Raw genomic sequence first — 57,671 nt, forward strand, 5'->3', positions numbered from 1 at the left:
CATCAATGATTCTTATCGCAAATGGTAATTTTGTTGGAGGTAGTAGAATTCCTTTAGAAGACTTGTCACCTTGCGATGGTAAAATGAATATCTTTTTATTCAAAAATCATAACATGAGTTTAATTAAAGATTTCTTCCATGTGAAAGACAGTATGAACTGGAATGATATCACTGAAAACATGACATTAGTGTCCACAGATGAAGCTACTTTAGAAACGACTCCGAACACTAAAATGGATATTGATGGTGAAATTTTATTTGATACCCCTGCTGAAATTAAATTATTAAAAGATAAAGTAGAATTACTGTATGTAGATATAGAAAATGAATAAGAATAGAAAACGGGAGTGTACGTATGAATTGTACACTCCCGTTCTAGATTTATAGAATTATTCTTTTTCGTAAACGATTGGTTTTTGATTTTTTGCGCCTAAGCTGATTAAATACCCGATAATCACAGCTACAATCGCAATTGGGAACCATTCTAAGCTATTGCTTGCAAGTGGTAATTTGCTCCAAGCTCCGAAATGAATCCATTCTTTAGCAACCGCAACGCTAATTAATGATGTAATTGTAATAACAATAATTGTAAATTGTTGGACGATTGGTTTCATTGGAACAAATCGTGCCATTAAAATTAGTAATACTGTTGTAATTCCGATTGGATATAAAATCATCAATACTGGAATTGAAAGTTGAATCACTTGGTTTAAACCTAAGTTAGCAAGTACTAAACTGATACCAGTGAAACCTAATACATAAGCTTTGTAAGAGATTTTAGGGAAAATACTATTGAAGTACTGACTTACTGATACTACAAGTCCACAAGCTGTTGTTAAACAAGCAAGTGCAACAATGATACCTAATAAGTATTTACCGAATTCACCATAACCAGTTCCTGCAATTGTAGTCAGTAAGTATGTACCGACGTTTTGGTCATGGGCTGCTAAATCTTTTAATTTCTCTGGTGAGACAACCATATGGTTACCGATATAGCCTAGAGAAATATAGATAAACATCAAACCAGCAGCTGCAATCACACCTGCCATTGCTGTTTGTCTAAAGATTGTATCTGCGTGTGTCACCCCTGTTGCTTTAACTGCATTCACCACAATCATAGAGAAAGCAATTGCCGCAATTGCATCCATTGTAAGATAACCTTGTGTAAAGCCTTGAGAGAAACCAGTTAATGTTGATGTATATGCTTCTGTACCATGGCTTGATGGATTACCACCAAAGTCCATAAATCCTTTAATAATCATAGCAATAATTGTAATCAACAATGCTGGTGTTAATAATGAACCGATACGGTCTACCATTTTACCAGGACTCAAGCAAAGGTATAATACCACTGCGAAATAAATAACTGAGAAGATAAATAACGCAATTGGACTGCTTGTATTAATAATCGGTGTGACTGTCATTTCAAACGAAGTCGATGCTGTACGTGGAATCGCGAACAACGGTCCGATTGTTAAATAAATAGCCACTAGGAATACTACTGAAAAGATAGGTGATATTTTATTGAACGATCCGATATAACCTTGTTTATCTAAAGCACCTACTACCACACCTAATAACGGAAGCCCGATTCCCGTTAATACAAATGCGAGAATAGCCGGCCAGAAATAGTGACCGCTATCTAGTCCTAAGTTTGGTGGGAAGATAAGGTTTCCGGCGCCAAAGAAGATGGCAAATAAGGTAAACCCGATAATCCATGTGTTTTTATTCATTTTGATGTGCTCCTTCTGTTACTATAAATCTTAAATATTGCTTTATTTTAGCATAACGCACTAGGAAATGCCATATAAACTTTCAGAAAATTTAAAAAGTATCACGCAAAATTTGTTACATAATCAGTGAAATATGTCATTTTACTAATTTTAAAACAAAATAATACGCATACAATCAACAAGATAACGTCTTATTGTGTTTTGTATGCGTATTGTATATGGTCTTTAGACAGACTTCAATAATAGTTTTTTCAATAAAGGTGAAAGTTGACTCGGCAAGTTCTCTACACCTTCTACAAATAAAGCGTATTGACCATAGATATTATGAATTGTACGTTCAATATCTTCAGTGATTTCTTCTTGGCTTAAGAATACGTTGAATACTTCAACACCATATTTTCTGGCTTCTTCAACTGCTTCATACGTATCAATAATTCCATCTTGATTATAATTATATGCTGAAGGCTCACCATCAGAAAAGATAATTAAAAATTGTTGATGATGCGGTCTGCTTAATAAGCGTTCGCTTGTTATTCTGATTGCAACCCCATCTCTATTATCATCTTGAGGTGTTAATTCCATTATTCTCGCACTGTCTTTTGAGCCGATTGAATAATTATAGTTGATGATTTCATCAATAATGTTAGGTTGAGATTTATCATCAGCATCAAATGCATCTTCATTAAATGCTAATACTTCATGTTTTACATTCAGTTTTTTCAAGGTTTCATGGAATAATACAACACCTTTAATTGTCTCATCCATTTTATCAATCATACTTGCTGAAGCATCAACTAATAAAGTGAAGGTCGCATCGAAAGAACGGCTTAAATCTTGTTTTTTATAAAACATTTTGTATTGGTCATCTATAAACCAATTGATTAAATCTCTTTGTAGACGCCCTTTTGTCAAATTATGACGTTCATCTACTTGTTCACGTTCTATTGTTTTTTCAATGATTTGTGTTAAGTCTTTAATTTCGTACTGCACTTCTCGTTCTACTTCATGATATGCTGCACGGTCCTCAGTTGTAATTTCTGGCACATTCCACTTAATTTCAACATTTTCATTGATGCCTTTTAATGCAAAAGGCTGTGCTGAAGCGCCTGTTTGACCGCCTGATTCATTATCTATCGTATCGTTTGAACCTTTACCTTTTTTAGTCATCATATCCGTCATATCATCAGAAGCATCGCCCTCACGTGCATTGTCATTATCACTGACAGCTTCACTATTTTCACCTTCATGCAATTCCATTTCTAAATAAGAACCACCTTGAGATTTAGAATCTTGTGCTTTGGTATCAGCTTCAGCTGTTTCGATGTCATCCTCTTCTTCTGTGTCATCTTTGCCATCAACATTGGCTGCATCGACACGTTTTAAATCTTCGAATGTTTGAGCTTGAAGTTCTTTATACACTTTACGTGGGATATAATAGTACTCATTTAACATGTCTTCATCTAATAACTCATCGAGCTGATACATAATACGTTCAGCTAGGAATTTATTATCTTCAGATGTGTAATTCATAAAGAAATTAGGCAGATACATATACATACTCTGTAATATTGGATCTAAATCAGGTCTAATACTAGGAACCTCATAGAAATCTTCAGTCAACAGTGATTTCTCTAAATATAAGAAGATTAAATCTGTATAAGTGGTTTTTGTACGGTAGACACTGATTTGTGATTCTGTATAATTAAGACGAATTTGTTTACGCAAAGCAATTGCATCTTTCATGCTGGGACGAATTTTCACAATCGCATTCAAAACACGCATATCTTCTAATAATTTAAAGACTTGTTTGAAGAAACTTGGGTGTTTGAATTCTTGATTATCTAACACTTCATTTACTATAAATTCATCCATTAAACGATAGCCATATGTTGCAAGTAAAACATCTGTTTTCAACCCAGTAATTTCAATATGACTGGGACGGTGTGTCCAGAAGACACTGGCGATTAATTCATTTTCAATCGGATCGTAATAAGGGAACTTTTGAATTTTGACATGCGTTTGATTATTTTCTAAAAGTAAACGTGCAAGGTCTTGCAGCATCATGACTTTTTTAGCATCTAAGATTTCATCATTAAATTTGATAAATCGATTGGTCATAAAAATCCCTCACTAAAAGTTCAATTCTATTGCATTAATAATAGCTTGCTGTTCACGTTCATCTTCTAATTTGTCTATAATTGCACGTTGAATTGCACGTTCAATAGGCATGACTGTTGCTAAATCACTCATGTCAATCAAGGCACGAATACTTGCTGCTTCTTCAGAAATTTGTCCTTGTTTTGTCATGGTACGTAAATCTTCATTAAATGCGACTATTTTTGAAATGAGTGCATCATCTTCTAAGCGGCTTTGTTCTTTGATGACTGTTTTTAATGTTTCGCCATCAATGTAATCGACATGAATGACAACGAAACGGTTTTTTAAAGCCTCATTCATCGGTAATGTACCCACATAACCTTCATTAATTGCCGCAATCACATTGAAGCCAGGTTTTGCTTTGATAATCTCACCAGTGAATGGGTTTGTCAGACTACGACGATAGTCTAGCACACCGTTTAAGATAGGAAGTGTTTCAGGTTTTGCCATGTTGATTTCATCAATGTAAAGAATATGTCCTTCCTTCATTGCTTGGATAACAGGTCCATCAATAAAGACAATTTCTTGATTGCCGTCTGGACTTGTTTGGATCGTTTTAAAACCAAGTAAACTTTCAGCATCTAAGTCTACAGAACAATTGACTTGATGCATTGGAATATTGATATCTTCACTTAATGACTCTGCAAGTTTCGTTTTACCTGAACCCGTCGGTCCTTTTAATAAAATATTCTTATTTAAGCGCATCATTGCATATGCGTCACCAAATACTGTTTTATCGGCATTAATATACTGATGTTGTGCCATTTAAAATTTCTCCTTTTCATACATCAAAAAATAGACCGAGGCACAAAATGTGCCCAAGTCCTTAATCGAATGTTTAGATCAAAATGCTCATTAAACCTCTTTAAAATACTCTTTATAGTAACCGCCAACTTTACCTGAGTTATCAATGATTTGATAATATTCTTCAGTTTCGTTAACGACATCATATTGTTTTCCAACAGTTAACATATCAGATACTGTAAATTTTTTAGCGTCTGTATGAAGTACTTCTACTTTTTTAATTGGTTGTTTGTCTTTCCATTCTTCGTGTAACATATGTTCACATTCCTTTCTTTGCAGCTTATGCTTTTTCTAAAGTTAAGATGAATGACAATCCGCTATTTTCTGTAATACGAACTGATTCAGAATCTTGTTGTTCGAGTGTTTGATAAGGGATGCCGATTGTTTCTAGTTGTTGAACCGCATTACGGTATTCTTGTTTAGATTGCGTACTGAATTCGATTTGTTCGACCGAACCGTATTCTGGTAAATTAATCGGTTCTGTAGCTTGGAAGATATGCAATTCTCCGCCTAAGCCGCCTTCTCCAATTCGAAATACTTGTACTTTAAAGTCATCATCTGTAGTCGGTGTGTATTCAGCAAAATGATCTAGGCCGAATACTTTAGATAAAATCGATGAAGTCAACAACATTTCGTTGACTTGAACAATCACTGGACCGAGACCTTGGATTTGGTGAAGCGGATTCACTGTTCCATCGTCTGTCGGCATACCTAATGGTACACCACTATTATTCTCATTAGAATAGATATCAAAGAATTGTCCATTACCGTCTTTGAACTCGAAATGTTTATTGTTGTTCATTTCAGTAACATCACCATATTTGATTTCATTTTGGTCTAAAATGGTTTGATACTCATCTAAACCTAAATCTGATGGTGTTCTTAAACCGACACTTAAGACATGATTGTTTTCTGTTGAATAGTTTGGTACTTCAATAAAATGTATTCTTGTACCTGGACTTAAAAATGCATCGCCAAATCGTACTGCATTTTTTGAACCTTGTCTTTCATAATTCAATCCTAAAATATCATGAAATAAATAAATTGATTGTTCTAGATTTCGAGTACCTATTGTGACACTTCGTAAACCTGTCATTTTACCCACACCTTCTTTTGTGATTTCTCATTCATTATAACTTAAATAGAGTGGTTTTTGTATGATGAAGTGTTCAATGAATGAATTCAATCAAAATAAGGTATAGTAATAATATATAGGATCAGAAATAGCATGTTTGATCTGTAAAATTGGATCAAAGGAGATGATAGATTATGCTTACTTTCTGGATATTATTCGCTTTAACAATACTAGTAGCAGCATACTCTGGTATTAACTACTTCACGGGTAAAATTAAAGAAAACGCGAAGTTTAAAAAACAACATTTCGGAGTGTTATGTATCGTATTTGTTATTCTTGCGATTATAGAACTTGTTGTTTTCAATGTGTTGTAAAGATATAAGCAGCGATGATTGGTTTCTTAATGACTTAAACCAATCTCGCTGCTATTTTTTGTTATTTTAATAGGATTGTTGTAATTAAAAATGCGACGGCAAAACTGCCGTCGCATTAAGGTTTGTAATATGATTTACTCTATAGATTAAGATTCTAAAAGTAGGTCTTCAGGGCTTTCGATAAGCTCTTTGATTGTTTTCAAGAATCCTACTGCCTCTTTACCATCGATAATTCTGTGGTCGTAGCTTAAAGCAAGGTACATCATAGGACGGTTCTCAATAGTGTCTTTATCAATTGCGATTGGACGTGTAATGATTGAGTGCATACCTAAGATAGCTGCTTGGCTTCCGTTGATGATTGGTGTAGACATCATAGAACCGAAGATACCGCCGTTTGTGATAGTAAATGATCCGTTCATTAAGTCGCCAAGTGATAATTTATTGTCACGTGCTTTAACAGCTAAGTCTGCGATTGAACTTTCGATTTCCGCAAAGTTTTTCTTATCACAGTCACGTACGAATGGCACGATTAAACCGTTATCTGTAGATACCGCAATACCGATATCATAGAATTGTTTAGTAATCATGTCTTGACCATCAATTTCAGCGTTCACTGCAGGATATTTTTTCAATGCTGCAACGGCTGCTTTTGTGAAGAATGACATGAAGCCTAATTTTGTGCCATCATGATCTTTGATAAATTGTTCTTTTTTACGTTTACGTAAGTTCATTACATTCGTCATGTCTACTTCGTTGAATGTAGTCAGCATCGCTGTATTATTAGATACTTCTAATAATTTTTTAGCTGCTGTTTGTTTACGACGAGACATTTTTTCACGAATGACTGGTTTGTTTGGTGTACTGCTTTGTGGTTTTGCTGGTGCTTCTGATTTAGCTGGTTCCGCTTGTTTTTGGTTACCTTGTTGTTGACGATCAATGTCATCTTTACGTACAACATCGTTACCTTTAGAAGCTACTTCTGCTAAATCGATACCTTTTTCACGTGCATATTTACGTGCAGATGGTGTTGCATTGACACGTTGGTCATTTGAAGCACTTTCTTTTTCTGAAGATTTATCAGCTTCTGCTGGTTCAGATTTCTCTTCTGATTTTTCTTCAGATTTTGGTGTTTCTTCTTTTTTGTCATCAGATGAAGCTGAAGATGATGAACTGCCGCTGCCTTCCTCTACAGTTGCGATTGCTTGTCCTACTTCAACAGTATCACCAGGTTCAGCTAAGTGTTCTTGTAAAACACCTGCTTCTTCAGATACAACTTCAACATTGACTTTATCTGTTTCTAATTCGACAACAGCTTCACCTTTGTCTACTGAATCACCTGGATTCTTCAACCATTCAGCTATTGTACCTTCTGTAATAGATTCTGCTAACTCTGGAACTACGATCTCAGACATACTAATTTCCCCCTAATTTTTGTTAAGACTCTCTTCGATAATAGATTTTTGAACGAGTTTATGATTTTCTCCGTCACCTTCAGCTGGCGCAGAACGTTTAATACGACCGCTATATTGTAATTCGTATTGATCGCTAGCGATATCACTTAAGTAAGGATAAACGAACAACCAAGCACCTTGGTTTTGCGGTTCTTCTTGAACCCATGCAATTGTTTCAAGGTTTGGTAATTGATCAATAATTGCTTTGATTTCGTCAGCTGGGAATGGATATAAGCGTTCTACCGCAATCAATAAAATCGATTCATCCGGTTCTTTTTGCAGACGTTCTTTCAAATCAATAAACATTTTACCTGAAGCTAAAATTACTTTTTTAACTTTGCTTGCTTCATGTTCTTCTGGCAAGATTGGTTCGAAATGACCTTGTGTAAATTTATCAATAGTATCAGCTACAGTTTTATTTCTTAATAAACTTTTCGGTGACATTACAACTAATGGACGCATCGCATCAGTATCCAAGCTTGCAGCTTGTGCACGTAATAAGTGGAAATAGTTACTTGAGCTAGATAGATTTACAACAGTCGCGTTATTCTCAGCTGAAAGTTGTAAGAAACGCTCTAATCTTGCTGATGAGTGTTCTGGACCTTGTCCTTCGTATGAATGTGGTAAGAACAATGTTAGACCAGAACGTTCGCCCCACTTCGCATAACTGCTGAATAAGAAGTTATCGAACATCATTTGAGCCATATTCGCAAAGTCGCCATATTGAGCTTCCCAGATATTCATAGTACCCTTGTTTTCAACATTGTAACCGTATTCGAAGCCTACAACAGCTGCTTCAGATAGCGGTGAGTTATGAACATCGAAAGATGCACGTTGATTTGGAACATGTTGTAAAGGCACATATTCTTCACCAGTATCAGGGTTATGCAATACCGCATGTCTGTGGCTGAAAGTACCACGTTCACTGTCTTGACCAGTTAAACGAATTGGTGTGCCATCTTGCATGATTGTCGCAAATGCAAGTTGTTCGGCTTGTGCCCAATCTACTAAACCATCTTCTTTTTCAAATGGTTCTCTACGTTTTTCTAAAACTTTGTTTAACTTTTTCAAGACTTCAAAACCTGTTGGATATGTTAATAATGCATCATTGATTGATTTCAATTCTTCGAAATCAAATTGACGATCATCAGGTTGAAGTGGCAAGTCGACATTGTCTGGTTTAGACATATCTTGCGTTGTTGTCTTGTCATTATTGTCGATTTTGTCATGAGCTGCACGTAGTTCTTTTTGCACGTCATCTAAGATTTCATTTTTTTCATCATCAGAGATAATGCCTTCTTCAACAAGTTGATCACCATAAATATGATCTACTGTTGGATGCTTACGAATCGCATGGTAAGGAATTGGATTCGTAATTGATGGTTCATCCATTTCATTATGACCATAACGACGGTAACCAACTAAATCGATAACCACATCTTTATTGAATTCTTTTCTGAAGTCCATTGCGATATCAATGGCTTCAATTGTTGCTTCAACATTATCTGCATTGACATGCATAATCGGTACATCATAACCTTTTGCGACGTCTGTAGAATATGTTGTTGAACGACCATCTTGCGGCTCTGTAGTGAAACCGATTCGGTTGTTTGTAATAAGGTGCAATGAACCGCCTGTTGAATACCCCTCTAAGTTGCCTAAGTTCATTGTTTCAAAGTTGATACCTTGACCTGGATAAGCAGCATCACCATGGATTAATACTGGCATAGATTTGCTGAAATCTGTTTGTACTTTGCCGCCTTGATGACGGTCATCTTGTACAGAACGTGTTTTACCTAATACAACTGGTGAAACGATTTCTAAGTGACTTGGGTTGTTAGCTAATGAGATGCGTTGCTCTATACCATAAGTGTTAGTTGTTTTCGTACCGCCTAAGTGATATTTAACGTCACTTGTCCATGCTGAACCAGATGTTAATTCTAGACTGCCGTCTTGTGGTAAGAACTTCATTGGATCAGTATGCATGAATTCAGAAATCATCATTTCATAAGGCTTTTCTAACACATGCGTTAAAACGTTTAGGCGTCCACGGTGTGCCATACCTATTTGAATATTTTGAATTTCTTCTTTAGCCGCACGACTTAAGATTTGTTGCAGCATTGGCACAAGGGTATCTACACCTTCAATAGAGAATCGCTTTGCCCCTACAAAGTTTTTATGAAGATATTTCTCGAAACCTTCAACATGTGCTAATGTTTTGAATAATTCTAACTTTTGACTTTTATTTAAATTTGCTTTATATGGCGTTTCAATACGTCGCTTGAGCCAAGCGCGCTCTTTATTGTTGTTAATGTGTGTGTATTCGAAAGCAATCGGCCCTTTATAACGCTTCTCCATGCGTTGGATTGCTTCGTAGGCATTGTCATAAATATCAGAAAAATGATCTGACACAATGCCGGAAGAAATTTGTTCTAAGTCTTCTTTTGTTAAATTGAAATCTTCAAGTGTCAATCTAGGAACATTTTTACGTTCTGGTCGATTGACTGGATAAATATCTGCTTGCAGATGCCCATATTGTCTGATGTTATCGATTAAACGCATAACTTGTTTAATTGTCATATCATCAGAACTTGATGAAGGTGCTGCAGCCACCTCTCTGTTGTCATTGTTAATTGTACTAAATAAAATTTGTAAATCTTCAGAGACAGAAGTTGGATCTTGTAGATATTGATCGTATAAATCAATAATTACCCCTAAGTTAGCTCCGAAATTTACAGGTGCTTCACTAACCTGTGTATATTTCGTCATATTACTCCCTCCACAATATATTGAAACGCTTACAAATAAATAATATCATTAAATGTTCACAAATTAAAGGGAGAATGACGATTTGATGGCATGAAAAAGAGCCGATATGACGGCTCTTTATACACATATATAACCTTAAATATAATATTGTACAATAATAGTCCAATTATCATTAAAATGTAATTATACGTTGAATGTGATTTTGAATGTTGTATACATATCAACTTCACTTTCAACTTGAATTGTTCCACCATGTAAATTCACTATATTTTGGGCGATTGATAATCCTAAACCGTTGCCGCCACGTTGTCTTGATCGTGATTTATCTACACGATAAAAACGATCGAAGATAAAATCTAAATCTTTCTTAGGAATCCCTGAACCATGATCAGTAATCTCAATAGTTGCTTGTCTGTTTTTAAGCGCAGTACAAATTTCTATTCTTTTCTTTCTTGTATCATATTTTATCGCATTATCCAAAAAGATAAGCAGTACTTGTTCAAGTTGATAACGGTTTATATTTAAAAATATGGGTTTTACTGATGGTGTAAATGTAAAGCTATAGTCTGGATGTAATTGTTTCAACGATTTCAGTCTTGATTGTATCTCGTCATTAACATCAACAGATTCTACATCTAATGCATCTTTATATGTCGATTCTTTCGTTAGTAATAATAATTCTTCTACTAACTTGGTAATGCGATTCATTTCTTCAATTGTTATATCTAACGACTCTTCTAAAATTGCCGGGTCTTTTTTACCCCACCGTTGAATAAGATTTAAATGACCTTGAATAATTTGAAGGGGTGTTCTAAGTTCGTGTGAAGCATCTTCAACAAATTGACGTTGTTGATCAAATAATTCTTCAATTTGTATCATCATATCATTGAAAGTATCTATTAAATCAGTTGTTTCATCATATTCGGTCGGCAACTCTAATTTTTCTTGGAATCCATCTCTGCGGATTTTACGCATTTTGTTAGCCATAATAGTGATTGGTTTTGCGATTTGTGCAGAAAAGATATAACTGATAGTAGCAGTAATAATAATCGCGATAATACCAAATAATACGGATAAGATAATTAAAGAATGCATGACGCTATCGTAACTTGCGAGAGAATGGATAATCACAGAATACCCATGAAATTTTTCAGTTTCTACTGGATGAGAAACGATTAAGAAGTTTGCGTCTTTTATACGTTTTACATAAACACTGTGATATTGAGAAGGTTCAATCCCTTTTGTGCTCGTAATAAAATCACTCATAGTAGATGTTTCAGTGATTTTCTGTTTATCGTTATCAAATAGAATCACTTTTTGGAAATTGCCCAGTGATGCATTTAAATCTAGTGGCTTAATATCTACTAATGTCTTAGTCGCAAGCAAAGTAGAAATGTTATCTGCGCTTTTTTCTGCATCGTTAATTTCACTATCTCTTAATGTAATACTCAAAAAGTAGATGATAACCAAACTGAAAATAAAAACAATTAAAAACGTAATACTAGTTGTAATCAACATCCATTGAGTTTTTAATTTTCGTTGCTTCATTTTCGAATCACATAACCGACACCACGTACTGTTTCGATTACCTTTTCTTTACCGAATGGTTTTAACTTATTTCTGAGATATCGAATATAAACATCTACAACATTGGTTTCGACTTCGCTGTCATAGCCCCACACATGATTTAATATTTGTTCACGTTGCATGACATGATTTAAATTTTCAGAGAGTAATTGCAGCAAGTCGTATTCTGTTTTAGTTAATTCAACTTCTTGACCCTCAATCGTAACACGAAAAGCTTCTTTATTGATTTGAATCCCTTTGATATCAATGATGTCTTTAGCAGGTTGGCGTCTTAAAGTAGCACGAATACGTGCCAATAATTCTTCAATATCGAATGGCTTTACGATATAATCATCTGCACCATAATCTAATCCTGCTACTTTATCATATGTATCACCTTTTGCAGTGATGATAATAATTGGAGTGGATTTGACTTCGCGGATTCTTTTACATATTTCTAAACCATCCATATGTGGCAGCATCAAATCGAGTAAATACAAATCATATTCTTTTTTTAATGCGGTTTCTAAACCTTCTGCACCATCATTTTCAATATCGACTTCGTAATTCTCATGTACTAATTCTAATTCAATGAATCGAGCTAAGTTTTGCTCATCTTCTACAATTAATATTTTTGTCATTGAAAGCACCTCAACCATGATTTTATCATAATCGTATCGTTTAAGAACGAATGAAAGTAATCAAACTAATAATTGTGACAAAAATATGGAGATGAAGAAAAAAGTGAAATTATTTTTGATTTCTAATTGACAATCATTCTCACTAATGTATAATAGTAATTGAAAATGATTATCAATCACAAATGAGACATCCCCCCCACATTTCGTTCTTAATTGGATTGGTCATTTTCGATTTATCCCCTTTTATATATGCCCGTAAATACTGACGTTACACTATATAGTAACGTGACATACTTAACCGATTCTGCTTAGTTGAGAATCGGTTTTTTTCTATATTGAAACTAAAAAAGTGAGATTGAGCAGCACTCAATCTCACTTTAATTCTCATTTAGCAAAAACTTTAAATTTATCTTTGAACAATAATGATACAGATAAAATACATACAGTACCTGCAAGTACACCTGCAATGACATCTGTTGGATAATGCACACCTAAATAAATGCGAGACATACAAATCATCGCAATCATAAAGATGCAGAAAGATGTCATCATAATACGTGGTGTCCCATGTAAGTAATGGCTTGAAATAGCAATCAAGCTACCGAAGAATGATGTAGAACCTTGTGCATGTCCACTTGGAAAACTATAGCCGCCAATTTCTACAAGTCTTAATTTAGTAGGACGTTCTCTATCAATTGTATTTTTCATAATTGGATTTGAAATACTTGAAACTGCCATCACAATCGCAAAGAATAAAGCTTCTATTTGCATTTTACGCATTAATAAAAATGCGACGACACAAAGTGAAAGACAGATCATTGACCATACCTCGCCTATCCAAGTTGCGCCCATAAATATACTTGTTGTAATGATGCTGTGTGAGGCATAAATAAAATCATAGACTTCTGTATCTATCCAATTACCGATTCTATTTTGATGAAACACAGCAATCGCGCTGAATATCAATGTAAATACTAGAATCAGTGAAATTCTTTTAGCTCGACTCAACTCAGCTTTCCCTCGTTTCCTTTTGGTTTGTATCTTTAAGAATCTTGTCTAGTAAATCTTCTTTAGTAAATAGCTGGTGATAATTCGACATTTGTTGTTCGATTGTTGAACGATTATTTTCAATCTCTTTTAAAGCATCCATGAATTTTTCCTGAGAAGCTTCATCTTCTGGTAATGTTTGAGCGTAACCTTTAGATTGGAAATATTTCGCGTTATCAATTTGATCTCCACGTGATTGATCTAACCCTAATGGTATTAGTAACATAGGAATATTTAATGTTAAGAATTCATAGATTGCATTGGCACCAGCTCGGCTGACTACCATATCTGTAATCGCAAGTAAATCTGTTAATTCACTTGTCACAAATTCAAACTGACGATAACCGTCTTTTTGAATAGATGTATCAAGTAATCCTTTACCTGTAAGATGAATGATTTGATATTCTTTTAATAATTCATCAAGATTACGTCGAATTAAATCATTGATTGTTTTACTTCCTAAGCTGCCGCCCATAACTAATAAAACTTTTTTCTTATCGTTAAATCCTGTCAGTTGATAACCTTTTTCTTTGTTACCCTGTTTTAAATCATCTCTAACAGTGGCACCGACAAAATCTGCTTTTGCTTTTGGCAGATATTTTAATGTGTCTTCAAATGTTGTATAGATTTTATTTGCGAATTTCAGAGAAATTTTATTCGCAAGACCTGGTGTAATATCTGATTCGTGAATAATCACAGGGATATTTAATGAACGTGCCGCTATGACTACAGGCACAGATACGAATCCACCTTTAGAAAATAGTAAATCTGGTTGTTGTTTCTTTAAGACTTTGCGAGCATCTAAAATTCCTTTGAGTACTTTAAATACATCTTTAATGTTTTCAAACGATAAATATCTACGTAATTTCCCACTAGAAATTGGGAAGTACGGTGTATTTGGTAATTGTGATGAAATCATATCTTTTTCAATTCCATTTTTAGAACCTACATAAAAAGTTTGGTAACCTCTTTCATTCGCAATTGGAATCAAACTTAAATTGACTGAAACATGTCCGACTGTTCCTCCGCCAGTAAATGCAATTTTCGTCATGATAAATACCTCTATTCTTATTTTAAAATTCTATAATAGGCATAGAATGATTCTTCCTTATCGTAAGGAGGATAATTTAAATTGGCTTCGCCTGCTTTATGAAAACCAAATTTTTCAAATAAGTTTTGCGCGCGTTGATTCGCAGCATACGTATCAGTAAGTAATACATCAACACCGTGATCTAACGCGCGTTCAACAGCAAAGTTAAACAATGCTGTTGCTGCGCCTTTATAATTAGCAGAACCTGCAAGTCTATGAATAACATAAGCATTGGTTCTATCTATCGGCCATTCTAGTTCATCATACCATTTTGATTGATTTTGGTCGATAACAATATAACCATAAATTGTATTCTCTTCTTCTAATACAAATAAGGATTTATTTGTGATATCTTCCTCAAAATGTTCTAACAAGGGATAAGCTTCATCCCATTGTGGATTATTATCTTCTGCCATTATTTGCTTTGCCTCTTCTGTTAATGCTGCTACTGCATTTAAATCTTCTTGTGTTGCAATTCTTATCATAAATTGTGCCCCTTTTATTTTAATTTTTTGAGTAAAGTATCTAACATTTCGTCATCTTTATTCGCTTTATCTACTAATTTTTCTGCGAATTTGTGATTAGTTTCTTTATCAAAAATACCTGTTACTGGTAATTGATTATCTTTTTGGAACGCTTCAACTGCAGATTTAAGTTTTGCATCATAGTCATTGTTTTCTTGTCCAACTTGATAATCAAGTGCTTTTAAACCAATTTTAATTGATTTGACATTTTTATCATGATCGCCTTCTTTAAATGACTTGTCATCTGGAATCATTGATAATGATTGATACTTAGGTGACGCAATTTCGACATCTGGTTTAATGCCTTTACCATGAATATAAGTGCCATGCGGTGTTAACCATTTCATTTCAGTATATTTCAGCAATGAACCATCTGAGTATTCTTGCGTAGTTTGTACAATGCCTTTACCAAATGTCTTTTCACCATAAACTTTCGCTTTATTATAGTCTTTCATTGCACCTGTAAAGACTTCAGAAGCACTTGCTGAACCTTCATTGACCAAAATAGCCACATCCATATCTTTTGCTTCTTTTAATGGATCAGTTGGCGTATTGACTGATTCTATTTCTTTCCCTTTTTGTAGCTTCACAACCGGTTTATTTTTATCAATAAATATATTAGACATCTTCACAGCTTCATTTAATAATCCACCAGGATTATTACGTAAATCTAATATAATTTTTCGTACACCTTGTTTATGTGCTTTCATAATATTAGTCTTTAATTCTGCAGCGGTATCTTCTTGGAATTTGTTAATAGTAAAGACGCCAACGTCGCCTTCTTTTTTATATTCAACACTTTTTACGTGGATTTTCTCTCTTTTGATTTTAATATTTTGTTCTTGGTTACCACGTTTAACTGTTAAGGTAACTTCAGTACCTTCCTTGCCACGTACCATTTTAACTACTTCAGTGAGTGACTTGCCTTTAATGGATTTGCCATCTACTTTAGTTAAAACATCCTTTGGTTGTACACCTGCTTTTTCTGCAGGAGAACCTTTCATAGGGCTTGTTACACTGATTTCTTTGTTACGTTGTTGCATTTCAGCACCAATACCGACAAAATCACCAGAAACATCTTCATTAAATGATTTTGTTTCATCTTTCGTCATATATTGTGAATATGGATCTTTTAATGATTTGACCATACCATTGATGGCTGCTTCAGATAATTTTTCAGAATCTTGTTTTTTATAATAGTCATTGGCTAATGTCTGATATGTACTTTCAACCTTACTAAATGATTTTCTTTGTGAGTCATCTAAACCAGAGAATTTATGTGCAATCGCAATTGTCGCAAATGCTGTGAGTACAATTGTTAACAATAATACTATGATACTGAATGTGATAAATTTCCATTTTTTAATTTTGAAGAACTTAGGTGCTTTTTTTGAGTTTTTTTCATCTGAAAGTTGATGATTTTCATCGTTTTGTTGTGTCACTCGGATATGCCCCTTTCTTGTTATACATTGGTGTTTAAAAATGTTTTATGCTTTGAATGGATAATTCATTTTACCAAATATAGCGTGTTCATCAACTTATAAATGGTTATATGAAAAATAAAAAGGGCTGGTGCCTCACACCAACCCTACGTCAAAAATTTAAAATTTTAACCATTCCTGATATTCATCAAATAAGTCATCAAATACATACATTGGTGAACTGATAGAAGCTTCAGTTTCTATATAATCTGACAACGTATTAAAATCTGACTCTTGCTTGGGAAAAGCTAAATCATCAAAAATCTGTTCTGCTAATTGACCTTTTTCATCAGGTCTGCCTCGCACAGTAAGCGCAAATTGATAAAATGAATAATCTTTCATTAAGCCATTGTCACATCAATTACTTTTGTTTCACTTTTCACTAATTGATCTTGCGGATGGATTTCGATTTTATCTGCTTGATCTGTATTAGTAATAATAATTGGTGAAATGACTGATTTAGCATTGTTTCCAATATAGTCTAAATCAAATTCCACAAGTGGATCTCCCACTTTAACTGTGTCGCCGCTTTCTACTAATACGTTGAAGCCTTCACCATCTAATTGAACAGTATCTAAACCGATGTGAATTAACAATTCTAAACCATTATCTGCTTTTAAGCCTAATGCGTGTTTAGTTGGGAAAATATTGTCGACTTTACCTTCAATTGGAGATACGACAACACCTTCGCTTGGGTTAATACCGAAGCCATCTCCCATCATTTTTTGCGCAAATACTGGGTCTGGAATATCTTCAATTTTAACGTATTCACCAGAAATCGGCGCATAAACTTCAATTGACTTATCTACTTTATCCTCTTTACCAAATAGTTTTTTAAACATATTATTTCTCTCCTTGGTTCTTGAAATGTGGAATCAAATCACCATATCCAAGTTCTTCTAATTTATCATAAGGAATAAATTGTACAGCAGCTGAATTAATACAGTATCTTAATCCACCTGTTTCTTTCGGTCCATCATTGAAGACATGTCCTAAATGACTGTCTTCAGAACGTACTTCAGTTCTTACCATACCAAATGATTTGTCTACAAGTTCAATGATATCATCATCGCTTAAAGCTTTAGAGAAGCTTGGCCAACCACAATCAGAATGGAATTTTTCTTCTGAAGTGAAAAGTGGTTTACCTGAAAGTTTATCGATATAGATACCCTTTTCGAAATGATTCCAGTATTCATTTTGGAAAGGAGGTTCTGTACCATTTTCTTGAGTAACGAGATATTCCATATCTGTTAATTCGTTTTTACTTTTTTTAAGCATTTTGCTCCCCCCAATGTCTTTCTATAAAATCTTTTCTTCCTGAACCTTTTTGGTACTGTTCATAATGCATTGGATTCTTTTTATAATAATCTTGATGATATGATTCTGCCGGATAAAAGTTTTTATATGGTTTTACCGGCGTGATGACAGGTTTATTAAAAATCATTTGTTCATTTAGTTGTTGAATTTTTGAAAGAGCAGCTTTTTCTTGTTCTTCATCATGATAGAAAATGACCGGTTGGTAACTCTCACCTCGATCGAAGAACTGTCCGCCATTATCTGTTGGATCGAACGTTTTGAAATAAACATCTAATATATTTTCAAATGAAGTGATTTCAGGATCATATTCAATTTGTACTGCTTCAACATGTCCTGTTGTGTTCGTACATACTTCTTCATAAGTTGGATTTTCTACATGACCGCCACTGTATCCTGATACGATATTTTTAATTCCAGGATATGATGTGAATGGCTTTACCATACACCAGAAACAGCCGCCAGCTAATGTTGCATATGCCAAAATATTACCTCCATTCGGCGTTTAGTCATTTCTAAACTTATCATGATTGCATTATATTTTCTATTAAATTGCTTTAAATCCGATGATTTTTATGAGAATTAAGTACAATTAGTCAATTATTGACGTAAGACTACAAAGCCTACCGCACCTTGACCTGTGTGTGTCGAAATAACAGGTGTTGTTGTGTTGATTTCAACTTCAGTGTTATTTTCTTCAATCGCAAATTGTTGTTTGAACTTATCTACGAAATCCATCGCATTCGCATGAGCTAAACCAATTTTTTTAATCGAGTGATTTTCAATAAATTGTGCGAGCTCTTTTTTGATAATTTGAATACTAGACTTTTGCGTACGTGCGTTATGAAGGATTTTAATATGTCCATCATCAAGGATACCAACTGGTTTTAATCGCATCATATTACCAATCATACCTTTAGCTTTACCAATACGTCCGCCTTTAATCAATTGGTTTAATTGTCCAATAACTACAAAGAGTTTGATATTACTTTGCAGATGACGCAATTTTTCAAGAATTTCTTCAGTTGATAAACCTTCGTTATTCCATTCAACGATATGTTCAAGCTGGAATCCAAGACCAAATGAAATGGATTTTGAATCAATGACCGTCACTTTCGAATCTGTCATTTGACTTGCTTGATACGCAGTTTGATACGTACCGCTTAATCCAGATGTCATATGGATACTAATGATTTCAGAACCGTCTTTTCCTAACTCATCGTACATTTCAATGAATTTGCCAATAGGAGGTTGGCTCGTTTTGATATCTACATCTTCTTCGATTAATTCAATGACACGTTCCGAAGAGATATCCTGCTGATCGATATAAGATTTGCCTTCAATAGTTAAATTAAGAGGAATCACATGAATGTCATGCTCTTTTAAATACGATTGAGGTAAATCTGTTGTTGAGTCTGTCACTATTTTTTTACGCATTTCCATACCTCCTATTACTTCTTACGAACAAGATGTAAGAACGTATGTGGAATTTTATTTCGTTCATCTTGTTCTCCTTTTACTGAAGATTCTACTTCCCAATCTTCAAATGTATAAGGTGGGAAGAACGTATCGCCTTGATATTTATCTTCAATGACGGTGATATACATATCATCCACTTTATCGATAAATTCTTCAAATAAAGCTTGGCCGCCGAATATAAATACGTGGCCAGGTAAATCATAAATATCATCAAAGTTGTGTATCACGTCTACACCTTCTGGATGAAATGATTCATCACGTGTTAATACGACATTGCGTCGATTTGGCAACGGTTTTCCTATGGATTCGTATGTTTTACGACCCATTACGAGTGTATTACCAGTGCTTAATTTTTTAACATGTTTTAAATCATTAGGCAAATGCCAAGGAAGTTGATTATCTTTGCCGATTACTCTGTTTTGATCATGCGCAACAAGAATAGAAAGCGTCATATTCTTATCCCCTTTCAAAAATTCTAAGTGTATTTATACTGCGATAGGTGCTTTAATACCTGGATGTGATTGATAATTTACAATCTCTAAGTCTTCATATTGAATATCAAAAATAGAACGATCTGAATTAATTTTTAATTGAGGTGGTTCGTAACTTGAACGGCTTAATTGTTTTTTAACCGCATCAACGTGATTTGAATAGATATGCGCATCACCAATCGTATGCACAAATTCGCCGACTTCAAGTCCACATTCTTTTGCTACTAAATGTGTTAATAAACTGTAACTCGCGATATTAAACGGAACACCTAAGAAGACATCTGCACTTCGTTGATAGAGTTGACAGCTTAATTTGCCATCTTGGACATAAAATTGGAACATCGTATGACAAGGCGGTAAAGCCATCGTATCAATTTCTGCTGGATTCCATGCTGACACGATATGACGTCTTGATGTTGGATGTGTTTTAATTTGTTCAATGACTGTAGCAAGTTGGTCATAATGTTCACCGTCTGCACCAACCCAGTCTCGCCATTGTTTACCATATACATTCCCTAAATTACCGTGCTTTTGCGCAAAATCTTCATCATTTAAGATTTGAGATTTAAATTTTTCCATTTCTTGTTGATAAACTTCATTAAATTCTGGATCTTGTAATGCACGATGCGCAAACTTGGTCATATCTGGACCATGATAATCATCTGATTCAACGTAATTTTCAAATGCCCATTCATTCCAAATATTATTGTTATATTGTAGTAAATATTTGATGTTTGTATCGCCTTTCATAAACCATATCAACTCAGTCGCGATGAGTTTAAAGAATACCTTTTTAGTTGTTAATAATGGGAAACCTTTACTTAAGTCATAGCGTGATTGATGGCCGAACTTTGAAATTGTGCCAGTGCGTGTACGGTCGTCTCGTTCATTGCCGATAGCTAGTATTTCCTTGCACAGGTCATGATATGCTTCATCAAATGAATTCATACCTATCTCCTCCTCAATTCATATGTATCTCATATTATAAAAAATGGGACAATTGATGGATTGTGTCAGCCATCAAATATTGTCCCGTACCTTCGATTATGAAATCAATTCAAAATGATTGATTAACAGTTTTCATCAAACATATCTTTGATATCCATGCAGATATCTTGAATATCGCGTCCCTCAATATATTCACGAGGCATAAAATGTTTTAATTCTGTACCTTTAAATAAAGCGAAAGAAGGACTTGAAGGTACTTGTTGAATAAATTCTCTCATTTCTTGTGTGGCTTCTTTATCTTGACCTGCAAAAACTGTTACTTTATGGTCAGGTTTTTTATCATTTTGCTCAGCAACTGCTACAGCTGCAGGACGTGCTAGACCAGCGGCACAACCACATACTGAATTAATTACAACGAATGTAGTTTCATCAGAACCTACATTATCCATATATTGATCAACTGCATCTGCAGTTTCTAAACTTTCAAAACCATTTTGTGTTAACTCGCTACGCATGCCTTGTGCAAGTTCTTGCATGTATGCTTCATACGGATTCATAATATACACTCCTTGTTTATTTATAGTTTATTTTACATGAAATAATCAGAAATGTAATCTAATTAAATTGCAGATTCATCCAACTTCTGGTTATTTATTACGGTTGGCAATTTGTTTCCAAACAGAACCTAGTGCTTCATCGCCTTTTTCAATACGAGAAATTGCCATTTGTATTTGCAGCTTCACTTCGTAAGCATCATCATTTTCATGTGCTTTTAAAGCTGGTAATTGTGCTTCGCCGCCTTCATCAAATATAAACATTGCAGCACGCCAACGCACAATTTTTTGTGGGTCATCTAAAGCTTTTTCCATTTCTGGTAATGCTTCTTTAAATCCTAAATCACTTAGCCCATCGCCAGCCGTACGACGTACACCAGGGTTTTTATCATGTAAACCTTGATACATATATGGAAGTACAGATTCATCTTCTACCATACTTGCTAACACAATGGCTTCACGACGGATCGGGATTTTAGGATGATTTAAAGCAGCTTCAATTAAAGGATAATCTTCTTTAGTAGGTGTCGGGAAAGATTTCAACATTCTAAGTTGTGCTTTCCAATCTTCTGCTGCGTTGAATTCATCAACTGTTACATGTTGATAATGTGTCGTTGGTACAACGATATCCGTATTGAGTGCTTCTTCTTCTAATTCATTTAACTTACTTTCAGGATAAAGTGCGATAAGTTCTTCTTCAACATTATCCATAACTTCTTCTAGTTCACCGTAACGCGTACCTAAATCTTCCCACTTACGCATAAATACGACGTTGTCGTCATCTTTTTGTGCAGCAAGCATTGTATCCACAAAATAATCTGGCAGTTGTCTTCGTTGTTCATCATTCGCAGTAGTGAGTTTAATTTGATATGGAATACCTTTGAACTTAAGGACTTCCGCTTTGATTTCACCATAATGTTCATCAGGTGCTGGTGCTTCATTTGCTTCAGTTTCAGACTCATTACTGAGTGCAGCGGTAATATTAGGCAGTAAAGTTTCCCAATCTGCTTTTGGTGCTTTATCAACTGCAAGAAAATCAATGACATGGAAAATAGATTTGACGCCTTCTACCTCTAACAATCTATTGATAAAATCCGGCTGGCCATCTTTTACTTTAGTATAGGTGGAGGATTGATTGTCCTCTCTTTTCTTATTTAAAACCACTTTCATGGTATTCGGACTTGGTGTTGGTTCTATACGAACGATTTCCATCAACATAACCCCCAATTATTGTAGTTCGTTACCAAATTGCTTGATTTGTTTACCTACTGAACATTCATAAATACAAAAATGATGTGCGTGTGTTTTACCTTTTGTTTTACGATTATATGTTTTCAATTCACAATTTTTACAATAGGTGTTTAATAAATCATCAATGGAATCAAGCGCTCTTTTTTCAGATTTTGAAAAAATAATCGTCACTCCCTTTTCGTAATTAATAACACCTTAAATGGTTTAAGGACTATTAATTTAGCCTCATTATATCATGCGACACGGTTAACTTCATCTCTCCAATTTCTTAATTTAACTAAATGGTCATTGCATTTAAAGCACAATTTCTATAGAATATATGAGTTGAGTTGCGGTTTCTAAACACCCGCATTAACAAAATTTAGGAGGTTAATTATGTTTTACAATGAAATATTAGGTATTATCGCCTTTTTAGTGACCTTTACTTTAATGGTCACAATGTATCGATTATTTGGCAAACAAGGTTTAATTGCTTGGGTGGCTATCGGTACAGTGATTGCTAACATACAGGTAATTAAAACTGTAGATATCTTTACGATTTCTGCGACGTTAGGAAATGTCATGTTTGCGTCTATCTACTTGGCCACAGATATTTTGAATGACATCTATGGACGTAAAGTTGCGAAGAGAGCAGTTTGGATGGGATTTAGTTCTTCATTAGTAATGATTATTTTAATGCAGCTATCCCTGCATTTTATTCCTGCCCCTGAAGATATGGCACAAAAAGCGTTAAGTACAATTTTCAATATTGTACCAAGAATTGCGCTAGGTTCGATTATTGCTTATATTATCGGGCAACACATTGATGTCTTTATCTTCAATGCGATTAAAAAAGTGTTCAAATCAGATCGTACTTTTGCGATACGTGCATATGGGAGTACAACATTAAGTTCTATTATTGATACTGCCCTTTTTGTAGCAATCGCATTTATTGGGTTGTTACCTGCAGGTGCAGTTTTTGAAATCTTTATTACGACTTATTTCTTAAAACTGCTTGCTACAATCTTTAATGTGCCATTTGGTTATTGGGCGAAATCAATGTACCGAAAAGGTAAAATTCAATCAAAAGATGATGGTTACTGATTAAGGGTATAGATAATAAAGTATTTTGATTAAGGATGGAATGATGTATGGCTAAAATATTTTTTGATGCAGCAGTTAAAGGTAATCCAGGACCAGCATCTATCGCAGCAACAATTATTGAAGAGAGTAATCATCAAATTTTCACACAAGATATTGCACCTACTGACAATCATTCAGCAGAATGGCAAGCCTTTAATTTTGCATTAGATTGTGCGTTAGAATTAAATGTATCAACTGCTTTGGTATATACAGATTCTAAACTCATTACTGATAGTTTAGATAAAGGTTTTGCTAAGAATGAGAAGTTTAAAGGTTATTTAGTTGAAGCTGCTAAAAAAATGAAAGATTTTGATTTATGTCTGATAGATTGGATTCCTAGAGCACAAAATAAAGAAGCCAATCATCATGCGCAACAAGCGCTATATCAGCAATTAAAATAAAAGAAGCGGGAGGACGTATTCACAGATTGTAACTGTGAAACGCCCTCCCGCTTTTGTATGTTTCATTAAAATGGAAGAAATTCTCTTTCAATAAATTTCTTTGAAACTCTTAAATCATGTGTATCCAAGACGTTGAAAATATCAATAAAATCCAAGTGGTATTGCATTTGATTGAATAATGCAGTTACATCTAGTGGCACATTCGTGTGAATTTCTGCAAGTTGTTTTGAAAGTTTCAAATCATCTAATTGGCTGATGATTTTCTTTTGCTGTCCAGGTGTCAGTTCATCTATATGATTAATGACATTTTCAACTGATTGATATTTTAAAATTAATTTATGTGCAGTTTTTTCTCCAATACCTTTAACGCCTGGATAACCATCAGCGGTATCTCCCATAAATGCTTTGATGTCGATAAGTTGAAGCGGATGCAATTGATATTCTTCTTGATAACGCGTTAAGTCATAACGGTTATAGATATTAAATCCTTTTTTAGTCAGCCAAACTTCAACATTAGGATTAATACATTGTAAAATATCTTTATCTCCAGTAACGATATAAACCTCGTTATCTTCTGAAAGGTTTCTGCTTAACGTTCCGATAACATCATCGGCCTCGTAATTTTTCACACCAATATTCACAAACCCAAGTGCGTTTGAAATATCCTGAACTAAATCAAATTGCGGTATTAATTCATCTGGCGGAGAAGGTCTATGTTGTTTATAATCAGCAAACATTTCATTACGAAACGTTTGTTTCCCCATATCCCAACATACTGCGATATGTGTTGGCTGAATATCATCAATCGCCGAAAAAATGTGACGAACAAATCCTTGTACGCCATTAGTAGGAACGCCGTTTGAATTTCTCATGAATTGGTGATGAATGCTTGTAGCATAGAAATGGCGAAATAATAACGCCATTCCATCTACGAGCAATACTTTGTTTGTCATAATACTTCCTCTTTCTAAGTTATATAATTTCTTTTAATTGACGATTTGCTGCATCAATTTGTTGGATTAAGCTATTATCAATTTTCACATTCAATAATGCGCTTGCTTGTTCATGGATTTCATCTGAAATCTCATTTAATTGTTGATCTGCGATTTTACCCATAGATGAGACTTGTTGTTCTAATTCTTGTCTCAATTGGTTAATATTGCTTTGCAGTAAATCAACAGTTTCCATTGTGATTTGTTCTTGTAATTCTTTTTGCGCTTTTAGTTGCAATAAACGCTTTTTCGTTAATTTTTTTGGAAGATGCTCGTACATCTCATTAAAATCAATATGCATTGTTGTGATTTTGTCTTTATCCATTTCAATATCAAAATGCGGTTGTAATAAAATGTGCAATTGATTCAATTGCTTCACAACAGGCGCCAATTGATCTTCGAGCTGTTTATTAAAGAATTTTTTAATTCGTTCAGCTATTAACGTTTGTTCCATATATAATCTGCCGTGAACTTGTTCGAGATACGTTTTAACTGCATCACGTTTTTCAGCATCAAAGTCTTTATTTTTAGTCATTTGACCATTAAATACTGTGCGCACTTCATCAAATAATTGAATTTTTAAGCGTTCATTTAAATGATACACTTGGTCTTCAACTTCATTATAAGCATGTTGTTTAGATGTTTTTAAAGTTGTATTAGGAATCGCACCTTTTTGTTCAATCTTTCTAACTTCTTGTTGACGCGTCTCCATTTCTTCACGGTTATTTTGATAGTCTTCTGACATTTGCGTGTAAGACGCACTGATTTGTTCAAGTTGCGCTTTCATTTGTTGCTGTAAGACAACTTTAGATTCGACTTCAGCAAAGTAATCCAGGCTTTCTTTCAGTTTCGTTAAGCCTTCATCGCCTTCTTTTAACGCACGTCGACTCGATACACTATAGATATCAGCAGGCATGTTGACTTGTTGTAATGCATCGCTGACGTAATCTTCAACAGCTTCCAAGTCTTCTGTGGATTCTGCTAAATCTACTGCGTTAATAATCATTTTGAATGTTTGATTTTCATTCAGTTGATTCATCTCTTTCATATATTCAATAAATGCTTTGTCATTATCAGTGAATGAATGGTTGAAGTAACTGACATATAAAATTAAGTCAGATGATGTTAATATTTTTTCTGTTTCATTTGAGTGACGTTGGTTGTTTGAATATAGACCTAATGAGTCTACAATAATTTTGTTTTTCAACCACTCTATCGGTAAGTTTAAATGAACAGTTTCTACGAATGCTGCATACTCATCTTGTGCACTCCATTTTTTCACTTCATCTTGACTAATGTCATGTTGATAGCCATCTTTGATCATATTTTGATATAAATCCAATTGTTCTTTAACTGCATTGACAAAAGCAAGTTGTTCTTTTTTCAATGAATGTTTTAATTCTGTTGTGTCTGTTGCTTTGAAATCTTCTAAACTATCAAAGTGGAATTTTTGAGATTCGACTAATTGATTTAATTCCGCGAGTAATTGAGGTGCTTGTTTCAAAGTAATTGCACTTGAATCACCGTATGAAAGTTCTGTTGTTGCTGCTGTTGTAGGATTAGGTGAACTTACTAAATAATTATCACCTAGTAAAGCATTAATCAAGCTGCTTTTACCAGCACTGAATGTACCAAAGACACCAATTTTAACGATTTGTTGATCCATGCGGTCGATAGCTGCTTTTAAATCTGCTTTAGTTTGTTCAAATAAAGGTACAGGGTCAATTATATCAATACCTTGTTTAATTGTATCAACATCGATATCTGATTTTAGTTCAGTTTTTTGTTTCGTTTGATTCAGTTGTTTTTTTGGTGTTTCTAATTCTTCTTTTGTATAAGTGATTTCTGTACGATCGATCAATTTATCTAATGAATCATCTAAATGAATATAATAATGTTGGTAGTTTCTAGTAACTAGTGATTCACGCAACTTGCGCAATTCAATGTATTTTTCATAATCGTTTTGATCTGTCTCTTCTTCATCATCGACATGTTGTGTTTCAGCATTTTCAATGGCGCGTTTTAAGAGTGGTTCAGATTCTTTTTTTATAAAGCGATGAATTGCTTTAACGACGTCGTCGCAAAAGTTTAATACATAAGCATTACTGATGCTCATCTGTTCTTGGTATAAATCAGTGACTAAAGATGATGGAATTTCATAATGTTGGTTTAAAATCGATTGGTTGACGTCTGTTTGGTTGATGAAGCGAGTTAAGAATGACATGTCCTCTCGCATAGGTTGTCTGATTTGTTGGTTCACAATATCTTGTAAGGCTGCCATGACATTTTGCAGTCTTTCTTCCCTAGCTTCTTCAGTTTTCTTTTTCTTGTTAAAGAATCCGCCGACTTTGAATGTTTTAACTTGGCTTTCTAGATAAAGACGAATTTTTTCACGCATTTCATGCGGCATTAAATACGCATTTTCCAAAATATTTTTACGTTGGTAATTTAAGTATTTATAGAGCTTATCAGGATCATTTAACAACTGTGCTTCTTCACTTACAGATTGATTCTGTTGGAAGTTTAAATAAGCTTGATCAAACTGCGAGGCATCTATATCTAAATTTGCCAATATATCCTGCATTTCAGCTTGAATATATGATTTTTGATCATCAGTAATGAATTGCGTAATTCTTTCAATATAATCATCCATCGACTCACGATGTGTATCTTGTTGGATTAAGAAATCAGAGAGTGCATTAATTTGATTTTCTGGATGGTCATACTTAGAAACATAAAATGTTTTTAACAATTCTAAGTCCCACTCATCTACCGCGTGTTCAATATTTTGTTTGAAAGCTTCAAATGAAAGTTCTTCATCATTATGTTTATCAATTTGATTGATCACAAAAACGACTGGAATACCTGCATGATTTAAACGTTTCATAAATTGGAAATTCATTGCCGATTGAACATGATTATAATCTACCGTATAGAAAACAATATTGCTGGTAAACATAAATTGTTCTGTTGATGCTTGGTGCAATGCAACATTAGAGTCTACACCTGGTGTATCTTGCAAGGTAAACCCTTTGTTGAATTTATCAGATTCGAAACGAATTTCTACAGACTCTACATCCCCATTTTGTCTGTTTAATTGTTTAACTTCATCATAATTACTTAAGCGTGTATACTTTTGACCTTCTAAGTTAGCGATAATTTCATTTTTATCAGCTACACTGACAATTGCTGTGTTGCTAGTTGTCGGCACAGGTGAACTTGGTAAGATTTCTTGTTCAAGCAGTAAGTTGATTAACGTTGATTTGCCTGCTGAAAAGTGACCGACAAAGGTTAATGTATATTGATCTAAATAAACTTTTTTAATCACTTGATTGATAATATGGACTAAGTCTTGATGATTAGATTTTTCGACTTCTTTTTTTAATTTATATAAAATATCTAATTGGTTGTTACTCGTCATAGATTATGTACCCCTTTATAAATAACATTGATTTAATTGTATACTAAAAGCGCTTTACTCTAAAGGATTAAAACTGACGACATGCATAATAAAAAAGATGCATCTGACTGTTTTTTAGTCAAATGCATCTTAAAGTTAAAGACCTGGATTATTCGCACGCTTAATTTGTAAGTAGCGAGATAAGCTGTAAACGATAATTCCAGCCCAAATAAAGATAAAGGTAACAAATTGATTTGTATCAAAAGGTTCTTTATAAATAAAGATACCTAAAATGAAAATTAATGTCGGACCTATATATTGAATGAATCCCATTAATGATAAAGGAATACGTCTTGCACCTGCTGAGAATGAAATTAATGGAATTGCTGTAATAGCCCCTGAGAACAACAACCAGAATGTTGGTACATTAATACCAATAGTTGTTTGATGTGAGAACCATAAATATATAATATAAATCACAGCAGCTGGTGTTGTAACAATACATTCAAATGTAATACTGCTTAAAGCATCAATCGGTACGATTTTCTTAAGCAAACCATAAAATCCGAATGACACAGCTAAGATAATCGATACAATCGGAAACTCTCCAATTTTCAATGTCATATAAACTACACCGATGAATGCTAGCAGAATGGCTAACCATTCCAACTTATTGAATTTTTCTTTCATAAAAATCATCGCAAGTAAAATACTGACAAGCGGATTAATATAATAACCTAAACTCGCTTGGAGTACGTGATTATTATTAACTGCCCAAATAAATGTGCCCCAGTTAATTGTAATAATATAGCCGGCTATAATAATAGCCCATAGTTGTTTCGTTGTTAAAGATTTTACACCACTCACAAATTGTGAACTTTTCCCCATAGCCATGATTAATATAACCATAAAAATCATGGATAAAATAATACGATAAGCGAGAATTTCAAACGGACTGATATCATTGAGCAACGACCAATAAATTGGCAACGTTCCCCAAAGGATATAGGCAATCATGGAGTATACTATGCCGCGTTTAAATTCTTGATTCATCCTAGTCACCCCAATTTTTCAATCTATTTACTTTTTCTTAGCCCAATATTGATAATACGTACATTCAATATAACCATTGAAGAGCTTTCTACGTTTTGTTGCTTTTTGTTGTGTTAAGAATTCAAATTCTTTATTACTTGTTAAAATGTACTCTGATAAATTTTTATGCTGACGCATTAACTTACCTAGGTAGCGATACATTTCTTCAACTTCTTCTCTATCACCGATACGCTCACCATATGGTGGGTTACCGATTAATGCGATAGGTTGATCCGTATGGATATCTAAAGTATTGACATCTTTAACTCCAAATTGAATCACTTCACTCAAACCTACTTCTTCGGCATTGCGTATCGCAATGTCTACCATTTCAGGATCAATATCATAAGCATAAACTTCAACTTCTTTATCGTAATCAGCTTGTTGATCAGCTTCATCACGTAATTGTTCGTATAAATCATCTGGCATAATATCCCATTGTTCTGAAACGAATGAACGGTTAAAGCCAGGTGCAATGTTTTGCGCAATTAAGCATGCCTCAATTGCGATTGTTCCTGAACCGCAGAATGGATCGATTAATGGTGTATTGCCATCCCAGTTAGCTAAGCGGATAAGTGCAGCAGCCAATGTTTCTTTAATCGGTGCTTCACCTTGTGCGAGTCTGTATCCGCGTTTGTTCAAACCTGAACCAGAAGTATCAATTGTTAACAGTACTTCATCTTTATGAATTGCTACCTCTAAAGGGTATTTACTTCCTGTTTCGTCTAACCACCCTTTATGAGCGTAAGCATCTTTTAAGCGTTCAACAATTGCTTTTTTCACAATTGCTTGAACATCAGGCACACTGTGAAGCGTAGATTTGACACTTCGGCCTTGTACTGGGAAGTTCCCATCTTCTGTAATGATTGTTTCCCAAGGTAATGCTTTAGTTTGTTCGAATAATTCTTCAAATGTTGTTGCTTTAAAACGTCCCATTACTAGGCGGACTCTGTCAGCAGTACGCAACCATAGATTACTTTTAGCAATCGCAGTTTCATCGCCTTCGAAGAAAATTCTTCCGTTTTCCACTGTTGTTTCGTAGCCTAATGCATTAACTTCTTTTGCAACGACAGCTTCAAGACCCATTGGACATACGGCTAATAATTGATACATATGCGTTGACCTTCCTTCTATTTTTGTTGATTTACTATATTATTGTAGCAAATTTTGAAGCGGTAATATATGTGTAGTAAGTGAGAAATCAAATAAAAAAGCTCTCCAATCTGGAGAGCTGAACTAGTGAGGATATTTCTATAAGCCATGTTCTGTACCTTAGTACTGATAACGTGCACTAGTAGTCACTCGTACGCCGGTGGTAACCATCTGTCTGGAATAAGTATTTACGCACACTCATTCCCTCATTTATACGTTGAATTCCGCTAAATAAGTGCTCCTACCAAATTTGGATTGCTCACTCGAGGGGTTTACCGCGTTCCACCCTTTACATTTCTGTAAAGGCTCCGTCACTGTGGCACTTTCAAGCTACTTTAATCATATCTGAATGACTTAGATTATTTCACTGCCGTCTATTAGCCTTGACTTATTGTTTCATCAAGCACGAACACTACAATCATCTCAGATTGTGTGAGCATGGACTTTCCTCTATATTGCTATAGCGATTACCCGAAATATCACTTCTTAAAATTATAGCATGGTTCTTTGCCTATGGTAAAGCCAATCCGAAAAAGCACAACTTTTCAGATTTCGAACCATAGACTAAATATAACTATTTTCCAAATACTGCTTTTTCCAAGTTAGAGATACGTTTAAGCATATCTACATTACTAGAATTTGTGTTTGAAGAAAAACTTTTGTTTTCTTGTGGTCTAGAAGTTGCTACACGTAAACGTAACTCTTCAAGTTCTTTTTTTAACTTATGATTTTCTTCATTTAATTTAATTACTTCATTATTCATGTCTGCCATTTTCTGATAGTCTGCGATGATGTCATCTAAAAATGCATCTACTTCTTCCCTTCTATATCCACGTGCAAGGGTTTTTTCGAAGTCTTTCTCATAAATATCTTTTGCTGATAATTTTAAAGATACATCTGCCATTTTTTCTCCACCTCATTCGAAACTTTCTTCAGACCACTGTATATCACTGATGAATGTATTGATTTCATCAAACGTTACAACATCATAAGTATAGTTTGTTTGTTCTGCAAAATCAACTAACATCCGCTTGAAGAACTTTGGACTTGCTTCTTGTTCCTCATCATAGATTAAAACAGTCATATCAGTATGGTCTAGGATAAATTGATCTGTTTGTTTGAATTGAAAAGGACCTTCATACGGTGCATGATGTACGGAATCATGAAAATCAGCACCTTCAATAATTTGTTGGTATTTCAACTGATTTTGTTCATTCCAACGTTCAGTATGATTTTGGAACGGTGTAATCACACCGAGTTTTAATTCAGGATACTCTTGTTGTAAATCAAGCACCACTTCAGCTGTCCACATTTCAATTCCTAATTGTCCTTGTATCAATACCCATTCTAAACCTTCCTCAACCAGATTTTGCAATTTATTTTTTAAAAATAATTTAAGGTATTTTACTTCAGGTGCATCATCTTTAAAAATATTTAATTCATATGATTTATAGCCGGTTACATATGCCGTTTTAACCATATTGCGTTTCACTTTCCTTTATATAGTTTAAGTCATAGTTTACACTTTTTAGTTTATCCATAAAGAGCTTCCGGCTTGCTGAAGCATAATGACACTCTACAGAAAGTCGCTCTAAATTTTCTTTGAGCATTTGATATTTCAACTGATTCATGTATGGAAGCGCAACGATATTTTCTGCATGACCATCCAACTGGTTCAACAATTCATCAATATAATAGGCAAAAGGCATCACATCATCTTTAAATTCAAAAGCCTTACCTTCTCTTGCTTCTTCATATCTTTGTTTCATAATAAAGGTTTGTTCTAATAATGTTGAGATAATGGTATACAATCACATTCCGCCTCCCTCACAATTAAATTATCATATATTTTTCGGCACGTCATTTCAAAAAACCTTTAAATCCCTATGTTAAAAGGGTTCAATATTGTTAAATAGCTAGATTAACGTTAAAATAAGTGACATATACACAAACCAATATTTGCGTAAATACTTAAGGAAGGTTTTTATAGCAAGTGTTGTATTGAAATAAGTTTAGAGAGTTTGCATCTCACTGTAAGTTGTGTATAATTATTACGGTTTAAAAACCTGTTGGTGTGGTGAAACAAATGAATTATCCAAATGGTAAACCATTTAATAGAAATAAGACTAAAGTTGGACGCACAAACCCGCTAAATTCAAGTAAAATCAAGTATGGCGGACGCGGGATGACTTTAGAAAAGGAAATCGAATTATCAAACGATTATTACCTTTCTACAGGTAAAGCAGTAATACACAAGAAACCGACACCCGTTCAAATCGTAAATGTTTCTTATCCTAAGCGTAGTAAAGCTGTGATTAAAGAAGCATATTTCCGCACCCCATCTACAACTGACTATAATGGCATTTATAATGGCCGTTATATTGATTTTGAAGCAAAAGAAACTCAGAGTAAGACGTCTTTTCCATTACAAAATATTCACGAACACCAAGTCGCACATATGAAATCATGTTATGAACAAAACGGAATAGTGTTTTTATTAATCCGTTTTAAAGTATTAGATGAAGTATATATGCTGCCTTATCGTTCTTTTGAAAAATTTTGGCAAAGACATCAAAATAACATCAGAAAATCAATTACAGTTGAAGAAATAAGAAAAAATGGTTACCATATTCCTTATCAGTATCAACCACGATTGAATTACCTCAAAGCCGTTGATAAGTTGATATTAGATGAAAGTGAGGACCGCGTATGACGGAAAGAAAGAAGACTTCTCATTCTAAGAATGGCAAGTCTGGTAAAAAACAGAATAGGAATATTAAGAGGACAATTATTAAGATTATTGGCTTCATTTTAATTGCGTTTATTGTCTTAGCCTTAGTTGGTGTGCTTTTATTCGCATATTATGCATGGAAAGCCCCAGCGTTTTCTGATGCGAAATTAAAAGATCCTATACCAGCAAAGATTTATGATAAAGACGGTAAATTAGTCAAGACCCTTGATAACGGTCAAAGACGTGCACACGTGGACTTAAAAGATGTTCCGCAAAATATGAAGGATGCCGTCCTAGCTACTGAAGATAATCGTTTTTATAAGCATGGTGCTTTAGACTATAAACGTTTATTCGGTGCAGTCGGTAAAAACATTACTGGCGGATTCGGTTCACAAGGTGCTTCAACATTAACACAACAAGTTGTTAAACGTTCATTCTTGACTGATCAAAAGTCAATTGGCCGTAAAGCACAAGAAGCATACTTATCGTATCGTTTAGAACAAGAGTACAGTAAAGATGAGATTTTCCAAATCTACTTAAACAAAATTTACTACTCTGATGGTGTTTATGGGATTAAAGCTGCAGCTAAATATTACTTCGACAAAGATTTGAAAGATTTGAATTTAGCTGAGGAAGCGTACTTAGCAGGTTTACCTCAAGTACCTAACTTATACAATGTGTATGATAATCCTAAAGAAGCGGAATCTCGTAAAGATACTGTATTATACTTAATGCATTATCATAAACGCATTTCTGAACAAGATATGAAAAAAGCGCAAGATACACCAATTCAACAAAACTTAGTTAAACGTAATGCGGATGATCGTGCAATCAAGCCAGATAATAAAGATCCTGAGTATAACTCATATGTGAACTTTGTTAAATCTGAATTAATGGCACATCCTGAGTTCCAAGACAAAAATCTTGGTGAATTAATGAACAGTGGTATTAAGATTTATACTAATATGGACTCTAGTGTTCAAAAAGCGTTGCAGAACCGTATTGATAACGGCAATTATTACAAGAATGAAGATCAACAAGTCGGTTCAACTATTGTTGACAGTAAGAGCGGTGGTTTAGTCGCAATTTCAGGCGGCAGACACTTTAAAGATGTCGTCGACCGAAACCAAGCAACTGACCCTCACCCTACTGGTTCTTCATTGAAACCATTCTTATCTTACGGACCAGCCATTGAAAATATGCAATGGGCAACAAACCATGAACTTCAAGATGAATCTGAATACATGGTAGATGGTACAACGTTTAGAAACTATGATACGAAGAGCCATGGTAATGTCACACTGTATGATGCACTACGTCAAAGTTTCAACATACCAGCATTAAAAGCTTGGCAACAAACTAAACAAGATGCTGGTCAAGATGCACCTAAGAAATTCGCTGATAAAGTCGGCTTAAAATACGAAGGTGAAATTGGTCCTTCAGAAGTACTTGGTGGTTCATCATCTGAATTCTCACCTACTGATTTAGCTTCTGCATTCGCATCATTAGCTAACGGCGGTGAATACAACCAAGCTCATGGTATTACTAAAGTTGTTGATCAAGATGGCAATACAACTGAATTTGATCACAAACATCACAGAGCAATGCATGACTACACAGCTTACATGCTTTCAGAAGTACTGAAAGGTACATTTGAAGCTTGGGGTTCTGCTTATGGTCATGGCGTATCTGGTGTTAACTTAGCAGCCAAAACTGGTACAGGTACTTATGGTTCAGAAACTTACCAACAATACAACTTACCTGAAAACGCAGCGAAAGATGTATGGATTAACGGTTTCACACCTAAATACTCAATGTCAGTTTGGATGGGCTTCAATAAAGTTAAAGAATACGGTCAAAACTCATTCGTTGGACATAACGAACAAGAGTATCCACAATACTTGCTAGAAGATGTAATGTCAGATATCAGTCCTAGAGATGGAGAAGACTTCAAACGTCCAGCTTCAGTTAATGGATCAAGCAAATCTGACTTATACGTTGCGAGCAACCCTGACCACAATACTACAAACCGTAAAGTAAACGGTAATGGTACAACTCAAGGCGGCAGCAGCAATAGCAGTAGTAACAGCGATAACAGCAATAACAACAATCAACAACAAGGTTCAAACAACAGAACTCAAAACTTTGGTAATAATAACCAACAACAAGGACAAGGCAATAATCAACAAGGCAACAACAACCAGCAAGGCGATAATCAAAATGGCAACGCATTATCAAGATTCTTTAATCTTCATGCCATTTTCAATAATAAAGCTTCATAAATAATAAAAGTGCAGTGACTCAAATTTCTGAGCACTGCACTTTTTCTTTATATATAGAATCTAAAAAGACATGTTTGATTTTCTGATTCAAACATGTCTTTTAATAATTTTAATTATTAGCGTTTTTGATGTGCTTGTCTTGCTTTATATGCCGCATTCATTTTAATTAGTTCGCTAATGAGTGTTTTCATTTGACGATAACCCATAAAATGATGTTTACGCTGATGGATATAATCAAAACGTTCTTGGAAATTAATCGGCACAATAGGATAACTCTCTATCTTTTCGTAATCAATAGTATCAACATGATTAATCTGACAAAAATATTGTTCAATTAAAGTTAAATATTGATCTAGTAAAGCCTTCCCTTGTTCAGATGTTAATTGTTTCTTTTTCGCGAAGACATCGATTTGTTCTTCTAAAGCTTCGAAATCAGATTTTGTAATCAAAGTATCACCTCTTACGCTTTAGCTTCTTTTCTTAGTTTTTCACGATAACGTTTCTGTCCTTCTCTACAATCATCGAATAATGGACAAATATCACATTTAGGTGCACGAGCTAAGCAATGATAACGCCCAAAGAAGATAAGTTGATGATGACTTTGGTTCCATCTATCTTTTGGGATGATAGAACAAAGACGCTCTTCTACTTCTTTAACACTATCTTTCCATCGGTTGATACCTAATCTTTTAGAAACACGTTCTACGTGCGTATCTACCGCGAGTGCTGGGACACCGAAAGCTACACTTAATACAACATTAGCAGTCTTCCTACCAACACCTGCAAGACTTTCTAAATCTGTACGATTATTCGGTATCTTTCCATCAAATTTATCAATCAGTGAACGACATAACTTTTGAATATTTTTAGCTTTATTGCGATACAAACCAATTGAGCGAATATCTTGTTCCAGTTCTTCTAAACTGACATCCAAGTAATCTTGTGGTGTTTTATATTTTTTAAACAGTTCACGTGTAACTTTATTGACTAAAACATCTGTACATTGTGCTGATAATAACACCGCAATCGTTAATTCGAAAGGATTATCATGTTTAAGTTCACATTCTGCATCTGGAAACATTTCGTCAATAACATCTATCATACTTAATGCTTTTTTCTTACTTAACAATTATGATTCCTCCTGATTCAACCAGTCAAATTTCGGAATGCTTTTGACTGTATGTTTCATTTGCGGTGTGTGGTATTGACTGCTGATTTTTTTAGAGTCCTCTACTGTTTTGACGTTGTTTTTCTTCCAATTCAATAGAATTCTGTCAATGTATTTAAAACTCATTTTTTCTTGACTCAATGCTTCATTCACCGCAGCTTGAATCACTGAAATATCGTGGTGATCTACGTCAATCCATTGATTTAATGTATCAATTTCAATTGGTGACAAAGGACGGCCGAATGCACTTTCAATCATTCTGAATAATGACTTGAAGGCTTCTTGGTTATTCAGTTCACGCTGTTGTGTTTCTTGAGATTTCAAAACTTTACTGAAGGCTTGATAAAAGCCATCTAGATTCATAAATTCTGCAAAGCGTCCTTCTTCATCTTTTTGTACTGTTAAATCTAATAAATCCAATTGAATCAAACGTTGGATGACGCCTGTCACTTCACGTTCTTTCATTGTTGTACCTTTACTAAGATATGAAATGGAAGGCTGCTTATTAGAATGCTCATATTCATAAATCAATTTCAGTAAGATGATTAAATCACTTTCTGTTAAACCCATTTCAACATAATGATCGAGTAATTCTCTTCTAATTACAACTGGACGTTTCCTAAGTAATTCTATATCCAAAGTGACCCCCCTTTATATATTTTACCTATTGAAATGGTCCAGTCATCGTTTACACACATGACTGGACCCATTTATTTTTCATTCAATTCATAGAATTTTTATGGATATAAACGGTTTAATAAACGTGGGAATGGTGCTGTTTCTCTGACGTGTTCTACACCAGAAATCCATGCCACTGTTCTTTCTAAACCAAGACCGAAGCCGCTGTGAGGTACTGAACCGTAACGACGTAAGTCTAAATAGTACTCATAACTTTCTTTATCTAAACCATGTTCTTCAATGCGAGATTCTAATAATTCTAAGTCATTAATACGCTCAGAACCACCGATAATTTCGCCATAACCTTCAGGAGCAATTAAGTCAGCACATAAGACTGTGTCTTCATTGTCTGGATTTGGTTGCATATAGAATGGTTTAATTTTTGTAGGATAATTTGTGATAAATACTGGTAAATCATAATGGTTAGCGATGGCTGTTTCATGCGGTGCACCAAAGTCTTCGCCCCATTCAATATCATCAAAACCTTCTTCTTTTAAGAAGTCAATCGCATCATCATATGTGATACGTGGGAATGGTGTTTTAACTTTCTCAAGTTTAGAAGTGTCTCTATCTAAAATTTTAAGTTCTAATGCGCAATTTTTAAGTACAGATTGAACCACGTGAGCCACGTATTGTTCTTGTGCTTCTAAACTGTCATCGTGGTTATAGAACGCCATTTCGCCTTCAATCATCCAGAACTCGATTAAATGACGGCGTGTTTTAGATTTCTCGGCACGGAAAGTTGGACCGAATGAGAATACTTTACCATACGCCATAGCAGCTGCTTCTAAGTAAAGCTGACCACTTTGTGATAAGAAAGCATCTTCATCGAAATATTTAGTATGGAAGAGTTCACTTGTACCTTCTGGCGCACTTGCTGTTAAAATTGGCGGATCAATTTTAACGTATCCATTATCATGGAAGAATTCGTAAGTTGCACGGATAATTTCGTTACGGATTTTCATAACTGCATGTTGTTTTTTAGAACGTAACCATAAATGACGGTGATCCATTAAGAATTCTGTACCATGATTTTTTGGTGTAATTGGATAATCATGTGCTTCATGAATAACGTCGATAGATTTAACTTGCATTTCATAACCTAAATCAGAACGATTGTCTTCAGTAATTGTACCTGTAATGTACATTGATGATTCTTGATTTAAGTTTTTAGCTGTAGCGAATGTGTCTTCATCTACTTCAGATTTCACTACGACACCTTGCATGAATCCAGTTCCGTCACGTAATTGCAAGAATGCAATTTTACCGCTAGAACGTTTGTTTTGAAGCCAAGCGCCAATTGTGACTTCTTGACCAATGTAGTTCTTTGCTTCTTTGATTGTAGTCTTCATTATTCAAACTCCTATACTTCTTTTTGACATTTATTAGAGAATTAATGAGTGCTCGAAAGTTCAAATTCCATCAAATTACTTTGAGCATTTTATTAACTGTTAACCCGTATACATTTTATCAAATAAATGCGTTTTCTTCTAGTTGATAAACTCTATTGTGCGGTTAATCGCTTTAAAATTTTACTGAATTTTTGCAGATTGCCGATTTGCTGATTAAATGCTTTCAACGTATGCATAAAGAAGTGTTGATAGTTACTTTTGATTAAACGATCATCGAATGAAACAATGATGCCTTTATCATTCTCGTTACGAATTAAACGGCCTAATCCTTGTCTGAATCGAATGACTGCATCAGGCAGTACATAGTCTTTAAACGTTGATACAAATTCTGAATCCATTAACCAATATTTTGTATTGTTTTGATTCATAAACGGCAATTTAGCAATCATGACACATTTAATTCCATCACCTTGGAAGTCGAAACCTTCAAAGAATGTTCCTGTTCCTAATAAGATAGCTTTATCAAAGCTGTTGAATTGTTGAGCGATTTTATAGTTTTGACTGTTATTTTGCTGAGATAAAATAATATAATCATCAAAATTAGGTAAATCATTCAGTAATTCTTGGACATGGTACATCATTTTATAGCTGGTAAAGAGTACTAAGCATTTAGATTCGGTCATATTTACATATTCAGTAATATAGCTGACTATCGCGTGTTCATACTTCTCTACTTCACGATAATTATAAGGTTCTACATCATTTGGTATAAATATAGTGGCTTTATTATGATTTTCAACCACGTCATCTATGATGTACGTATTGAATTCAGCATCTTGATTAAACCACTTTTTATACGCTTCAAATGAACCATTAAATGTTAATGTACCTGAAATAAAGGTCAAGGCATTAAATTTATCTAAGATTTGATGAGAAAGAATATCTTTCACTTTATAATCTTTAACATAAATAGTGATTGTAGATTTCTGTTCTAAGTTTTTAATAGATAAAAAGCATGTGTGATCAGCTTTTAAGCTTTGTTCAATCGCACGGAAGTGATCATTGATATACAGTAAATGTTTACGAATCGATTTGATTGTTTTATGACTCATACCATTAAAGTATTCTAAAGTTAAATTCAACTTATGAATAATTTCATGAATGTCTTTTAAAATAGGTGCTTTATCAAACTGATTTACAAAGTGTATCTTATGATTATCATCATCATGAATCGTTGACTCATGGATAATATCAAAAATAGTTGTAAATAATTGTTCATTTAATTCGTGAATGTCATTTACTGCTGTTTTTAATCCGAAAACATCTATTGGCGGAATATCAAGTCTTTCTAATATACGTTTTTGTTCAAGCCGATCTACTGCTTTTAATAACTTTTCATTCTCTGTTTTACCAATTAAACCCAGTTGATATTTGATATCTGAATAACTGAGTTCATTTGTGACTTGGTCTAAGGCATAATCTGGTAAGCGATGTGCTTCGTCAATAATACAGTCTTCAAATAATTGATAGATACTGTTTTCTTGTGAAGCATGAATTAAATGTGCATGGTTTGTAATACCGATTTGGATATTTTGAGCATTCCGCTTTAAGAAATTATAGTAATGAATATCGTGGCGGACGGGCACATAAGTTTCTGCTTTTTGTTCTAAATACATTTTTTGTCCGCCCTTAAGATTCAACTCTTGAATATCCCCTGTTTCTGTATGGGTAATCCAAATTAACAACTGCATTTTAAGTAAAGTTACATCATAGTTCTGCGTCTCATCTTTTAGAATTTGACTAATCAGTCCTAAAGAAATATATTCGCGTTTACTTTTGATAATCGCCGCATTGATACGATAGCCAAGCACTTTTTCTAAAGTTGGTATTTCATGTTCTAACAATTGATTTTGCAACAACTTCGTATTCGTAGAAATCATCACATGCTGTTTTGTTTCAATATTATACATAAGCGCTGCAATTAAATACGCGATAGATTTACCAGAACCTAAAGGTGCTTCAATCAATGCTTTATCATTATGCATGAGTTGATCTAGGATAATTTCTGTTAAATAAAGCTGTTTTGGTCGATATGTGAATCCTAAAGCATCGATAACCTTCTTATAAAAATCTTCTGTTGATCCTTCAAAGTCAATAGAAGGTGCTTTGAAATCGACTTGTTTTCTATAGATAATTTGTTCAAATTGTGCGTATTGTTGATCTAATGGTTGATTACCGTGATGACGAACCATTTCAAATAGAACATCATGTAGTTGATATTTTAAATCTTTACTTAAATAATAGAGTTGTTTTAATGTATCCGTAGGCAATGCATTCAATACATTGAAAGCTTTAATCATGAGTTTAGCAGTAGTAGCTGCATCTTCATCTGCACGATGGGCATTATTCAATGGAATATTATGGTTTTCTGCTAATTCGCTGAGTTGATAACTTTTATCTGTCGGAAATGCAATTTTAAATAATTCTACAGTATCAATAGTTTTTCTTGGATGGTAAGTAATATTACATTTTCTAAATGCATTTTTTAAAAAGTTTAAATCAAAAGAGACATTATGTGCGACAAACACACAATCCTTCAATACTTCATATACTTCATCTGCTATTTCATGAAAGTATGGCGCTTGTGTCAACATAGCGTCTTCGATGGACGTGAGTGCCTGGATGAAAGGCGGAATTTCTAAGTCTGTCTTTATTAAAGAGTGGTATGAACCGACAATTTCATAATTACGTACAAATGTAATACCGATTTGGATAATCTCATCATAATCCTTTTGGTTACCTGTCGTTTCTAAATCTACCACTGCATAAGTGGTTTGACTCACATGATCGCCTCCTTTCTATAAATCTATATCTGCACTCATCAAACGATGGTTTGTACCTTCTTCATCTTCAACTAATAAAAATCCATCTTTATCAATATCTATAGCTTGACCACTAAATTGTTCGTCATTTTCTGTGAACTTCAAAGTTCTATGCCAGATATTAGAATGTGTTCTATATTCATCTCTGATAGATTCAAAAGGTACAGTTAAAAATTGGATATAACGTTTCTTCATATTCTTCAATAATGTATCTAAAAAAGCATAGCGATCTATTTTTTGATCTGCATGTTCAAAAATACTTGTTGCACGATGTGCAATGTCTTCTGGAAATTCATCCACATGTTGGTTCATATTGATTCCGATACCACAGATAACAGCTTCTATACCATCGCTGTTTGCGGACATTTCTGTTAAGAATCCACACACCTTTTTCGAACCGATATAAATATCATTTGGCCATTTAATTTCAACCTTATCTTTAGAAAATGGTTGAATAGATTCTCGAATTGCTAAGGCCATAAATAGATTAAATGTAGTGATTAACGAAAAAGGTACTTTAGGACGAAATACTGCACTCATCCATAGACCTTTCCCTTTTGCGGAATCCCAAAAACGATTGAAGCGGCCACGACCTTTGGTTTGTTCATTGCTTAGTACTAACATCGCATTTTGATGGCCAACCATTTTTTGTTTTGCAGCAAGTTGTGTCGAGTCAATCGTATCATAAACATAGACATCATCGAAAAAGCCTTGTGTATATACAATTTGTTCTACGATACCAGGATACCAAGTATCTGCAAGTTGTTCTAATTGATGGCCTCTATGATTGACAGAATGAATGACACATCCTTCTGCTTTTAACTGATCAATAATTTTCTTTACTGCAGTTCTGGAAATTTGTAATTGTTCTGCTATCATTTGACCAGATATATACTCTGGTTGATTGTCGTATAATATTTTAACGACATCTTGACTATATTTAGACATTTGCTTTCACCCATTTTATAATTTCACTTTGTTCATTTTGCAACTCATGATTGATAATGGTACATTCTATTTTTCTAAGCACGTCTTTTAACCACGGGCCGCCTTTTCGATTTAATGTTTCTAATATGATTTTACCATTGATAGCGATGTCACTTCTTTTGGAAATCACTAAATCATTGTAAACCGTTTTAATTGATTCTTGATTCATTATTAAAGGATTTCCTAAAGAAATCTGATTTTCATTTAATGTTTCATGCATCGACAATATATAAGATAATACAGGCAAGCTATAGTCGTAAACTAAAAGACGTAATGCTTTTTTATCTGAAAGTGTTTCAAGTTTTTCAAACACAGTACAGTACATTTTAACTTTCTTTTTCATTTCATTACTTATTTTCAATTCCGCTAATGCACCATTAACTTCAGGTTGTTTATACATCATCACAGCAAGCATTAATTCTAATGAAATCGGTTCGCAAATAGAAATTTGAGACATCTTGTAATTTTTGAAAAATGGTACATAATCAAAGAAATTCAACTCAAGTAATAACGGATAAACATGTGCTACATCTTTACCAGCTAGTAACTTGGTTAATTCAACAATAATTCTTTCGATGGATAAATACGCGGTATCAGCCATACGATGTTTCATTGCTTTGAAAGTGTCAGTTTCTATTTCAAATCCTAATTGTGATTTAAAACGTAAACCTCGCAGAATACGTAAAGCATCTTCTGTAAATCGCTCTTCTGCAGGCCCTACTGTGACAATCCGCTTTTGTTTAATATCTTCATATCCTCCGAAGTAATCTCTAATTGTAAAATCAGTATCCATCGCAATCGCATTCATCGTAAAGTCTCTTCGCTCTACATCCTTGTATAAATCACGTACAAAGAATACCTCATCAGGTCGTCTATGATCTTTATATTCACCTTCAGCACGATACGTTGTGACTTCATAATTTTCATTTTGATAAACGACATTGATTGTTCCATGTTCTTTCCCTATAGGAATTGTATGCTCAAATATCGCTTCAATTTCTTCAGGTGCAGCACTGGTAGTTATATCAATATCATGGATTGGACGATCCATTAAATAATCACGGACAGAGCCTCCTATAAAATAGGCTTCAAATCCATTATCTTGTATTTGATTTAAAATAGGTGCAGCTTTTAAAAATAAGTCTTTGTTCATGATTTTCCTTCTAACATTTGGTTGTAGTAATATTCATATTGATCTGCGATTAACTCAGAATTGAAGCGTTCTGTTACGTCTTTCAGCATTTGTTCACGAATACGTTGATACAGCGCATCATTCGTTAGTAATTCAATCGCATACTCACTTGCTTTATCGCTGTCTCCAATATCTACAATAAAGCCAGTTTCTTCATGTTTAATCACTTCTTTAATACCGCCAGCTGTTGAACCGATAGGTACAACACCTGTTTTCATTGCTTCTAGTAATGTTAAACCAAAACTTTCCTTTTCACTTAACAAGAGTACTAAATCAGACATTTGATAAAATTGGTTCACAAACTCTTGTTTTCCTAAAAACATCACATCGTCTTCTATGTTTAATTCACGTACTAACCGTTTCATTTCCATTAATTCTGGACCATCACCAAGTAAAAGTAACTTAGATGGTATTTGATCATGTACTTTTTTGAATGTCTCGATAATCGTATCAATTCGTTTTACCTGTCTAAAGTTTGAAACGTGAATTAATACTTTCTCATCTGGTTTTATGCCATAGACTTTTTTCAACGCATCGTTACGTTTTGTCGGAAAATCAATTTCTCTGACAAAGTTATAAATCGGTATAATTTCTTTATCAGTACCGATGATTTCTTGTGTTTGATGTGCTAATGATTTACTTACACTTGTTACAACATCGCTGTTTTCAATTCCAAACTTAATCGCATCTTTAAGAGAATGATCAAAACCAAGAACAGTAATATCCGTACCGTGTAAGGTTGTCATAATTTTAACGTCTTTGCCTGACATTTGACGTCCTAATATGCCGCAAATCGCATGAGGTACAGCATAGTGCATATGTAGAATATCTAAATCATATTCACGAATAACTGATGCGATTTTAGTGCTTAAACTGATATCATAAGGTGGATATTGAAACACTGCATATTGATTGACTTCAACTTGGTGGAAAGTAATATTTGGAAGTGGTTTTCTAATGCGAAACGGTAAGTTTGAAGTGATAAAGTGGACATCATGTCCTCTTTCAGCAAGAGTTATCCCAAGTTCAGTAGCAATAATACCTGAACCTCCCATAGAAGGATAACATGTAATTCCTATCTTCATTTCAAACCGACTCTCCTTTATCTCTCTATCTAATTTTATTTACGTTCAAAACGATTTTTATCTCGTGTATTAAATTTGTGCATTGTTTCATCGAAACTTTCAGTCATATCGATGTCTAGTGAGTTTGCTATACATAATAAGACGAACAAGTTGTCACCAAGTTCGGCTTTAATTGTATTTTCTTCTTCAGTGTCTTTCTTTTTCTTTTCTCCATACACATGATTGATTTCTCTAGCAAGTTCCCCGACTTCTTCTGTTAAACGTGCTAAATTAGCAAGGGGTGAGAAATATCCTGCTTTAAATTGGCCGATGTATGCATCGACTTCTTTTTGCATTTCTGACATTGTTTTCATGCATTTCATCTCCTTACATCTTATCTCCTAGTATATCTTATATTTTTTTATTATGCATTTTAAGTGCAATCACAAGCTAAATAAAAAAACCTTGCTGCGAGAGCAAGGTTTCAACACTTTATTGAATTAATCGCTTGAGCGTGCAATTAAGATAAATCTTAATAATTCAGCAACTGCAACTGCTGTAGATGCTACATATGTCATAGCTGCGGCACTCAATACTTTGCGTGCATGTTTATATTCTTTGTCATTAACGATATGCAATGATTTGATATTATTCATCGCACGTTTACTCGCATCAAATTCTACCGGTAATGTGATGATTGAGAATAACACTGCAAATGCCATTAAGAAAATCCCAATCCATAACGCTGTAGAACCGATTGCCATTTGCATCGACGTTAATACGATACCTGCCATAATTAAAATGTATGACAAGCTGCTGCCGATATTTGCTAATGGGAACAATGCGTGTCTGAATCTCAAGTAGAAATAACCTTGAGCGTCTTGAATCGCATGCCCTACTTCGTGTGCTGCAATCGCTGTTGCCGCAACACTTGGACGATTGTAGTTCGCAGGAGATAAACGAATTACTTTTTTAGTCGGGTCATAGTGGTCTGATAGGAAACCTTGACCTTCTAGTACTTCAACATCATTGATACCATTGGCGTGTAAAATTTCTTCAGCCACTTCTCGTCCAGTTTTACCACTTGTCGATCTGACTTGTGAATATTTTTCGTAATTAGATTTAACTTTATGTTGTGCCCAAAGCGGCAAAATCATTAATATTGCAAAATAAATTATCATACTTACTAAAGACAAAATGCTCACTCCTTTATAACATTATTTTACTGAGAACGTAAACTTTGGTCAATTAATTTGCGCTGTAACAACGGTTTTAAATAAAAGTACAAAATAATGCATAGCATACTTAATATAAACGCAATATAAGCAACCAGTTCTAAATGTGTATCGATAAATGGATAATATGGAAACTGCATAAAGACGTAGTCTATTAAATCATTATGGAATATCCAAATGATCGCAATGATGCCTGCACCTAAAGTAATTTTGAAACGTGGATAAAATAGTATAGCTTCAAACGCCATAATGCCATGAGAGATTAATAACATCATACCGCTGATTGTAATTTCATCGTATTGATAAAATAAAATCAAATTCATAATTACTGCCCACACACCATATTTGATTAAGGTCATAAACGCTAACGCTTCTATGATGCTGCTTTGTTTATTTAAGAGCAGTAGTAATATCGCAATACACAAAAAGAGTGAAGCTGTCGGACTATCTGGAATGAATATCCAATAATACCATGCAGCTTCCTTTAACTGGCTTCCATACCATATGTAACCGTAAACTGTACCTAATATATTACAAATTAAAACTAATAAAAGAAATGGGCGTGCATATAACGCCCATCTCCACCACTGTAAGATACTCATCGCCTTCATTCCTTTGTTGGGAAGTTATAAGATTTTGCTTTAATCGTGTTTAATAAGTGAGACAGTCGATAGAAATATTCAGGATCATTGATTTGTAAACTTAAATCTATCGTGTTTTGCAGACGGTGAATCAATGATATTTCTGCTTGTGGCGTAGTAGTAACCGCATGCAGATCGCTTAAATGAGATGTGTATTCTGGTGAGGTTAATAATTGTGCTAATAAAACTTCATCGATACGGACATCTCTTTTAGGAATGTGAATTTTTATATCGAACATAGGCTTTTCGTAAGCGATAAGGCGAAAAATCTCATTGGTATTATGATATTGCTTACGATTAAGTGTAAGCTTGATTCCTATGCTTAATGTGTCATTAACCGCTAATTCTAGTGTATTGCGGTGTGGTAACGGTTCATCTACAAAATATACACTTTCTAAACGTTGAATGTCAGACTTGATGAGATTCAATACCCATACGCTGATTCTTGATTTGAACTCATATTGAAAGAGTAAATAATCAATCAAGTTTTTCTTCTGCAGATTTAAACTTTCATAATCTTTCATTAAAATTCACCAACACCTTAATCGTATTGCAGTCGTTCAGCTTCTTGTTGCCATTCATCATTATTCGGATCAAGTTCTAATAATTTCGGTAATAGTAATTTAGCTTGTTCAATTTGTCCTGTTTCAATTAAGAAGAAATAATAATCTCCTAAGTAATCAGGGTTGTTTTCAAACGTAGGATAAGCTAAATCAAAGAAGTGTTGCGCCTCTTTATCGCGTTCTTCAGCGCCTAAGGCATAAGCTAAGTTCCACATAAAGCGAGGGTCTAAATCATCCTCACTTGCATACTGCAAGAGTCTAATAATCGATTCATTATCTTCTTTAGTTCGATAATAACTGCTGAGTTCAATTAATGGCTCTTGGTATGCATTGTCTACTTCTAATGCATTAAGTAAGAGTTTAACCCCTTTTTCAGCATCGCCTTGATCTAATTCAAGTTTCCCTGTTGATAGCATTAACTCCTTGTAAAAGGCATTAAGACGTAATCCTTCATGTCCAACTTCAATGGCTGAGTTATAATCTCTTTGCTGTAAGTAAAGCTGTTGTAAATAATAATAACCTTGAATATAATCAGGATCTTTTTCCATCAACGTGCTCATGATTTTAATAGCCTCTTGGACTAATTCATTTTTCTCATATGCAAGTGCTTTTTTCATATAATCTTCCGGTGTCATATCCTGTTCATGAATATCATCATACAGTTTAATCGCATCATCGTAATTACCGCTTTGTAAGGCGCTATCAGCAAGACGTGCATACAAATTGACACCATTGACCATGTATTCTCCAGTTTCTAAAACAGTTTCGTATTCTGCTGATGCACGTAGATATTGTCCATCGAAGTACATTAATTCAGCAAGTGCGAAATGTAAGACAGGATCATTTGGCTCCAACTCGATTGCTTCTTGAACTTTATCAATCGCAACTTCCAGCATATTAATCTGTTGATATAAATCTGCTTCTAACATTAAACGCTCAGTAGTTAAATCTGCTTGGCTTAAATATTCTAAAGCTTCATCAGTTTTGTCCTCTGAAATCAATCCATCAATAAAATAAATTAATAGTTCAGGTTCGTTCGGATATTTATTGTATAAAGCTCTGAATACTTCTAATCCTTGAGGTGTTAAACCATAGTTGTAAAGTGTTTCACCTAACATGAATAATGTATCATCGTCAGCTGTTGAAATAGCTTGTTCAACTCTGCTGTCTAGGTTATCTATTTTTTGCAGATGAATATCATCAATTAATTTTTGTGTATCTTCCATACTTTCATATTATCCTTTCTGTGCTATTGATTTAAGTAAAGGCAAGAATTCTGGGAATGAAGTGTTCACTGAATCGAATCGTTTAATGTGAAGCGGTTCTTCACCAAGTAAAGATGCGATGGCCAAGGTCATACCAATGCGGTGATCGGTATACGAACTTACCTCTGCTGCATGTTCGAATGTAGATGGATGAATCACAAAGCCATCGTTAGTTGGATGAACTTCAAAGCCAAGTAGACCCAGTTCGTCTGAAGTTGTTTCAATGCGATTGGTTTCTTTGAATTTTAATTCTTCCGCATCTTTAATGACACTTGAACCTTGTGCTTGTGTACATAATAAAGCAATGATTGGAATTTCATCAATGGCGCGTGTAATTAATTCACCTGACATATCAATTGGTTTTAAGCCTGGTGTGTATTGAATGCGGAGAGAAGCGGTTGGTTCTGCACCCTCATTGACATTGAAAATTTCAATGTTCGCATTCATTTTCTGTACTACATCTATAATACCAGAACGTGTCTCATTCATTCCGACATTATGAATCGTAATATCACTATCAGGTGTAATTAATGCAGCGACAATAAAGAATGCAGCTGATGAAATATCACCAGGCACTTTGAAATCTCTTGCTTGAATAGACTTAATCGCACGTGGTGTTGTTTCAATTTTCATCCCTTCAGTTTTAATAGGTATTTGATAGTGCGCAAACATAGTCTCTGTATGATTGCGTGTAATACCAATCTCTTTGATTACAGAAGGCTCATCTGAAAACAAGCTCGCAAAAAGAATTGCACTTTTAACTTGTGCACTTGCTACAGGCATTTTATAGTCGATACCTTTTATGTGACCTTTACTGATAATTAATGGTGTGTAATTGCCATCTATACCGCGAATAGCGGCTCCCATTTCAGTTAAAGGATCAATCACTCTATTCATAGGTCGTTTACCGATAGATTCATCGCCAGATAAAACAGATTCAATTCCTAACCCACTAAGTAATCCAGCCATGATACGTGTTGTAGTACCTGAATTACCAGTATATAAAGTTTGATGTGGCGTAACGAAGTTTTGATAACCTGGAGAATTTACAACTACTTTATCATTTTCAACTTTAAATTCAACACCAAGTTGGCGGAATATTTGAATTGTACGTAAGCAATCTTCAGCCAACAAAGGTTTATAAATGGTAGATTGTCCTTCTGCTAATGAACTTAACATAATTGCTCGGTGTGTCATAGATTTATCGCCAGGTACTTCTATTTCACCGCGTAAAGGACCTTGAACATTAATTTCTTCAGTTTTACTCATTGGTTTCACTCACTTTAACAAGTTTTGTAGTTGTTCAAATGCGGTTTTGAGCACAGTATTATCAACATGTGTCACCACAGGTTTGCCGATTTCTGACAAGAGCACCATCTGAACGCCGTCTTGATAATTTTTCTTATCTTTCAACATTAAATTTAATAAAGGTTGGAACTCAGGGTTCAAGACTACATCAAGAGGATAATCTAATTTCTGCATGTAATCAACAAAATGTTGAACATTATAATTTGTGTCTAAAACAAGATTAGAAACGATAAATTGATAAATAATCCCAATCATCACTGCATGACCATGTGGTATTTTCTCATGATATTCAATCGCGTGTCCAAAGGTATGACCAAGATTCAAGAATTTTCGTTTGCCTTGTTCGTGTTCATCAGCAACCACGATATTCAATTTTGTTTCAATTCCTTTAAGTAAGAAATCATCTAACTGATCAAGTTCTGACAAAGCAGTTTTATTTGGATAAGCTTCCTCGATTTCTTTTAATGCACTTTCTCCATTTAACAATGCATGCTTATATACCTCAGCGTAACCACTGCTGATTTCAACATAAGGGAGTGATGTTAAAAAGTCTAAATCATAAATAACAGCTTTAGGTCGATGGAAAGCACCTACTAAGTTTTTGCCTTGAGGCGTATTTATCCCCACTTTACCCCCAACGCTTGAGTCATGTGCGAGAATTGTTGTTGGTACTTGAATGAAGTCAACACCACGTAATAAGGTTGCAGCTACAAATCCAGCAAAGTCACCTACTACACCGCCACCAATTGCGACAATACATGTGTTTCGTGTAATACCAGTTTCTAGAAGTTGTTCAAGAACAGACTCATAAACAGAAAAGGATTTTGTTTGTTCGTTGCCCTCTACTGAAATAATATGAGAGATTTGTTCAGAATCAACTGCTAAGGTTGCTTGCTCAATTTTAGCTGGATGGAAATTTGCTACAGTTTTATCAACAATAAAAGCCACATCTCTATATTTTGATAAAAAAGTCTTTAAATGCGTTATTGCGTCATGTTGAATAATAATTGGATAGTTATTGTCTTGATAGGTTGTCATCAGTTGCATTTTAATCACCTTTGATTTTAAAATTCAATGTTGCGTTGTCTGCGTTCTTCTACTTGTTCTTGAAGTTGTTCCATATAATTAGATTGGAATTCTTCTAATAATGCTTTTGTAATCTCGAATGCTACTGCATGTTCGCAAACAATACTTGCCGCTGGTACAGCACAGCTGTCTGAACGTTCAATCGTAGCTTTAAACGGTTCTTTTGTTTCAATATCTACTGAAGCTAATGGCTTGTATAGCGTTGGGATTGGTTTCATTACACCATTAACCACAATTGGCATACCATTACTCATACCGCCTTCTAAACCGCCTAAATGGTTAGAAGCACGCGTATATCCCGTCTCTTCGTTATAAAGTATTGGATCTTGGATTTGACTGCCTGGTTTTTCAGCTGCTTTAAATCCCTCGCCAAAGCTCACACCTTTAAAGGCGTTAATACCGACTACGCCTTGAGCGATTCTGCCATCTAATTTGCGATCATAGTGTACATAACTGCCTACTCCGACTGGCATATGATCAACAATCACTTGTACGACACCACCGAGTGAATCGCCATCTTTTTTAGCTTGATCAATTTTATCTCTGATTGCTTGTGCTTTATCTTCATTGATGACACGAACATCATTGCTATCCTCGTGTGATTTAATCGTTTCTAAATCATACTCAGCGTCATCTTTGATACCGCCTATTTCAACCACACGGCTATATATATCAATACCTAATTGTTTTAATAAAATTTTACATAAAGCACCCACAGCTACTCGAGCGGCAGTTTCTCTCGCTGATGAACGTTCTAAGACGTTTCTTAAATCACGATGATTGTATTTAATACCACCTACAAGATCTGCATGACCAGGTCTTGGTTTAGAAATTTTACGTTTCATTTTTTCTTGTTCTTCTTCAGAAATAGGAGCAACACCCATAATATTTCTCCAATGCGTAAAGTCGTCGTTTGTTACTACAAAAGTAATCGGGCTACCTAATGTATAACCATTACGTACACCAGAAACAATCTCTACTGCATCTTTTTCAATTTTCATTCGACGACCACGGCCATAACCGCCTTGGCGTTTAAACATTTCTACGTTGATATCCTCAGCTGTTACAGCTAAATTAGCCGGAACGCCCTCAACAATTACAGTCAATTGCGGTCCGTGGGATTCTCCAGAAGTTAAAAATCTCATTATGCAATCACTCCATTTCAAATTAGTAATAATAAGTATACCTACTATCATAGCACACGTGAAATATGGACAGAAACAATTAAAATGATTTAATTGTATAATTTTTCTGACTATTCACGAAGATAAAAATAAAACCAGACTGAATGAGTAATTCAATCTGGTTTACATTGGATAAAATGAATTTAATTTGTATACTCTATATTATTATTCGTATAACCATTCTTCATTGTTGGCTGTGTAAACACTTAGTTCATTAGGTTCGAACCATAAGCTGATTTCTCTTTTCGCAGATTCTACTGAATCTGAACCATGAATTACGTTTCTGCCTACAGTTAAGCCTAGGTCACCTCTGATAGTACCTGGTGCTGCTTCAGTTGGATTTGTTTTACCAATCATATTTCTTGTTACTTCTACTACATTTTCACCTTCTACCACCATCGCAAATACGGGTGCTGAAGTGATAAATGAAACAAGACCTTCGTAGAATGGTTTATCAGCATGTTCACCATAATGTGTTTCTGCTAATTCTTTGGAAACAGTCATAAATTTACCGCCAACGAGTTTTAATCCTTTTTTCTCTAAACGAGTGATGATTTCTCCAACGATTTTGCGTTGAACACCATCTGGTTTAATCATTAGAAAAGTTCTTTCCATTTCGCAAATCCTCCTGAAAATAGATGTGTATTTTTATGAATCTAAATAAATACATTTTTAGTTTAACAGTTTATTTAAGCGCTTTCAATATATAGCGATTGTTTTTTATACATTTCTAGATTCCATACGGTTAATTAGTTTTTTAAACCAAGTTGTTGCTGCGTTTTCTTCTAATTCATTTAACAAACGAATTGCTTTTTGTAAATAATGACGACTCACTTGTTTTGATTGCTCAATACTTTCAGACTGTCTGATATAATCCACGCAATAAGCAAAGTCTTCTTTTGGACTATTTGGTTGTAGCATATCAATTTTTTGTTTAAAAGATGGATTCTTTCTGATTTCTAACAATACAGGCAATGTAATATGACCATTCATTAAGTCACTGCCAACAGGTTTACCTAATTGTTTCTCAGTACTTGTGAAGTCTAGAATATCATCAACAATTTGAAAACTCATTCCGATATAATGCCCAATTCTTTTTAATTTATTAGCAGTTTTAGCATCTGCATGTGCAGATAACGCACCTAGTTCTGTTGCTAATTGAATTAACAAAGCTGTTTTTCGATTAATTCGACGTAAATAATTAGTAACAGGTTGATTCGTATTGAATTGATCTTGGAACTGGAAAAGTTCCCCACGACATACATCTACAATAGCATGAGATAAAATCGTATGTATTCTTTTGTCTTCAATTGATGAAATATGTTTTAAAGCTAACGCTAATAAGTAATTCCCTGTTAATATCGCTGTATCTTGATCCCATTTTTTAGTAATAGTTAAACGACCTCTGCGTTTATCACTTTTATCAATCACATCATCATGAACCAAAGTTGCCATGTGAATCAGTTCTAATGAAACAGCAATTTTATACGTTTCTTTGTTTCTTGGCGAATCCCCATATTCACTGCTTAAAATAACAAAAGACGGGCGCACACGTTTACCACCTGATAAGAGTAAATGGTGTGCCGCCTCTTCTAATACAATATTATTACTTTTTATTGTGTTTTTAAGTTGTCTTTCAATTTTCTTAACTTCTCTATTAATGTTCAGCTTATCCACATTAATCACCTTTTGCTGTTTCTTTTTCCTTTTCCTTATACCCTAAATGCATTGCGGCAACTCCGCCAGTAAAACTTTTAACTTCAATATCTCTGAAACCTGCTAATTGGAAAAGTGCTTTTAGTTCATCGCGATCTGGAAAATTGAAAGCTGACTGTTGAAGCCATTCATATTCTTCTTTAGATTTAGCGAAGAATTTACCGAAAATCGGCATTACAAATTTGAAGTATAATTGATAAAGTTGTTTGAAGACTGGAATTGTAGGCTGGCTTGTTTCTAAGCAGACCACCATACCGCCTGGTTTTAAAACACGATTCATTTCTTTAAGTGCAATGACATAATCAGGAATGTTTCTTAACCCGAAACCGATTGTTACATAATCAAATTCATTATCATCAAAAGGTAATTCCATAGCATCGCCTTGTACGAGTTGAATATTTGCCATGTTTTTAGTCTTTTCTTCTCCGACTTTCAACATATTTTCACTGAAATCTAAGCCGATAACTTCGCCTTTAGGGCCAACAGCCTTACTTAATGAAATTGTCCAGTCAGCTGTACCGCAACATACATCTAATGCTTTGCTGCCAGGTTTTACTTGCATGGTTTTCATAACGCGTTTACGCCATACTTTATGTTGTTCGAAGCTGATAATGTTATTTAATCGGTCATACTTAGTGGAAATGTTTTGAAAGACTTTATGAACTTTTTCTTTATCTGCTTTATTTTTAGCCATATATAATACCTCTACTTTATTTAATATTGCTGCGCAATTCGTCAAAAATAGCTTCGACTTCTGCTTCGTTATAATCTTTAAGGTACGACGGATGATGTTCTGAAGCATATTGAATCAGACTATCATTTGCTTTACTTAGTTCAGCGTTTGGATTGAAATGATGAATAGTAATTGCAGGGAAAATAGTTTCTATAAATTGAACTGCGTCTTTTATCTCGTTATGAGTGAGTGTTTTGTAATGCAAAGCAGTTTTTAATTCGTTTACTTTAATAATTGCATTGCTCATAGCTTCTAGATATTCTGAATCATTGATAGCTGCTGTCAACGTATAAAAATGCGCACTGATTAAATCCCCTATCAGAATTGCATTTTTAGAAAGATGACTACTCGTAATAGAATCAAGATGACTCATGGATGTGTCGATTGCGAGGCATGCTAATTTTGCTTCGGACAAAATATTTTGCGCATCAAGTACATGAGCCAATTGATGATTATACTGAATTGGTTCATGACTATGTATACCATTAAGCTTATGATCTATTTGGTTTTTTAATGTACTTAATGTTGAATCCATGTCTGCACCTCACGTTATTAATCATTAATCATCTTAACATTATATATAGAAAAATAAAATCACTTTTGTTCAACTGCTTGCAATATCTAGCAAATTCAGTCGTAAAAGTAATTCAAAGGATAAATATGTAATAAAAAGAAAAGCCCCGAAAAGGGCTTTTCTGTTAAGTATTGAATTCATTATTTAACTGCATCTTTTAAAGCTTTACCAGCTTTGAATGCTGGAACTTTGCTTGCTGGGATGTCGATTTCTTTACCAGTTTGCGGGTTGCGACCTTTACGGGCTGCACGTTCGCGAACTTCAAAGTTACCGAAACCAATCAATTGTACTTTTTCACCATTAGATAGTGAGTTTTGAATTGATTCGAATACAGCATCAACTGCTAAACCAGCTTCTTTTTTAGTTAATTCAGCTTGTTCTGCAACAGCATTAATTAAGTCTGTTTTATTCATTATGAGTCACCTCCCAAGGGTTTGCTAATGATAACTTAATATCATTATGCTATGACTTTAACACAACGACTCTTACTATCGCAATTATTTATAAGCATAAAACCGCGATTTATAAGGTTTTTTAGCCACCTATGTGTAAATATACAATAATAGTAAATTAATTTAATTTCTATTCTGACTTTTTGTCTCTATCCATTAATAATTTTAAACTTTTCTCTAATGGAACATTTTCAAACAATACGCCGTATAATGCGGATGTAATTGGCATATCAATGTTTTTTTCTTTAGCTAAATTATGAACAGATTCAGTAGTATAGAATCCTTCAGCAACCATGTTCATTTCTGAAAGTGCTTCATCCACTGTTTTACCTTGACCTATTTTATAGCCAAGCGTATAGTTTCTTGAATGTGTTGAAGTACATGTCACGATTAAGTCGCCAATACCGCCAAGACCTAAGAAAGTCATTGGATCAGCACCAAGTGCTTCTCCTAATCTGCTGATTTCAGCTAGCCCACGTGTCATCAATGCTGCTTTAGCATTATCACCGAACCCCATACCAGCGACAATACCACTTGCAACAGCAATGATATTCTTTAAAGCGCCCCCTAATTCAACACCAACTAAATCATTGTTCGTGTAGACACGTAAGTATTCATTCATAAATAAGTCCTGAGTTAATTTGCTGATTTCTGGATCTTTAGAAGATGCTGCAACAGTTGTTGGTTGTTGAATAACTACTTCTTCAGCATGGCTTGGTCCGGATAATACAGCGACACCGCCATTATGTTCTGGGGCAACAGAATCCTCAATCATTTCTGAAACACGTTCAAATGTTGAGTTTTCAATACCTTTTGCGACGTGAATAAATACTTTTTTCGATGTTAACTTCTCATCGATTTGTTTAACTACTTCTCTAATAGCTTTTGTTGGTAACGCAATCAGATACGTATCTGAAAAATTAACTGCTTCTTCTAAATCAGAAGTTGCTTTAATTGTTTCTTCTAATTTAGCTTCATTTAGATAGCGTGAATTTGTATGATAAGTATTGATTTCCTCAATGCTTTGTTTGTTTTTACCCCACATTAAGACTTCGTGACCGTTTTGTGCGAGAACATTCGCTAATGCTGTACCAAAACTGCCCATACCAAAAACGGCAACCTTACTCATATACTTCATCCTTTCAATACTAATTTCGTTTTCTTGGAATTATTTTGATTGGTGTTCCTTCGAAACCAAATGCATCTCGAATCTGATTTTCTAAGTAGCGTTTATATGAGAAGTGCATTAGTTCTTCATCATTTACAAATACCACAAAAGTCGGTGGTTCAATTGCAACTTGTGTTGCATAGAATACTTTCAATCGGCGACCTTTATCAGTCGGTGTTGGATTCATTGCGATAGCATCCGTAATCACTTCATTCAATGTTGAGCTTTGAACACGTTTTTTATGGTTTTCGCTCGCTTCATTGATTAATGGGAATAATGTACGTAGACGTTGTTTTTCTTTCGCAGAAACAAATGCGATAGGTGCATAGTCTAAGAATTGGAAGTTTTTACGCACTTCGTCTTCAAATTTCTTCATCGTTTTACTATCTTTTTCAAGAGTATCCCATTTGTTTACCACAATTACAATGGCTTTACCCTCCTCGTGTGCATAGCCTGCTACACGCTTGTCTTGTTCAATGATACCTTCCTCGGCATCCAAGAC

Annotated in this window: 58 protein-coding genes, 1 other RNA gene and 2 pseudogenes (1 of these 61 running past the window's edge); 6 read left to right on the forward strand and 55 right to left on the reverse strand. The window is 34.4% G+C overall.

What is annotated here, in order from left to right:
* Nucleotides 1–332 (forward strand): annotated as a pseudogene (locus BU038_RS02165) (diacylglycerol/lipid kinase family protein); the annotation flags it as partial.
* 57 nt (nucleotides 333–389) lie between these two features.
* On the opposite strand, the gene brnQ3 reads toward BU038_RS02165, so the two are convergent.
* The 5 genes from brnQ3 to BU038_RS02190 all read right to left on the reverse strand — a co-directional run bounded on the left by brnQ3 (nucleotide 390) and on the right by BU038_RS02190 (nucleotide 5,790).
* The gene (brnQ3, locus tag BU038_RS02170; RefSeq protein ID WP_107604603.1) at nucleotides 390–1,733 is read right to left on the reverse strand and encodes a branched-chain amino acid-like transporter carrier protein BrnQ3; all 1,344 of its coding nucleotides are present in this window, start codon (nucleotides 1,731–1,733) and stop codon (nucleotides 390–392) included.
* A 225-nt stretch (nucleotides 1,734–1,958) separates the two neighbouring features.
* Nucleotides 1,959–3,851 carry a vWA domain-containing protein gene (locus BU038_RS02175; protein ID WP_107604604.1) on the reverse strand — a complete coding sequence of 631 codons (1,893 nt, stop codon included), beginning with the start codon at nucleotides 3,849–3,851 and terminating at the stop codon, nucleotides 1,959–1,961.
* A gap of 12 nt (nucleotides 3,852–3,863) precedes the next feature.
* Nucleotides 3,864–4,655: an ATP-binding protein gene (locus tag BU038_RS02180; protein WP_107604605.1), complete on the reverse strand. Its 792-nt coding sequence runs from the start codon at nucleotides 4,653–4,655 to the stop codon at nucleotides 3,864–3,866.
* Nucleotides 4,656–4,745: 90 nt separating this feature from the next.
* Entirely contained in the window at nucleotides 4,746–4,949 is a 204-nt protein-coding gene (locus BU038_RS02185; RefSeq protein ID WP_107604606.1) for a DUF6501 family protein, read from the reverse strand.
* A gap of 25 nt (nucleotides 4,950–4,974) precedes the next feature.
* Nucleotides 4,975–5,790, reverse strand: coding sequence for a VOC family protein (locus BU038_RS02190; RefSeq protein WP_107604607.1), 816 nt, complete (start codon nucleotides 5,788–5,790; stop codon nucleotides 4,975–4,977).
* Between the two features lie 173 nt (nucleotides 5,791–5,963).
* Here BU038_RS02190 and BU038_RS02195 point away from each other — a divergent pair, with 173 nt between their 5' ends.
* The gene (locus tag BU038_RS02195) at nucleotides 5,964–6,143 is read left to right on the forward strand and encodes a Mid2-like cell wall stress sensor domain protein (protein WP_107604608.1); all 180 of its coding nucleotides are present in this window, start codon (nucleotides 5,964–5,966) and stop codon (nucleotides 6,141–6,143) included.
* Nucleotides 6,144–6,289: 146 nt separating this feature from the next.
* Here BU038_RS02195 and sucB read toward each other — a convergent pair whose 3' ends face one another.
* The 19 genes and pseudogenes from sucB to BU038_RS02285 all read right to left on the reverse strand — a co-directional run bounded on the left by sucB (nucleotide 6,290) and on the right by BU038_RS02285 (nucleotide 22,920).
* Nucleotides 6,290–7,555 carry a dihydrolipoyllysine-residue succinyltransferase gene (sucB, locus tag BU038_RS02200; RefSeq protein WP_107604609.1) on the reverse strand — a complete coding sequence of 422 codons (1,266 nt, stop codon included), beginning with the start codon at nucleotides 7,553–7,555 and terminating at the stop codon, nucleotides 6,290–6,292.
* Nucleotides 7,556–7,567: 12 nt separating this feature from the next.
* Nucleotides 7,568–10,363 (reverse strand): 2-oxoglutarate dehydrogenase E1 component, encoded by a 2,796-nt coding sequence (locus tag BU038_RS02205; RefSeq protein WP_107604610.1) that lies wholly within the window; start codon nucleotides 10,361–10,363, stop codon nucleotides 7,568–7,570.
* Between the two features lie 183 nt (nucleotides 10,364–10,546).
* On the reverse strand, nucleotides 10,547–11,911 hold the full coding sequence (locus BU038_RS02210; protein ID WP_107604611.1) for a HAMP domain-containing histidine kinase: 1,365 nt from the start codon (nucleotides 11,909–11,911) through the stop codon (nucleotides 10,547–10,549).
* A complete protein-coding gene (locus BU038_RS02215; RefSeq protein ID WP_107604612.1) occupies nucleotides 11,908–12,570 on the reverse strand; it encodes a response regulator transcription factor in 663 nt (220 codons plus the stop codon). Before BU038_RS02215 ends, BU038_RS02210 begins: the two co-directional genes overlap by 4 nt.
* 96 nt (nucleotides 12,571–12,666) lie before the next feature.
* Nucleotides 12,667–12,796, reverse strand: a pseudogene (locus BU038_RS12620) (hypothetical protein); the annotation flags it as partial.
* 158 nt (nucleotides 12,797–12,954) lie between these two features.
* Entirely contained in the window at nucleotides 12,955–13,578 is a 624-nt protein-coding gene (locus BU038_RS02220; RefSeq protein ID WP_107604613.1) for a phosphatase PAP2 family protein, read from the reverse strand.
* Nucleotide 13,579: 1 nt separating this feature from the next.
* Nucleotides 13,580–14,668 carry an undecaprenyldiphospho-muramoylpentapeptide beta-N-acetylglucosaminyltransferase gene (locus BU038_RS02225; RefSeq protein ID WP_107604614.1) on the reverse strand — a complete coding sequence of 363 codons (1,089 nt, stop codon included), beginning with the start codon at nucleotides 14,666–14,668 and terminating at the stop codon, nucleotides 13,580–13,582.
* A 17-nt stretch (nucleotides 14,669–14,685) separates the two neighbouring features.
* Nucleotides 14,686–15,192, reverse strand: coding sequence for a GNAT family N-acetyltransferase (locus tag BU038_RS02230; RefSeq protein ID WP_107604615.1), 507 nt, complete (start codon nucleotides 15,190–15,192; stop codon nucleotides 14,686–14,688).
* A gap of 14 nt (nucleotides 15,193–15,206) precedes the next feature.
* Nucleotides 15,207–16,697 (reverse strand): S41 family peptidase, encoded by a 1,491-nt coding sequence (locus tag BU038_RS02235; protein WP_428843586.1) that lies wholly within the window; start codon nucleotides 16,695–16,697, stop codon nucleotides 15,207–15,209.
* A gap of 135 nt (nucleotides 16,698–16,832) precedes the next feature.
* Entirely contained in the window at nucleotides 16,833–17,054 is a 222-nt protein-coding gene (locus BU038_RS02240) for a YozE family protein (protein WP_107604617.1), read from the reverse strand.
* Entirely contained in the window at nucleotides 17,054–17,554 is a 501-nt protein-coding gene (locus BU038_RS02245) for a PTS sugar transporter subunit IIA (protein WP_107604618.1), read from the reverse strand. Before BU038_RS02245 ends, BU038_RS02240 begins: the two co-directional genes overlap by 1 nt.
* Before the next feature lies 1 nt (nucleotide 17,555).
* Nucleotides 17,556–17,990, reverse strand: coding sequence for a peptide-methionine (R)-S-oxide reductase MsrB (gene msrB / locus BU038_RS02250; protein WP_107604619.1), 435 nt, complete (start codon nucleotides 17,988–17,990; stop codon nucleotides 17,556–17,558).
* On the reverse strand, nucleotides 17,983–18,510 hold the full coding sequence (gene msrA, locus BU038_RS02255; protein WP_107604620.1) for a peptide-methionine (S)-S-oxide reductase MsrA: 528 nt from the start codon (nucleotides 18,508–18,510) through the stop codon (nucleotides 17,983–17,985). Before msrA ends, msrB begins: the two co-directional genes overlap by 8 nt.
* 116 nt (nucleotides 18,511–18,626) lie before the next feature.
* Nucleotides 18,627–19,463 carry a DegV family protein gene (locus BU038_RS02260; protein WP_107604621.1) on the reverse strand — a complete coding sequence of 279 codons (837 nt, stop codon included), beginning with the start codon at nucleotides 19,461–19,463 and terminating at the stop codon, nucleotides 18,627–18,629.
* Between the two features lie 14 nt (nucleotides 19,464–19,477).
* Entirely contained in the window at nucleotides 19,478–19,957 is a 480-nt protein-coding gene (locus BU038_RS02265; protein ID WP_107604622.1) for a dihydrofolate reductase, read from the reverse strand.
* Between the two features lie 33 nt (nucleotides 19,958–19,990).
* Nucleotides 19,991–20,944 carry a thymidylate synthase gene (locus BU038_RS02270; protein ID WP_107604623.1) on the reverse strand — a complete coding sequence of 318 codons (954 nt, stop codon included), beginning with the start codon at nucleotides 20,942–20,944 and terminating at the stop codon, nucleotides 19,991–19,993.
* Between the two features lie 122 nt (nucleotides 20,945–21,066).
* Nucleotides 21,067–21,501 (reverse strand): bacilliredoxin BrxA, encoded by a 435-nt coding sequence (gene brxA / locus BU038_RS02275; protein ID WP_107604624.1) that lies wholly within the window; start codon nucleotides 21,499–21,501, stop codon nucleotides 21,067–21,069.
* Nucleotides 21,502–21,591: 90 nt separating this feature from the next.
* Nucleotides 21,592–22,710, reverse strand: coding sequence for a conserved virulence factor C family protein (locus BU038_RS02280; protein WP_107604625.1), 1,119 nt, complete (start codon nucleotides 22,708–22,710; stop codon nucleotides 21,592–21,594).
* A 15-nt stretch (nucleotides 22,711–22,725) separates the two neighbouring features.
* Nucleotides 22,726–22,920 (reverse strand): zinc-finger domain-containing protein, encoded by a 195-nt coding sequence (locus BU038_RS02285; RefSeq protein ID WP_107604626.1) that lies wholly within the window; start codon nucleotides 22,918–22,920, stop codon nucleotides 22,726–22,728.
* A gap of 204 nt (nucleotides 22,921–23,124) precedes the next feature.
* Here BU038_RS02285 and BU038_RS02290 point away from each other — a divergent pair, with 204 nt between their 5' ends.
* Both BU038_RS02290 and BU038_RS02295 read left to right on the forward strand, forming a co-directional pair.
* Nucleotides 23,125–23,832 (forward strand): queuosine precursor transporter, encoded by a 708-nt coding sequence (locus tag BU038_RS02290; RefSeq protein ID WP_107604627.1) that lies wholly within the window; start codon nucleotides 23,125–23,127, stop codon nucleotides 23,830–23,832.
* A gap of 47 nt (nucleotides 23,833–23,879) precedes the next feature.
* Nucleotides 23,880–24,272, forward strand: a complete 393-nt coding sequence (locus BU038_RS02295; RefSeq protein ID WP_107604628.1) for a ribonuclease HI family protein — start codon at nucleotides 23,880–23,882, stop codon at nucleotides 24,270–24,272.
* A 65-nt stretch (nucleotides 24,273–24,337) separates the two neighbouring features.
* On the opposite strand, the gene BU038_RS02300 is transcribed toward BU038_RS02295, so the two are convergent.
* From BU038_RS02300 to BU038_RS02335, 8 genes are all read right to left on the reverse strand, one after another.
* On the reverse strand, nucleotides 24,338–25,225 hold the full coding sequence (locus tag BU038_RS02300) for a 5'-3' exonuclease (protein WP_107604629.1): 888 nt from the start codon (nucleotides 25,223–25,225) through the stop codon (nucleotides 24,338–24,340).
* A 19-nt stretch (nucleotides 25,226–25,244) separates the two neighbouring features.
* Nucleotides 25,245–28,685 carry a dynamin family protein gene (locus tag BU038_RS02305; RefSeq protein WP_107604630.1) on the reverse strand — a complete coding sequence of 1,147 codons (3,441 nt, stop codon included), beginning with the start codon at nucleotides 28,683–28,685 and terminating at the stop codon, nucleotides 25,245–25,247.
* 135 nt (nucleotides 28,686–28,820) lie between these two features.
* Nucleotides 28,821–29,717: an EamA family transporter RarD gene (gene rarD / locus BU038_RS02310; protein WP_107604631.1), complete on the reverse strand. Its 897-nt coding sequence runs from the start codon at nucleotides 29,715–29,717 to the stop codon at nucleotides 28,821–28,823.
* A 27-nt stretch (nucleotides 29,718–29,744) separates the two neighbouring features.
* Nucleotides 29,745–30,869 (reverse strand): THUMP domain-containing class I SAM-dependent RNA methyltransferase, encoded by a 1,125-nt coding sequence (locus BU038_RS02315; RefSeq protein ID WP_002480950.1) that lies wholly within the window; start codon nucleotides 30,867–30,869, stop codon nucleotides 29,745–29,747.
* A 136-nt stretch (nucleotides 30,870–31,005) separates the two neighbouring features.
* Nucleotides 31,006–31,387: RNase P RNA component class B (rnpB, locus tag BU038_RS02320), an RNA gene on the reverse strand.
* A gap of 95 nt (nucleotides 31,388–31,482) precedes the next feature.
* Nucleotides 31,483–31,812 (reverse strand): cell division regulator GpsB, encoded by a 330-nt coding sequence (gene gpsB / locus BU038_RS02325; RefSeq protein WP_107604632.1) that lies wholly within the window; start codon nucleotides 31,810–31,812, stop codon nucleotides 31,483–31,485.
* Nucleotides 31,813–31,824: 12 nt separating this feature from the next.
* Nucleotides 31,825–32,388, reverse strand: a complete 564-nt coding sequence (locus tag BU038_RS02330; RefSeq protein WP_107604633.1) for a DUF1273 domain-containing protein — start codon at nucleotides 32,386–32,388, stop codon at nucleotides 31,825–31,827.
* On the reverse strand, nucleotides 32,381–32,719 hold the full coding sequence (locus BU038_RS02335; RefSeq protein WP_107604634.1) for a DUF1798 family protein: 339 nt from the start codon (nucleotides 32,717–32,719) through the stop codon (nucleotides 32,381–32,383). The genes BU038_RS02330 and BU038_RS02335 overlap by 8 nt, the downstream gene beginning before the upstream one ends.
* Before the next feature lie 275 nt (nucleotides 32,720–32,994).
* Between BU038_RS02335 and recU the strand changes: the two genes are divergently transcribed.
* Entirely contained in the window at nucleotides 32,995–33,621 is a 627-nt protein-coding gene (gene recU / locus BU038_RS02340; RefSeq protein WP_107604635.1) for a Holliday junction resolvase RecU, read from the forward strand.
* Nucleotides 33,618–35,921: a transglycosylase domain-containing protein gene (locus tag BU038_RS02345; RefSeq protein WP_107604636.1), complete on the forward strand. Its 2,304-nt coding sequence runs from the start codon at nucleotides 33,618–33,620 to the stop codon at nucleotides 35,919–35,921. The genes recU and BU038_RS02345 overlap by 4 nt, the downstream gene beginning before the upstream one ends.
* 116 nt (nucleotides 35,922–36,037) lie before the next feature.
* On the opposite strand, the gene BU038_RS02350 is transcribed toward BU038_RS02345, so the two are convergent.
* The 23 genes from BU038_RS02350 to der form a co-directional block, all read right to left on the reverse strand.
* Nucleotides 36,038–36,370, reverse strand: a complete 333-nt coding sequence (locus tag BU038_RS02350) for a YpoC family protein (protein ID WP_107604637.1) — start codon at nucleotides 36,368–36,370, stop codon at nucleotides 36,038–36,040.
* Nucleotides 36,371–36,381: 11 nt separating this feature from the next.
* The gene (gene nth / locus BU038_RS02355; RefSeq protein ID WP_107604638.1) at nucleotides 36,382–37,050 is read right to left on the reverse strand and encodes an endonuclease III; all 669 of its coding nucleotides are present in this window, start codon (nucleotides 37,048–37,050) and stop codon (nucleotides 36,382–36,384) included.
* A complete protein-coding gene (locus tag BU038_RS02360; protein ID WP_107604639.1) occupies nucleotides 37,051–37,728 on the reverse strand; it encodes a DnaD domain-containing protein in 678 nt (225 codons plus the stop codon).
* A gap of 98 nt (nucleotides 37,729–37,826) precedes the next feature.
* Nucleotides 37,827–39,119 (reverse strand): asparagine--tRNA ligase, encoded by a 1,293-nt coding sequence (gene asnS, locus BU038_RS02365; RefSeq protein WP_107604640.1) that lies wholly within the window; start codon nucleotides 39,117–39,119, stop codon nucleotides 37,827–37,829.
* A gap of 152 nt (nucleotides 39,120–39,271) precedes the next feature.
* On the reverse strand, nucleotides 39,272–41,962 hold the full coding sequence (locus BU038_RS02370) for a helicase C-terminal domain-containing protein (RefSeq protein WP_107604641.1): 2,691 nt from the start codon (nucleotides 41,960–41,962) through the stop codon (nucleotides 39,272–39,274).
* 15 nt (nucleotides 41,963–41,977) lie between these two features.
* Entirely contained in the window at nucleotides 41,978–42,949 is a 972-nt protein-coding gene (locus BU038_RS02375; RefSeq protein ID WP_107604642.1) for a biotin--[acetyl-CoA-carboxylase] ligase, read from the reverse strand.
* Nucleotides 42,942–44,141 (reverse strand): CCA tRNA nucleotidyltransferase, encoded by a 1,200-nt coding sequence (locus tag BU038_RS02380; protein ID WP_107604643.1) that lies wholly within the window; start codon nucleotides 44,139–44,141, stop codon nucleotides 42,942–42,944. Before BU038_RS02380 ends, BU038_RS02375 begins: the two co-directional genes overlap by 8 nt.
* Entirely contained in the window at nucleotides 44,138–45,265 is a 1,128-nt protein-coding gene (bshA, locus tag BU038_RS02385) for an N-acetyl-alpha-D-glucosaminyl L-malate synthase BshA (RefSeq protein WP_107604644.1), read from the reverse strand. The genes BU038_RS02380 and bshA overlap by 4 nt, the downstream gene beginning before the upstream one ends.
* Nucleotides 45,266–45,300: 35 nt before the next feature.
* Complete coding sequence (locus tag BU038_RS02390) at nucleotides 45,301–45,618, reverse strand: nucleotide pyrophosphohydrolase (protein WP_107604645.1); 318 nt, start codon at nucleotides 45,616–45,618, stop codon at nucleotides 45,301–45,303.
* 126 nt (nucleotides 45,619–45,744) lie between these two features.
* A complete protein-coding gene (locus BU038_RS02395; protein WP_096754697.1) occupies nucleotides 45,745–46,425 on the reverse strand; it encodes a zinc metallopeptidase in 681 nt (226 codons plus the stop codon).
* Between the two features lie 41 nt (nucleotides 46,426–46,466).
* Nucleotides 46,467–47,081, reverse strand: a complete 615-nt coding sequence (locus BU038_RS02400) for a DUF1405 domain-containing protein (protein ID WP_107604646.1) — start codon at nucleotides 47,079–47,081, stop codon at nucleotides 46,467–46,469.
* A gap of 5 nt (nucleotides 47,082–47,086) precedes the next feature.
* A complete protein-coding gene (locus tag BU038_RS02405) occupies nucleotides 47,087–47,644 on the reverse strand; it encodes a YpiB family protein (RefSeq protein WP_107604647.1) in 558 nt (185 codons plus the stop codon).
* A 17-nt stretch (nucleotides 47,645–47,661) separates the two neighbouring features.
* Entirely contained in the window at nucleotides 47,662–48,909 is a 1,248-nt protein-coding gene (locus BU038_RS02410) for a tetratricopeptide repeat protein (RefSeq protein WP_107604648.1), read from the reverse strand.
* 9 nt (nucleotides 48,910–48,918) lie between these two features.
* A complete protein-coding gene (gene aroA / locus BU038_RS02415) occupies nucleotides 48,919–50,217 on the reverse strand; it encodes a 3-phosphoshikimate 1-carboxyvinyltransferase (RefSeq protein WP_107604649.1) in 1,299 nt (432 codons plus the stop codon).
* Nucleotides 50,218–50,226: 9 nt separating this feature from the next.
* Complete coding sequence (gene aroB, locus BU038_RS02420; RefSeq protein ID WP_107604650.1) at nucleotides 50,227–51,303, reverse strand: 3-dehydroquinate synthase; 1,077 nt, start codon at nucleotides 51,301–51,303, stop codon at nucleotides 50,227–50,229.
* A gap of 17 nt (nucleotides 51,304–51,320) precedes the next feature.
* Nucleotides 51,321–52,487 carry a chorismate synthase gene (gene aroC / locus BU038_RS02425; protein WP_107604651.1) on the reverse strand — a complete coding sequence of 389 codons (1,167 nt, stop codon included), beginning with the start codon at nucleotides 52,485–52,487 and terminating at the stop codon, nucleotides 51,321–51,323.
* Between the two features lie 204 nt (nucleotides 52,488–52,691).
* Complete coding sequence (gene ndk, locus BU038_RS02430; protein ID WP_107604652.1) at nucleotides 52,692–53,141, reverse strand: nucleoside-diphosphate kinase; 450 nt, start codon at nucleotides 53,139–53,141, stop codon at nucleotides 52,692–52,694.
* A 105-nt stretch (nucleotides 53,142–53,246) separates the two neighbouring features.
* Nucleotides 53,247–54,203 (reverse strand): polyprenyl synthetase family protein, encoded by a 957-nt coding sequence (locus tag BU038_RS02435; RefSeq protein WP_107604653.1) that lies wholly within the window; start codon nucleotides 54,201–54,203, stop codon nucleotides 53,247–53,249.
* A 1-nt stretch (nucleotide 54,204) separates the two neighbouring features.
* Nucleotides 54,205–54,936, reverse strand: a complete 732-nt coding sequence (locus BU038_RS02440) for a demethylmenaquinone methyltransferase (RefSeq protein ID WP_107604654.1) — start codon at nucleotides 54,934–54,936, stop codon at nucleotides 54,205–54,207.
* A gap of 16 nt (nucleotides 54,937–54,952) precedes the next feature.
* A complete protein-coding gene (locus BU038_RS02445) occupies nucleotides 54,953–55,510 on the reverse strand; it encodes a heptaprenyl pyrophosphate synthase subunit A (RefSeq protein WP_107604655.1) in 558 nt (185 codons plus the stop codon).
* A 179-nt stretch (nucleotides 55,511–55,689) separates the two neighbouring features.
* Nucleotides 55,690–55,962, reverse strand: coding sequence for an HU family DNA-binding protein (locus BU038_RS02450; RefSeq protein ID WP_002480978.1), 273 nt, complete (start codon nucleotides 55,960–55,962; stop codon nucleotides 55,690–55,692).
* A gap of 169 nt (nucleotides 55,963–56,131) precedes the next feature.
* A complete protein-coding gene (locus BU038_RS02455) occupies nucleotides 56,132–57,130 on the reverse strand; it encodes an NAD(P)H-dependent glycerol-3-phosphate dehydrogenase (RefSeq protein WP_107604656.1) in 999 nt (332 codons plus the stop codon).
* A 19-nt stretch (nucleotides 57,131–57,149) separates the two neighbouring features.
* Nucleotides 57,150–57,671: the end of a ribosome biogenesis GTPase Der gene (gene der, locus BU038_RS02460; RefSeq protein WP_107604657.1), read on the reverse strand. 789 nt of this gene lie beyond the right edge of the window; the window shows 522 of its 1,311 coding nt (coding positions 790–1,311); its start codon lies off the right edge, out of view; the stop codon is at nucleotides 57,150–57,152.

Origin of the sequence: Staphylococcus simulans (assembly GCF_003043455.1) — a bacterium.
Lineage (GTDB): Bacteria > Bacillota > Bacilli > Staphylococcales > Staphylococcaceae > Staphylococcus > Staphylococcus simulans_A.

Excerpts from the sequence above, each read along its gene's own strand:
- brnQ3 (WP_107604603.1), bottom strand. The coding sequence starts at position 1,733 with ATGAATAAAAACACATGGATTATCGGGTTTACCTTATTTGCCATCTTC.
- BU038_RS02175 (WP_107604604.1), bottom strand. The coding sequence starts at position 3,851 with ATGACCAATCGATTTATCAAATTTAATGATGAAATCTTAGATGCTAAA.
- BU038_RS02180 (WP_107604605.1), bottom strand. The coding sequence starts at position 4,655 with ATGGCACAACATCAGTATATTAATGCCGATAAAACAGTATTTGGTGAC.
- BU038_RS02185 (WP_107604606.1), bottom strand. The coding sequence starts at position 4,949 with ATGTTACACGAAGAATGGAAAGACAAACAACCAATTAAAAAAGTAGAA.
- BU038_RS02190 (WP_107604607.1), bottom strand. The coding sequence starts at position 5,790 with ATGACAGGTTTACGAAGTGTCACAATAGGTACTCGAAATCTAGAACAA.
- BU038_RS02195 (WP_107604608.1), top strand. The coding sequence starts at position 5,964 with ATGCTTACTTTCTGGATATTATTCGCTTTAACAATACTAGTAGCAGCA.
- sucB (WP_107604609.1), bottom strand. The coding sequence starts at position 7,555 with ATGTCTGAGATCGTAGTTCCAGAGTTAGCAGAATCTATTACAGAAGGT.
- BU038_RS02205 (WP_107604610.1), bottom strand. The coding sequence starts at position 10,363 with ATGACGAAATATACACAGGTTAGTGAAGCACCTGTAAATTTCGGAGCT.
- BU038_RS02210 (WP_107604611.1), bottom strand. The coding sequence starts at position 11,911 with ATGAAGCAACGAAAATTAAAAACTCAATGGATGTTGATTACAACTAGT.
- BU038_RS02215 (WP_107604612.1), bottom strand. The coding sequence starts at position 12,570 with ATGACAAAAATATTAATTGTAGAAGATGAGCAAAACTTAGCTCGATTC.
- BU038_RS02225 (WP_107604614.1), bottom strand. The coding sequence starts at position 14,668 with ATGACGAAAATTGCATTTACTGGCGGAGGAACAGTCGGACATGTTTCA.
- BU038_RS02230 (WP_107604615.1), bottom strand. The coding sequence starts at position 15,192 with ATGATAAGAATTGCAACACAAGAAGATTTAAATGCAGTAGCAGCATTA.
- BU038_RS02240 (WP_107604617.1), bottom strand. The coding sequence starts at position 17,054 with ATGAAAGATTATTCATTTTATCAATTTGCGCTTACTGTGCGAGGCAGA.
- BU038_RS02245 (WP_107604618.1), bottom strand. The coding sequence starts at position 17,554 with ATGTTTAAAAAACTATTTGGTAAAGAGGATAAAGTAGATAAGTCAATT.
- msrB (WP_107604619.1), bottom strand. The coding sequence starts at position 17,990 with ATGCTTAAAAAAAGTAAAAACGAATTAACAGATATGGAATATCTCGTT.
- BU038_RS02260 (WP_107604621.1), bottom strand. The coding sequence starts at position 19,463 with ATGCGTAAAAAAATAGTGACAGACTCAACAACAGATTTACCTCAATCG.
- BU038_RS02265 (WP_107604622.1), bottom strand. The coding sequence starts at position 19,957 with ATGACGCTTTCTATTCTTGTTGCGCATGATCAAAACAGAGTAATCGGC.
- BU038_RS02270 (WP_107604623.1), bottom strand. The coding sequence starts at position 20,944 with ATGAATTCATTTGATGAAGCATATCATGACCTGTGCAAGGAAATACTA.
- brxA (WP_107604624.1), bottom strand. The coding sequence starts at position 21,501 with ATGAATCCGTATGAAGCATACATGCAAGAACTTGCACAAGGCATGCGT.
- BU038_RS02280 (WP_107604625.1), bottom strand. The coding sequence starts at position 22,710 with ATGGAAATCGTTCGTATAGAACCAACACCAAGTCCGAATACCATGAAA.
- BU038_RS02290 (WP_107604627.1), top strand. The coding sequence starts at position 23,125 with ATGTTTTACAATGAAATATTAGGTATTATCGCCTTTTTAGTGACCTTT.
- BU038_RS02295 (WP_107604628.1), top strand. The coding sequence starts at position 23,880 with ATGGCTAAAATATTTTTTGATGCAGCAGTTAAAGGTAATCCAGGACCA.
- BU038_RS02300 (WP_107604629.1), bottom strand. The coding sequence starts at position 25,225 with ATGACAAACAAAGTATTGCTCGTAGATGGAATGGCGTTATTATTTCGC.
- BU038_RS02305 (WP_107604630.1), bottom strand. The coding sequence starts at position 28,685 with ATGACGAGTAACAACCAATTAGATATTTTATATAAATTAAAAAAAGAA.
- rarD (WP_107604631.1), bottom strand. The coding sequence starts at position 29,717 with ATGAATCAAGAATTTAAACGCGGCATAGTATACTCCATGATTGCCTAT.
- BU038_RS02315 (WP_002480950.1), bottom strand. The coding sequence starts at position 30,869 with ATGTATCAATTATTAGCCGTATGTCCAATGGGTCTTGAAGCTGTCGTT.
- gpsB (WP_107604632.1), bottom strand. The coding sequence starts at position 31,812 with ATGGCAGATGTATCTTTAAAATTATCAGCAAAAGATATTTATGAGAAA.
- BU038_RS02330 (WP_107604633.1), bottom strand. The coding sequence starts at position 32,388 with ATGGTTAAAACGGCATATGTAACCGGCTATAAATCATATGAATTAAAT.
- recU (WP_107604635.1), top strand. The coding sequence starts at position 32,995 with ATGAATTATCCAAATGGTAAACCATTTAATAGAAATAAGACTAAAGTT.
- BU038_RS02345 (WP_107604636.1), top strand. The coding sequence starts at position 33,618 with ATGACGGAAAGAAAGAAGACTTCTCATTCTAAGAATGGCAAGTCTGGT.
- asnS (WP_107604640.1), bottom strand. The coding sequence starts at position 39,119 with ATGAAGACTACAATCAAAGAAGCAAAGAACTACATTGGTCAAGAAGTC.
- BU038_RS02375 (WP_107604642.1), bottom strand. The coding sequence starts at position 42,949 with ATGTCTAAATATAGTCAAGATGTCGTTAAAATATTATACGACAATCAA.
- BU038_RS02380 (WP_107604643.1), bottom strand. The coding sequence starts at position 44,141 with ATGAACAAAGACTTATTTTTAAAAGCTGCACCTATTTTAAATCAAATA.
- bshA (WP_107604644.1), bottom strand. The coding sequence starts at position 45,265 with ATGAAGATAGGAATTACATGTTATCCTTCTATGGGAGGTTCAGGTATT.
- BU038_RS02390 (WP_107604645.1), bottom strand. The coding sequence starts at position 45,618 with ATGAAAACAATGTCAGAAATGCAAAAAGAAGTCGATGCATACATCGGC.
- BU038_RS02395 (WP_096754697.1), bottom strand. The coding sequence starts at position 46,425 with ATGATAATTTATTTTGCAATATTAATGATTTTGCCGCTTTGGGCACAA.
- BU038_RS02400 (WP_107604646.1), bottom strand. The coding sequence starts at position 47,081 with ATGAGTATCTTACAGTGGTGGAGATGGGCGTTATATGCACGCCCATTT.
- BU038_RS02405 (WP_107604647.1), bottom strand. The coding sequence starts at position 47,644 with ATGAAAGATTATGAAAGTTTAAATCTGCAGAAGAAAAACTTGATTGAT.
- BU038_RS02410 (WP_107604648.1), bottom strand. The coding sequence starts at position 48,909 with ATGGAAGATACACAAAAATTAATTGATGATATTCATCTGCAAAAAATA.
- aroA (WP_107604649.1), bottom strand. The coding sequence starts at position 50,217 with ATGAGTAAAACTGAAGAAATTAATGTTCAAGGTCCTTTACGCGGTGAA.
- aroB (WP_107604650.1), bottom strand. The coding sequence starts at position 51,303 with ATGCAACTGATGACAACCTATCAAGACAATAACTATCCAATTATTATT.
- aroC (WP_107604651.1), bottom strand. The coding sequence starts at position 52,487 with ATGAGATTTTTAACTTCTGGAGAATCCCACGGACCGCAATTGACTGTA.
- ndk (WP_107604652.1), bottom strand. The coding sequence starts at position 53,141 with ATGGAAAGAACTTTTCTAATGATTAAACCAGATGGTGTTCAACGCAAA.
- BU038_RS02440 (WP_107604654.1), bottom strand. The coding sequence starts at position 54,936 with ATGGCTAAAAATAAAGCAGATAAAGAAAAAGTTCATAAAGTCTTTCAA.
- BU038_RS02445 (WP_107604655.1), bottom strand. The coding sequence starts at position 55,510 with ATGGATTCAACATTAAGTACATTAAAAAACCAAATAGATCATAAGCTT.
- BU038_RS02450 (WP_002480978.1), bottom strand. The coding sequence starts at position 55,962 with ATGAATAAAACAGACTTAATTAATGCTGTTGCAGAACAAGCTGAATTA.
- BU038_RS02455 (WP_107604656.1), bottom strand. The coding sequence starts at position 57,130 with ATGAGTAAGGTTGCCGTTTTTGGTATGGGCAGTTTTGGTACAGCATTA.